This is a genomic window from Saccharopolyspora oryzae (genome assembly GCF_027853915.1).
In the GTDB taxonomy this organism is placed as follows: Bacteria; Actinomycetota; Actinomycetes; order Mycobacteriales; family Pseudonocardiaceae; genus Saccharopolyspora; species Saccharopolyspora oryzae.
On the sequence record NZ_JAQGLA010000072.1, the window covers coordinates 1 to 42,790 of the forward strand.

Here is a 42,790-nt window from a genome sequence, read left to right on the forward strand (position 1 = left end):
CGGGGCACCCGGATCGCCCACCGGTACGGCCCGCGGCTCCGATCGGCGACGCGCTGGCCGGGCTCTACGGTGCGATCAGCGCGCTGATGCTCCTGCTGGCCAGGGCGCACGGGCGGCCGCACGCCGGTGTCACCGACGTGTGCGTCGTCGTGTCCGCCGCCGAGGGGCACAGCAGGGCCAACGCCGGCCGCACCGTGGCCGACGCGCTGGCCGACCTCGACGGCGTCGTGGCCGAGCACCCGGAAGTGAGGTTCACCGGCGGAGTGGCGACCGCGTTCGTGTGCCCCTTCGACGGCGATATCGCACCGGCGCGGCTGGCCGAGGTCGCGCGTGCCTATGCCCGGATCGGCATCACCGATCTCGGTCTCGCGGACACCCTGGGGACCGCCGATCCGCAGCACGTCGTGCGCTCGGTCGGCGCGGTGCGGGAAGCCGTTCCGGACGCCGCGGTCGGCCTGCATCTGCACGATGCTCTGGGGCAGGCCCTGCGCACGGTCGACTTGGCCCTGGGGCTGGGCATCACCCGGTTCGACGCCGCCACCGGCGGCTACGGCGGCTGTCCGTTCGCACCCGGTGCGCACGGCAACATCGCCACCGAGCTCCTCGTGGAGCACCTCCACGAGCGGGGAGTGGGCACCGGCATCGACGTCGGCGTGCTCGCGGAAGCCCTCGCCGCAGTCGAGAACGCGCTCCTCCGCGGCAGCCCGATCAGCTGATCGGGAGCACATCGGCGGTCGGCCCGCGCGTGGCGGGCCAGCACACCACTCGCATTCGCGTTTGCGCGATCACCTTCACACTGTCTGTCGGCCCGAGGCCGATGCGTTTGGGAGACAACGATGTCCACATCCCACGACAGAATCCCAGCCCCTTCGGAAGCGCGGCCGGACCGCGCCGCCCCCGAGCGCCAGGTTCCGTTCCTGCTGCGCGGGCCCCGCCTCGCCGGCCTGCCGGCAGCGGTGTTCCTGATCGGCGCCGGTGTCGTGCTGGCCGCCGCGCTGACCGACAACTTGCCCAATTCCCTGCTGTCCGGATTCGCCGTCACGATGCTGTGCGGTGGTCTGCTGATGGCGGCCGGTCACCAGGTGCCGGTTCTGCGGGACTACGGCCTGCCGACCATCCTCTGCACGTTCATCCCGGCGATCCTGCTGTTCTTCGGCCTCTTCCCGCAGACCGCCGCCACCGTGGTCAGCAGTTTCGTCGAGGACAGCGGGTTCCTCGACTTCCTGGTGATCACCATCATCGCGGGCAGCATCCTGGGCATGCCCCGAGCGTTGCTGCTCAAAGCCGGACCGCGGTTCGCGGTGCCGTTGCTGGGTTGCCTCGTGCTGACCTTCTTGCTGGTCGGCGCGCTCGGCGCAGCGCTCGGATTCGGGTTCGTGCCGGGGATCCTGCTCGTCGCTGCGCCGATCATGGCCGGTGGACTGGGGATCGGCGCGGTTCCGATGTCGCAGATGTACGCCGGAGCCAGCGGCGGCAACGCGGATGCCTTCATGGGCCAGTTGATGTCGGCCGTCGTCATCGCCAACATCCTCTGCATCGTGATCGCTGGCATCTACAACGGTCTCGGCAGGCGCGGAAAGCAGCTGTTCGTCGGTTTCAACGGCAACGGCCAGCTCATGCGGATCCAGCGCCGCGACATCCAGATCGACACCGGTTCCGCCCGCAGCGGCGCCACTTTCGTCGCGCTCGGCCAAGGCCTGCTCATCGCCGGGCTGCTCTTCGTGTTCGGCCAGCTGCTCGGCGGCCTGGTTCCGGTGCTGCACCCCTACGCCTGGACGATCATCGCCGCGGCCGCGGTCAAGATCGCCGGATTGCTGCCCGGGCAGTTGGAGGAGTCGAGCACCTGCTGGGGCGAGATGGCGACCGCGCTGTTCGTGCCCGCCCTGCTGGTCGCGGTCAGCGTGACCTACATCGACATCGGTGATGTCCTGGCCGCGGTCAGCAGCCCGAAGTTCCTCGTTTTAACCGCCGCGACCGTCATCATCGCCACGCTGACCTCCGGTCTGCTGGGCTGGCTGGTGAAGTTCTACTTCGTGGAGGCGGCGATCACCCCGGGCCTGGTCATGGCCGACACCGGCGGCAGCGGCGACGTATCCGTGCTCAGCGCGGCGAATCGGATGCACCTCATGCCGTTCGCAGCGCTGACCAACCGCCTCGGCGGCGCGGTCGTCCTGTTCATCACCTCGCTCATCGCCCCGCTGCTGGCAGTTCCCCTCTGATCCGCTCACCGCGGTCGCCGACACCAACCACTTGACGAGCCGGGACCCGGGAGAGGCATCGACGTCCGCTCCCGGGTCCTGCGGTGAGGGAGCCACTCGCCATGAACGCCAGTCCGCCGCGCCCGGGCGGTTCCCAGCCCTATGCTGGGACGGTGACTTTTGATCCGCTCGCCGGGGCCGAGAGCGGCCCGGTCATCCGGTCCACCGGGGTCGGGGTGCTGGACCGGGTCATCGCCGTCCTCGACGTCGTCGAGGTCCGCCGGCTGACGGCGTCCGAGCTCGGTCGCCACCTGGGTCTGTCCACCCCCACCGCGCACCGGCTGGTGGGGTCGATGATGACGCACGGACTGCTCAGCCGTGACGAGGACGGACGTCTGCGCCTCGGAGCGCGGTTCTCGCTGCCCCACCTGGACCAGGTGATCACACCGGTCCTGTCGACGCTGCAGCAGCAGACCGGGGAGACCGCGCAGGTTTGGGTCCTCCGCGGCGAGCACCGGCTCTGCACGGCCAGCGTCGAATCTCCCGCCGAACTGCGCGCATCGGTCCCGATCGGAACCCTGCTGCCGTTGTCCGCCGGCGGGTCGGCTGCCCGGGTCCTGGGCGAGTCGACACCCGCAGCCGACTGGGTGGAGAGCATCTCCGACCGCACCCCCGGGCTTTGCTCGGTGAGCGCCCCGGTTCGGCTGCCTTCAGGCGAGGTCGTCGCCGCGGTGTGCGTCTCCGCGCCGCTCCTGCGGGTCGGCGACGACGGCCCCGGTGCCCGTTACGGCGATGACGTCCTCGCGGCAGCCGCGCAGCTCTCGGACGCGCTCCACCGGCACTGACCGGCGCGCGTCCGCACCTCCCGCCTGAGGTCTCCTAGCTGGATCGGGCCGGGATCGAATCGCAGCTGCCGTGCAGCCGCAGCGATGTTCTCCACTTCTGTCGCCCTCCGGGCGAGTCTCTGCCGAGCCCGGAAGCGTGCGTGCGGCCACGAAAAGGCTTGGCCCGACACCGAATGCGGGCAACCCCGGCATGCATCGGCGCACTGGAATCGAATGTCCATTGTGGACTAATGATCGTCCGGCGCTTCTGTCGAATCCGTGGCGTCGGTGTTCGTCAACGCTGCGCGGTCGACGAGCCGAGGAGGCGTCCCGTCGTCTGGGCGTCGAGATCCCCCTGCTCGAAATGATCTGTTGACCATCCTCTCATCTTGCGGCAATACTACTCACACATTGAGAGTACTTACCACTGTGTGAAAAGAGTATGGCATGCGTGCTTCAGTGCTGGGGCTCGGTGAGGCCGGGAGCCTGTACGCTTCCGGGCTGGTCAAGCAGGGTTGGACGGTCTCGGGCTACGATCCGGCCGACCACGCCACGCCGCCCGGAGTCGTCAGAGCGAGCACTCCGGGGGAGGCCGTCGACGACGCCGAGGTGGTGCTGAGCCTGGTGGGCGGATCAGCAGCGCTCTCGGCGGCGGAATCCGTCGAAGCGTTCCTCCACCCGGACGCCGTCTACGCGGACATGAACGCGGGCGACCCCGCGGTGAAGGCGCAGATCGCGGCGAGGGTCGGCGAGGACCGGTTCGCCGATGTCTCGGTGATCGGTTCGGTGCCGACCAACGGTGAGGCCACGAGCGTGGTCATCAGCGGAGCGGGTGCGCAGGCGGCTGCGCGCGTGTTCGCCGCTCTCGGCGCCGAGGTCGAGAACATCGGAGGCCGTCCGGGCGAGGCCACTGCGCGCAAGTTGCTGCGCAGCACGTTCATGAAAGGTCTTGGCGCGTTGATCGTGGAATCCGTTGCCGCGGGCCGTGCGGCCGGGGCGGAGGAGTGGGTGCGCGAGCAGATCTCCAACGAGCTCAGCGGGGGAGCGGGCGCGCTGGACCGGCTGCACGACGGCACGTACAAGCACGCCAAGCGGCGCTCCGTCGAAGCCGATGCGGCGACGGCACTGCTCGACTCGCTCGGCCAGCGGCCGATCCTCACCCGCGCCACCGCTGAACTGCACCGCGGTCTGGCCGATGCGGCGCAAGCCCCGGTCGAAGACGTGCTGGCCGGGTACGCCGGGCTGGCCGTGGCCAACATCGGTGACGCGCGCGACCGGATGGGCATGCTCGACGGCGGAATCCACTCGCTGTGGAAGGGGGCCCGGTTGGTCGGGCGGGCCCGCACGGTGTCGGTGCGCAGCGGGGACAACCTGGCGGTGCAACGCGCGGTCGCGGTTTCCCAGCCCGGTGATGTGCTGGTCATCAACGGTCAGGGCGACACGAGCCGTGCGCTGATCGGCGAGTTGATCGCCGAGCGCGCCAAGGCGCGGGGCGTCGTGGGCATGGTCATCGACGGTGCCGCGCGGGACGTCGTCGAGCTGGAGCGCATCGGCTTCGGCGTGTGGGCTCGCGGAGTTTCCCCGGCCGGCCCGTACAAGCACGGCCCGGGGCAGCTGGACGTGCCCGTTGCCGTCGGGGGTGTGGTGGCCTGCCCCGGGGACGTGGTGGTGGCCGACGACGACGGCGTCATCGTCGTACCGGCGGCCGAGGCCGTCGCCAGTTTGCTCGGCGGTCGTGCCGTGGAAGCCGACGAGGCGCAGCGCCGCGCCGCGATCCTCGCCGGGAGAGCGTGATGGCGGGGGTGTGGGCGCTGGTCGCGTTCGTCGGCGTCATCATCATCTGGAACGCGGTGTTCAAGCGGAACATCGGGGAGGCCATGATCCTCGGCTTCCTCGCCGTCTGCGCGTTCGCCCTGTTCGGCGGGGTCGAAGGTGGCGGGTCGCCGCTGGAGTCCATCGGTGCCGCGGTGCTCGAGGCCATGCAGGAGGAAGTCACCTTCGCCGGGCTGGCGTTCGTGTTCATGAGCTACCTGCTCACCAGGACCCCGGTGCTGGACAAGCTGATCGACCTGCTCAACTCCGCGTTGGGCCGGCTGCGCGGCGGACCCGTCTACACCGCCACCGTCGCAGGCGGCATCTTCGGCGCGATCGCCCACGTCGGCGCGGCGGTGACCGCCGCGGTCGGATCCGTGACCGTGCCGTGGATGAAGCGCTCCGGCGTCAAACCGGAGCTCGCCGCGACCGTGGTCGCCGGCGGTGCCGGGATGGGGGTCACCTTCCCGTTCTCCTCGACGATGTTCATCCTCGTCGGCGGTCTCGCCGCCCAGGGCATCATGCAGCCGGACGAGATCGTCAAACCGCTGGCGCTGGCCGGGCTGTGGTGCCTCGGTTACCGCTTGGTGCTGGTGTTCTTCCTCGTTCGCCGGCACGACATCGAGCCGATCTCGGCGGCGGATCGGACGCCGTTCGGGCGCAGCCTGCGCACCGGGTGGACGTCGCTGCTGCTGTTCGTGCCGATCCTGGTCCCGCTGCTGCTGACCCGCGGACCGATCGCCGAGCTGCTCGGAACCTACTCCGGCGTGGGCGAGTCACTGAAGAAACCGGTCGAGCTCGCCGACGGCACCACCCTGCCCGCGCAGGCCTACGCGATGCCGGACGTGATCAGCCTGATCACCTGGATCCCGGTGCTGATGATCGTGCTGGTGCTGCTCCTCGGCCGGAAGCACCTGCCCCGCAGCGCGTCCGGCTGGTGGTCGACGGTGGCCAAGGCCGCACCGTCGTTCGGCGTCATCGGCATCACCATCGTCGCGGCGTTCTCGGCGTCGAACCTGCTCGCGGACCTCGGACTGGCCGACCAGCTCAAGACCGTGCTCTCCGGCCTGCAGGCGCCGGGTTGGATCATGGCCATCGCGATCGGCGTGATCATCGTGGCCATCGCCATCCCGCTCACCGCGAGCGCGACCATGGCGGCAGTCGGTCCGGTGGCGGTCGCCGCACTGGTCGGAGCCGGGATCCCGGCCCCGATCGCGGCTGCCGCGGTGCTGATCTTCGCTTCCACGGAGGGAGCATCACCGCCCTCCGGGGCGCCGATCTACGTCGCTTCCGGCATCGCCCGAGTCGATCCGGTCAAGACGTTCCTCCCGCTGCTGAGCTACTACTGCCTGCCGATCCTCGGCGTGGGCGTCCTGATCGCCATCGGCGCACTCCCCGTTTAGCCGAATCTGGAGGCAACTCGACGATGAGTTCCACGACAAGTGCTCCCGCGCCGACGTCATCGGCCCGCCCGACCCGCATCGCGACGGCCCTGTTCGTCATCTCCGTGGTGTTCTTCCTGATCGCGGGTGCGGCCATCGTGATCGGGCAGATCGCGATCCTCGCCGCTGGTGATGCCACGGCCGCCCGCCACTGGGCCAGCGCGCTCGGCCCGTACGCGTTCGGCGGCGCCTCCGTCGCCGGTCTGCTCTCGTTCGCCCTGTCCTACCGCCGCGGCGGTGGGGACGCGGCCGACGGCGAACGCGAGGAAGCGGATGACTGAGATCAGTCCGGGTGTGCCCGCGTACGCGCAGCTGCGCGGGCACACCCCGCCCGGCTCCAGCTGGGGCGTGTTCCCCGAAGATCCGGAACGGGGCATGGCCAATTTCGCCGGCGCTCGCCAAGTGCTCGAGGCGGCCGCCTCGGTGGAGCGTGGCGCGGTGTTCTCCCTCGACCACGCCCTCGATGCGTTCGATCCGCCGATGGCCCGCGCCCGCAAAGCCCCGCAGCACGAGCTGCTGTCCAGCCATGCGGAAGCGCGCGACGACGTGCTCCGCGAGTTCTACCTGCAGGCCACTTCGCAGGTCGATGGGCTGCGCCACCGGCGGGCCTCCGGCCACGGGTTCTACAACGGCGTCGGCGACGACGAGATCCGGCCGGGCACCGAGGCGTTGGGCGTGCAGCGCTGGGCGGAGAAACCGATCGTCGGCCGCGGTGTTCTCATCGACGTCGAAGGTCTGCTCCGCGCCGAGGGGCACCCCGTCGACCACCGAACCGGTCCGGCGTTGGACGTCGACGTGCTGGACCGGGCCCTTCGCGCCCAAGGCGAGCAGGTGCGCCCCGGGGATCTGGTTCTCGTGCACACCGGTTGGGCGCGCTGGTTCCTCGACGCCGAGCCGGACGTGCGCGCCGAAGTCCGCGACGCCCGCCGGGCCACGGGCTTCCGGCAGAGCCTCGAACTGCCCGCCTGGCTGTGGGACCACCGGATCGCCTTGTTCGCCACCGACACCTTCGCCGTGGAGGTCCTCCCCGTGGTCCCCGACAGCCCTTACACCGACAGCGCGCCCGAGGACGCGGGGATGATGCACCAGGAGCTGATCGCCAAGCTCGGCGCTCCGCTCGGCGAGCTGTGGAACCTCACCGACCTGGTCGCCGACAGCCGCCGGACGGGGCGGTGGGACGCATTGGTGGTGGTCAAGCCCCTCCACCTCGTCGGTGGAGTCGGCTCACCGCCCAATGCGACCGCCTTGCGCTGACCCGCGTTCGTGGGCATGTTCACCACTGTGTGGAAAGATGGAAGGGAGGTACCGATCTGAGGGGAGTGCCCACCCGCCCATGGAAACGGCCAAGTCACCGGCGACCAGCATGCGATCGCTCGAGCGCGCCATCGACGTCCTCGAAGTGCTCGACACGAGCCGCCACGCCTTGCGGCTCAGCGACATCGCTCGCCGCGCCGACCTTCCCGTGGCGACCACGCAGCGCATCCTCAACGTGCTCGAAGCCCGCGGGCGGGTGGAGCGCGACGCCACCGGCTACCGCCCCGGACTCGGCCTGATCTTCGGGGCGCACGCCTACCTCGCCACCAGCCCGCTGCTCACCGCGGCCCGGCCGGTCCTGCAGGACCTCGCCGCGGAAACCGGGCTGACCGCCTCGCTGTTCAAGCGCATCGGCTGGTCCCGCGTGGTGCTCGCCCGCGTCGACGGAGCACGGCCGCTGCGCTACGAACTCCCCATCGGAGAGCGCCTGCCGCTGCACCTCGGCGCGGGCAAAGCGCTCGTGGCCCACATGGGCGCGGAGGAGCTCGACCAGTTCCTCGCGCAGCTCGGCGACCACACCCGCGCCGACGGGACCACGATCGAGCGGGACGAATTCCTCAACGATCTCAAGCAGATCCGCGACTGCGGCTACTCGCACGCCCGCAACGAACGCGAACCCGGGATGGCCTCCGTCGCGGCACCGGTCACCGAAGGGGAGGGCAGCACGACCTCCGCGGTGCAGGTCTCCGGCTCGCAGGACGACATCCCGCCGGACCGCATCGCGAGCCTCGGCATCGAGGTCCAGCGCGCGGCCTACGCCATCACCCGCCGAGCTTTCTGACTCGACACCTTCGTCGCTGCCGCAACCAGAACGGGGCCGCTCACGACCGCCTTCCGAGTGAGCGCAGGCGGTCGGTAAGGGTCGAAGGGCCCTACGTGCCATCGCGAGCGGACGGGCACGCTCGAGTCGTACGCGATCGGGCCCGCCCGCGACGTGCGTGCGGGCCTCGCGGGACGGGGGGCGTCATGACCACCACACCTGTAGACCACCCGCTGGAGACGCTGTACCAGGCCCGCGAGGTGATCCAGGCCGCGATCAGCGCAGCCCAGCAGCAGACGCCGGAGCAGATCAGCGACGACCTGGCCTGCTACGCGGCGGTGGACATGTCGATCGTCCAGGAGTTCCGGGCGCTGGCTGCCGTTCTGGCCGACAAGACCCGGACGTCGGGCAGTCCCACCGTGCGCCTGTCCCACGCCAGGTTGTGCGAGATCGTCGCGATGTTCGACCAGATCATCAACTACGTCGAGCGCCACCGCGCGGACATCGAGGCTCTCCGCTCACGATCGCTCAGATGACGCACCCGGCGGCACGCGGTCTCCAGGGGCGGTGAGGACCTCGTCGAGCAGCTCGCGCGGAGCAGCGCTTCTACCTGGTGGGCCGACCTGGAAAGCGACCCAGTCGTTCCGGAGACCGGAACGGATCCGCGCTGACCTGCGGGGTCGTGCTTGGCAGGTCAGCGCGGATCCGCCGGGTCAGGGCACTCGGGCGACTGCGCCGTAGCCGAGCGGTTTGGCCGGGTCGTCCAGTTCGACCTGGTCCTGGGGGTGCCACTCCGGCAGGGTGACCAAACCCGGGTCGATCAGGTCGAGGCCGTCGAACCAGCGCAGGATCTCGGCGTGGTCGCGCGGGTACACGGGTTCGCCGGCGGACTCGTAGGCGCCGCGCAGCAGTTCCATCTCCGCGCGCAGCTCCGGTGAGGCGTGTTCGTCGGTCAGGGTGGACACGGCGACCAGCGAGCCGGGTGCGAGGCGCTGGCGGTAGGCGCCGAGCAGCTCCGCCGGTTGTGGGTCCTCGAGGTACAGCAGCACGCCGACGGCGAGCAGGCCGACCGGCTGGGTGAAGTCGAGCAGCCTGCGGGTGTCCGGGTGGTCGAGCACCGCGGGCAGGTCGCGCATGTCGGCCTGGATGATCGTCGCCGTCTCCGAGCCGCCCAGCACGTGCTGGGCGTGGTGGTAGGCCACCGGTTCGTTGTCGACGTAGACCACGCGGGCCGCGATGCCCGCGGCATCGGCGACCTGGTGGGTGTTGCCGACCGTGGGGATGCCGGAGCCGAGGTCGAGGAACTGGCGGATGCCCTGGTCGAGGCAGTAGTGCACGGCGCGGCGCAGGAACGACCGGTTCAACCGGGTCACGGCCGGGATGCTCGGCGCGATGGCCAGCACCTGGTTGGCGAACTCGCGGTCGGCGGCGAAGTTGTGCGAGCCGCCGAGGAAGTAGTCGTAGGCGCGGGCTGCGCTCGGCTGAGTGGTGTCAACGGTCGCTGGTAAAGCTGGCACGGGGTCCCAGATCGACACGGTGCGTCTCCCTCTCGTTCCGGTGGGGTGATCAGTATCGCCTTCGGATCAAGAGCAGCGACGACCGCGGGCACCGGGGCGGGGTTCGGGTACGTGCGGCCTACGCGGGGCAGGCGAGGACCGCCTTCGCCGCCTCGGTCAGCAGGGTGCGCTGGCGGTCTTCGGGCAGCCCGGTGTTGTGGAAGAGCATCGACTGGATGGCGCCGATCGCGGCGTGCACGACGGCCCTGGCCTCGGCGTCGCTGAGGCCGGGGCGCAGCTCGGCCAGCAGGTGCACCCACTCCTCGAGGTACAGGCGCTGCTTGCGCCGCAACCTCCGCCGGTCCTCCTCGGGCAGGTTCTGGATCTCGTTGTGGTACACCTGCGCGAGCTCGCGGTCGGCCACCACGAACTCGACCTGCCCGGCGATGAGCTCGTCCAGCACCTGCTCGAGGTCGGTGACCTCGTGCACGATGCGTTCCTCGTCCCGCAGCAGGCCGTCGATGACCCGGTCGAACAGCGCGACGAGCATGGCCGACTTGCTCTCGAAGTGCCGGTAGATCCCGGAACCGGTGATGCCGGCGGCCGCGCCGATGTCGGCCATCGAGACCGAGTGGTATCCGTTGCGGGCCACCAGGTCGGCCGCTGCGGCCAGGATCCGCTCCTTGCGGGCGGGGTCCCGGACGCGCGCGGGCGCCTCGCTCATCACCGCTCCTCTCGGGTCCGTGCGTAGTGGTCGGCGTAGCTGTGCCGCACCTTGTGCTTCTGGATCTTGCCAGTCGAGGTCTTGGGCAGTTCATCGACCACGATCACCGCCTTGGGCGCCTTGTACGGGTCGATCAGCTCCTTCACCTTCGCGATCAGCGCCTCGCCGTCGATGCTGCCGCCGTTCCTGGGCACCACGATCGCGGTGATGGCCTCGCTCCACCGCTCGTGCGGCAGCCCCACCACGACGACCTCGGCGACGTCCTCGTCCGCCGCGTAGACGGCCTTCTCCACCTCGATGGAGGCGACGTTCTCCCCGCCGGTCTTGATCACGTCCTTGTTCCGGTCGGTGAACCAGAGGACGCCGTCGCGGTCGAAGTACCCCGCATCACCGGAGTGGAACCACCCGTGCGCGAACGCCTTGCCGGTGGCCTCGGCGTCCTTCAGGTACTCGGTCATCGTGTGCGGGCCGCGGTAGACGATCTCGCCCTTCTGCCCCTGCGGCACCAGCGTCCCGTCCGGCGCCATGATCCCGACCTGCACGTTCACCACCGGGGTGCCGACCGCGCCGCAGTGCGAGAGCTGGTGCTCCGGCCGGAACACGGTCGCGGTCGGGCTCATCTCGGTCTGCCCGAACAGCAGGTAGAAGTCGCAGCCGAACTTCTCGAGGCACTGGCGCAGCTGCGCGTCGGGCATGGGCGCCATGGCGTAGCACGCGCGCCGCAGGCTGGAGAGGTCCCGCCGGTCGACGTCCGGGTGCTCCAGCATCGCCCGGTACATCATGGGCAGCGCGAAGATCTGCGTGATCCGCTCCCGCTCGATCAGCGCCAGCAGGTCCGAGGCGTCGAACGCGCGTCGCACGTGGATCGTCGCCCCCACCATGATCGCCGACGTGCAGTGGCAGTTCAGCTGCGCGGTGTGGAACATCGGCAGCATCGCGACGAACCGGTCGTCCTCGGTGAAGCGGGCTTCCAGCGCCATCGTCATCGATTCGAGGTAGATCGCCGTGTGGTTGCCGACCACGCCCTTGGGGAACGACGTCGTGCCGCTGGTGTAGAGGTAGGTGATCGGGTCGCGGTCTTCCACGACGTGCTCGGGCTCGCCCTCTCCGCCGGCCAGCGCGTCGAAGGTGCTCACCGGCCGGTCCAGCGCGACCTCCGCCCCGGTCCCGGGCGCCACGAAGACGTCCCGCACGGCGGGCACCCTGCCCAGCGCGTCGGCCATCGCGGCGGCGAGCTGGCTCTCCACCACGATGCCGCGCGCTTCGGAGTGGTCGAGCACGTAGGCGATCTCGTCGGTGCGCCACCCCAGGTTGATCGGCACGCACACCACGCCGAGCTTGGCGCACGCGTAGTAGGTGACCAGGAACTCCGCGCTGTTCCCACTGGCCAGCGCCAGCGCGTCGCCGCGCGCGTAACCCCGCTCGGACAGCGCGTTGGCCACCCGGTTCACCCACGCGTTGAACTCGGCGTAGGTCCAGCGCCGGTCGCCGTCCACCACGGCGGTCCGCTCGGGATGCCGGGCGGCCGTCCTGGTCAGGCTGTCTCCCACGTTCACCCGGTGGATGAGGTTCGCGTTCAGCTCGGACATCGTCGTCCCACCTCGCGTTCGTCAGTACGACTTGGGCAGGCCCAGCGAGTGCTGGGCGACGTAGTTCAGGATCATTTCCCGGTTCACCGGTGCGATTCGCAGCAAGCGCGCCAGTCCCCAGTACGGCACGAGTCCGAAGTCGACGGACAGGCCGTTGCCGCCGTGGCACTGGATTGCCGCGTCCACCGCGGAAAGCGCGGCTTCGGCCGCCGCGTACTTGGCCATGTTGGCCGCTTCACCCGCCGGTTCGCCCTGGTCGTGCAAGCGGGCCGCCTTGGCGGTCATCAGCGCGGCCAGCTCCACTTCGATCTTGGCCCGCGCCAGCGGGTGCGACACGCCCTGGTGGGCGCCGATCGGCCGGTCCCACACGGTGCGCGCGTTCGCGTACTCGACGGCCTTGTCGAGCACGTGCCGTCCGATGCCGACGCACACCGCGGCGCCGGTCACGCGCTCCGGGTTGAGCCCGTGGAAGACCTGCGCGAACCCGTCGCCCTCGGTGCCCACCAGCGCGTCCGCGGGTACCCGAACGTCGTCGAAGTGCAAGGTGAACTGCCGTTCCGGCAGCGTCACCGACACCGGCAGCGGCTGCTTGACCAGACCGGGTGCGCCGGTGCCCACGAGGAACAGGGACAGCCGCCCGTGGCCGCTGGCCTCGTCGGTGCCGGTGCGCGCGACGACGAGGACGGCATCGGCCTCGTCCACGCCGGAGATGTAGTACTTCTGCCCGCGCAGCACGTACGAGTCGCCGTCGCGGGTCGCGGTGGTGGACAGCCGGTGGGTGTTCGACCCCGCGTCCGGCTCGGTGATCGCGAACACCACCTTGCCGCTCCCGTCGGCCAGCCGGGGCAACCACTCGTCGCGCTGCGCGGCGGTGCCGTAGGTGGAGATCACCTCGCCGCTGATCGCGCTGGACACCAGCAGCAGGAGCAGCGGGCAGCCGCGCGCGGCCGACTCCTCGCACACGATGGCCAGCTCGGTCAGCCCGGCGCCGCCTCCGCCGTAGGCCTCGGGGATGTTGATGCCGATGTAGCCGTGCTCGCCCAGCGCCTGCCACAGCTCGCTGGTCGGTTCTCTGGCCTCGGCCTTCCGCGCGAAGTAGTCGCCGCCGAACTCGGCCGCGATCGCGCTGACCGCGTCGCGGAGCGCGCGGTGCTCGTCACTTTCCTTGAAGTCCACGGGCCACCTCGAGTAGTTCCGTCGGGATGTCGACATGGCGCGACCGCAGGTACTCGCCGAGTCCTTTGGCCTGCGGGTCGGGTCGGCTGGACGAGGCCACGCCGGCACCGAGCAGGCCCACGATCACGAAGTTCAGCGCGTGCAGGTCGGGCAGCTCGTACCGGCGTACTTCGAGGCCCTTCGCCTCCGGGATCAGCTCGGCGAGCCGGTCGGTGGTGAGGAAGTCCCGGAGCCATGCGTAAGTGCGCTCGTCGCGGCCCCAGATCCCGACGTTGGCGTTGCCGCCCTTGTCGCCGGACCGCGCCGCGCACACCGCGCCCAGCGGTGCCCGCTCGCACGGCCCGCTCGGCCCCGGCGTCCGGTCCGCGGGCGCCGGTGCGGTTCGCGGCGGTCCGCTCGGCGAGTGCTCGACCACCTTGCTCGTGCCGTCCGGCAGCACCACGGTGTGCTCGACGACGCTCGCCGGAACCAGCGCGGGCCAGTACACGCCGTACGCGCTTTCGGCGGTGGGCGGGGTGGTGGTGTGGAACCCGGCGTAGCCGCCGAGCGCGAGTTCCATGGTGGCGTTGGAGAACGCCCGCCCGACCTTCTTCGGATCCGGGTCCTTCACGGTGATCCGCAGGTGCGCGCACGCCTGCTCGTTGGTCTCCGCGTCCGCCCGGTCGAACCGGATCAGGCGGGTGTCGACCTCGGCGAACCGGTCCTTGCCGCCGAGGATCTCGAACAGCTGCTGCTCGGCCCGCGCGGCCTTGTCGTCGATGTCGAGGCCGGTGAGCACGAGCGTCATCGTGTTGCGGTAGCCGCCGAGGTAGTTCACCGCGACCTTGAGATCGGGCGGCGGCGGGTCGCCGCGCACTCCGGAGATCCGCACCCGGTCCGGGGCCTCCTGGCTGAGCCGCACCGTGTCGAAGTGCGCGATCACGTCCGGTCCTTTGTAGGCGGGCTCCGCGATCTCGTACACCAGCTGCGCGGTGACCGTGCCGACCGACACCAGACCGCCGGTGCCCGGGTGCTTGGTGATCACCGAGCTGCCGTCGGCGGCCACCTCGGCGATGGGGAAGCCCGGGTAGCGCCGGTCGGTGATCTCGTGCAGCCACGAGTAGTTCCCGCCGGTGGCCTGCGGTCCGCACTCGATCACGTGCCCGGCGACCACGGCACCGGCCAGCGCGTCGTGGTCGCCGCGATCCCACCCGTGCCACCACGCGGCAGGCCCGGTGACCACGGCGGCGTCGGTGACCCGGCCGCACACCACCACGTCGGCGTCGCCGGCCAGCGCTTCCGCGATGCCCCACCCGCCGAGGTAGGCGTTGGCGGACACCGGTTCGACGCCCGCCTCCGCGAGCGGCACGCCGGTGTCCAAATTGGACAGATCATGCCCGTCGCGGACCAGCTCGTCGACGCGGTGCACGAGGTCGTCGCCGTGCACGTAGGCGATCCGGGGCGCGAGGCCCAGTCGCGCGGCCAGCTCGCCGAGGCGGGTGGCCAGCCCGGCCGGGTTCAGGCCGCCCGCGTTGCTCACCACCCGGATGCCCCGGTCCAGGCAGGTGCCCAGCACGTGCTCCATCTGGGTCAGGAAGGTCTTGGCGTACCCGGCCTCCGGGTCCTTCTGCCGCGCCTTCCACAGGATGAGCATGGTCAGCTCGGCCAGGTAGTCGCCGGTCAGCACGTCGATCGGGCCGCCGTCCACCATCTCCCTGGCGGCGGCGATCCGGTCGCCGTAGAAGCCGGAGCAGTTGCCGATCCGCACCGCGCGCGTCATCGGGCGACCTCCTTCCCGGCGGGCTGCCGCCCCGGCCCGGGAGCACCGGCGAAGGCCTGCGCTATCGACATCCACTCGGAGGCGACCGGGCCGCTGATCACCAGGTCGGTGTCGTCGCGGTGCCGCCGCTGCGTGACCGCGAGGCAGAAGTCCAGCGCGCTGCCGGTCACCCGGTCCGCGGCGTCGTCCGGACCCCAGGTCCAGACGCCCCCGTCCGGAGCCGCGAGCTCCACCCGCACCGGCGCGTTCGGCACCTCGAGGCCGTTCAGGGCGAACGCGAACCCGAACGTGCGGATGCCGAGCTCGGCGATGTGCCGCAGCCGGTGCGTGGGCCTGCGCACCACGCCCAGGGTGTCGGCGATGTCCTGCCCGTGCGCCCAGGTTTCCATCAGGCGCGCGGTGATCGAGCTCGCGGCGCTCATGTCCGGGCCGTACCAGGGAACTCTCGCCTTCGGGTCGAGGCCGGTGAACGTGTCCAGCAGGTTCTGGCGCGCGGTGGCCAGCCAAGCGGAGAGCTTGGCCGGGGTGAGGTGCCGGTAGCGCTCCGCGATCCGGTCCGGGAACGCCGCGCCCAGCGCGAGCAGTTCGGCAGCGGATTCGCGGAACCGGTCCGGTTCGGTGGCCGCCTGGACGGCCGCCTCGTCGAAGTACGCGAGGTGGCTCACCTGGTCCCGGACGGCCCATCCTTCGGCGGGGGTCGGCGCCTCCCAGTTCGCCGGGGTGGCAACGGTCAGCAGTGCGGTGAGCACGTCGGTCTCCGCGCGCAGGTCGGCCAGCAGGTCTGGCAACGAGATGGGCATCAGGCCCCCTTCCACTGCGGGGTGCGCTTGTCGCGGAACGCGGCGGGGCCCTCCTGCGCGTCCTTGCTCAGGTAGACCGGCTCCCAGATCCGCTCGGCCTCCGCCAGCGCGTCGGGCAACGGGTGGTCGGCGACCAGGCGGACCGTGCGCTTGGCCGCGCGCACCGACAGGGGAGCGTTGGCGGCGATGCGCTCGGCGAGCCGTTGGGTGGTCCGCGCCAGCTCGGCGGCCGGCACGACCTCGTTCACCAGCCCGACTTCGCGGGCTCGCTCGGCGTCGATCGGGTCGCCGGTGAGCAGGACCTGCATCGCGATGCGCGGCGGGATCAGCCACGGCAGCGGTGCCGCCCACGGCGCGCCGCGCCCCACCTTGGCTTCGGTGATCGCGAACCGGGCGTGGTGGGCGGCGACGCACAGGTCGCAGCACTGCGCGAGCAGGAACCCGCCGGCGTAGGCGACTCCGTTGACCGCGGCGATGGTCGGCTTCTCGACCTGGATGTTCCGCCCGAACTGGGGCACGAAGTCCGGCGGCGGCACTTCGAGGCCGGTCTCCGCCATCTCCTTGAGGTCGCCGCCCGCGCAGAACGCCTTGTCCCCGGCACCGGTGAGCACCAGCACCTTGGCGTCCTCGTCGTCGTTGAACCGCTGCGCGCCTTCGAACAGCCCGTCGCGCACTGCCTTGGACAGCGCGTTGCGCGCCTCCGGCCGGTTGATGGTCAGCCACGCGACCTCACCCCGGAGCTCGTAGGTCACCTCGTTCACGGGGCCTCCTCCACGACAGCGAGCACCGCGCCCGTCTCCACCGTCTGTCCTATTGCAACGTTCAGCTCGGTGACCGTTCCGTCGTGCGGCGCGGTCACGCTGTGCTCCATCTTCATGGCTTCCAGCACCACGACCGGCGTTCCGTGCGCGACCGCCGCGCCGGTGTCCACCGCGACCCGCACGACCGTGCCCGGCATGGGCGCCAGCAGCGACCCCGGTGCCGTGCGGGACTGCGGGTCGGGGAACCGGGGTAGCTCGGTGAGCGTGGTCGCGCCGAGAGAGCTGTCGGCGTAGAAGACATCGCCGACGCGCTGCACGCGGACCGCGCGGCGCACGCCGTCGACGGTCAGATCAACCAGGGACTCGGAAGCCGCGTGCAGGACCACCTCGCCGAGGACTTCCGCACCCACCTCGGCCTCGACGATCCGGCCTGCTATCCGGTAGCGGACTTCGATCTCATCGTCCTCATAGGACAGCTTCGCGACCTGCGGGCCGTTCGGCACGTTGCGCCATCCCGAAGGTGCGGACGCCAGCACCGGCGCAGTCGCCCGCCGCTCGGCCTGCCCGGCCAACGCCGCCGCGAGCGCGTGCAGCCGCACGACTTCCGGTGCGGTGCGGGCGAGTTGAGCCGGGTCGTGCCGATCGAGGTAGCCGGTGTCGATGGCGCCGGAGCGGAACTCGGGTTCGCGGAGGATGCCGACCAGGAGTTCGCGGTTGGTCACCACGCCGTGCACCCGCGTCTCGTGCAGTGCCCTGGCCAGGCGCCGGCACGCCGCGTCCCGCGTCGGACCGTGGGCGATGACCTTGGCCAGCATGGGGTCGTAGTGCACGCCGACCTCCGAGCCATCGGCCACGCCGGAGTCCACCCGCACGCCCTTCATCGGCGGCACGTCGAACCGGGCCAGCGAGCCGGTCGCCGGGAGGAACCCCGCGCCGACGTCCTCGGCGTAGAGCCGGGCCTCCACGGCGTGGCCGGAAACGGTCGCGGTGAGCGCTTCGTCGGGGAGCGGTAGGCCGTCCGCCACCTGCAGCTGCAGCCGCACCAGGTCGAGGCCGGTGACGAGCTCGGTGACCGGGTGCTCGACCTGCAGGCGGGTGTTGACCTCGAGGAAGTAGAACCGGCCGTCCTGGCCCAGGACGAATTCCACCGTGCCCGCGCCGACGTAGCCGATGGCCTTGCCCGCGGCCACCGCGGCCTCGCCCAGCCGCGTGCGCAGCGCATCGTCCACCGCGGGCGACGGCGCCTCCTCGATGATCTTCTGGTAGCGCCGCTGGATCGAGCACTCCCGCTCGAACAGGTGCACCACGGTGCCGTGGGTGTCGCCGAAGATCTGCACCTCGACGTGGCGAGGCGCGTCGACGAAGCGCTCCAGGAACACCGCCGGGTTGCCGAACGCGGCCTGCGCCTCCCGGCGCGCCCCGGTCACCGCGTCGAAGAGCTCCGAGGGGTCGCGCACCACGCGCATGCCCCGCCCGCCGCCGCCGTAGGAGGCCTTCACCAGCAACGGGTATCCGATCTCCGCGGTCACCCGCGCCGCGAAGTCGTCGGCGTCGACCTCGGTGTCCGAGTCCAGGGTGATGCCGGGCAGCACGGGAACCCCGGCAGCCGCCATCAGCTCCTTGGCGCGGATCTTCGAGCCCATCGACTCGATGGCCTGCGGGGAGGGGCCGACGAACGTGATCCCGGCAGCCGCGCAGGCGCGGGCGAACTCCGCGTTCTCCGACAGGAACCCGTAGCCCGGGTGGATCGCGTCGGCGCCCGTGCGCCGGGCAGCGTCGATGATCGCCTCCGCGCGCAGGTAGGTGTCCGACGGCGCGTTGCCGGGCAGGTGCACGGCCTCGTCGGCGTCGGCGACGAACGGCGCGCCCGCGTCCGCGTCGGAGAACACCGCGACCGGAGCGATGTCGCACTCGCGCGCGGTGCGCATGATCCGGGAGGCGATCTCGCCCCGGTTCGCGACGAGCAGCTTGGTGATGGTCATGGCCACCTCACATCCGGAAGACGCCGAACCCGCGGCGACCCTCGACCGACTGGGAATGCGCTGCGGACAACGCGATGCCGAGCACCGTGCGGGTGTCCCGCGGATCGATCACACCGTCGTCGTAAACCCGCGCGGTGACGAACAGCGCGTGCGATTCGCGCTCGATCTGCTCCTCGATCTGCTTGCGCTGCCGCTCGTCGGCCTCGACGTCGAACTCCCGCCCGGCAGCCTCCGCACTCTGTCTGCCCACGATGGACAGAACACCTGCGAGCTGCTGCGCGCCCATCACCGCGAGCTTCGCGTTCGCCCAGGCGAACATGAACCGGGGATCGTAAGCGCGGCCGGACATCCCGTAGTTGCCCGCGCCGAACGACGCGCCGATGTTGATGGTGATGTGCGGGACCGAGCTGTTGGTCACCGCGTTGATCATCTTGGCGCCGTCCTTGATGATGCCGCCCTGCTCGTAGTCCTTGCCGACCATGTAGCCGGTGGTGTTCTGCAGGAAGATCAGCGGCGTGTTCGTCTGGTTGGCCAGCAGGATGAACTCGCTGGCCTTCTTCGCCTCCTCGGAGAACAGCACGCCGCGGGCGTTGGCCAGCACGCCCACCAGGTAGCCGTGGATCGACGCCCACCCGGTGACCAGGCTGGTGCCGTAGCGCGGTTTGTACTCGCCGAACCGGGATCCGTCCACGACGCGCGCGAGGACCTCGCGGGGGTCCACCGGCACCCGGAAGTCGGCCGAGGCGATGCCGAGCAGCTCCTCCGGGTCGAACAGCGGCGGGTCCGGCGGTCGGGTCGGGTCCGGGCCGAGCTTGCGCCAGTTCAGCTCGGAGACGATCTGCCTGCCGAGCCGGATGCAGTCCACCTCGTCGACCGCGAAGTGGTCGGCCAGGCCGGACACCGTGGAATGCATCTCGGCGCCGCCGAGCGCTTCGTCGTCGGCGTCCTCCCCGGTGGCCATCTTCACCAGCGGCGGTCCGCCGAGGAAGACCTTGGCCTGGCGGTCCACCAGCACCGCGTAATCGCACATCCCGGGCACGTAGGCGCCGCCCGCGGTGGAGTTGCCGAACACCAGCGCGACCGTCGGGATGCCCATGGCCGACAGCTCGGTGAGGTCGTGGAAGATCTTGCCGGCGTGCACGAACAGCTCGGACTGGGTCGGCAGGTCGGCGCCGCCCGACTCGACCAGGTTCAGCACCGGGAGCCGGTTGGTGCGCGCGATCTCCAAGGCGCGCAACGTCTTCCGCAGCGTGTAGGGGTTCATCGCGCCGCCGCGCACGGTCGGGTCGTGCGCGATGATCACGCATTCCACACCGGACACCACGCCGACGCCGGTGACGATGCTGGCGCCCACCGCGAACTCCGTGCCCCACGCGGCGAGCGCGGAGAGCTCCAGGAACGGCGCATCGCGGTCGAGCAGCAGCTCGATGCGCTCGCGCACCAGCAGCCGCCCGCGCCGGCGGTGCCGGTCGGCGTACTTCTGCCCGCCGCCGGCGCGCGCCAGATCCAGCTGCTCGCGCAACGCGGCCACCGCGGCCAGCTGCGCCTCGCGGTTCTGCCGGTAGTCCTCGGCGGTGACGTCCACGGCGGATCTCAACACGGGCACGATGCCGCCCCTCTCCTCGACAACGCGACTGAAGTTACTCCACATTCACTAACTTTGAAAAGGGTGAACCTGGAGGCGGCATTTCAGCTGGTCGCATGGCTGCATCTGTGACCCCCTTCACAAGTTGTGATCCGGAGTTTACGATCCCTAGTGAATATGAATTCACAATCCAGGATCGGAGCAGCGGTCATGGGCCTCGACGTCACCAGCCTGTCCGACCGGCGTGCGGTCAACCGCTGGGAGCGCGCCAGCGTCGGCGATGTTCTGGAACGCCTGACCTGGAGCTATCCCGACCAGGAGGCGGTGATCGGCTGGGCCGGCGCCTTCGCGCACCCCGAGCACGAGCGGCTCACCTACCTCGAGGCCGACCGCCTCGTCGCGCAGGTGGCGAACGGGTTGCTCGCACGCGGGCTGCAACGCGGCGATCGCGTGCTGATGTTCTGCGAGAACTCGGTGGAGGCCTACCTGACCAAGCTCGGCATCGCCCGGGCCGGACTGGTGTGCGTACCGGTCAACCCGACGCTCGCCCCGGACGTGGTCGGGCACCTCATCGACAAGACGCGGCCGGCGTTCGCCGTCGTCGACGCGGAGCTGTGGCCGCGCGCGGAGGAGCCGTTCGACGAGCACGGCCTCGCTCCCGGCATCACCATCCCGATCGGTGGAGGCGCGGTCGAGGGCAGCGCGACGTTCGCGGAGTTCGTCCGCGGAGTGCCCGACGGCGAGCCCGACGTGGAGATCCACGGCGACGACATCTGGCAGATCTTGTTCACGTCGGGCACGACTTCGCTGCCGAAGGGCGCGATGATCTCGCACCACTCGAGCTATTACGCCGCGTACAGCTTCGCGCTCACGCTCACCCGGGGCATCCGGCTGGAGTGCGACCTCAAGCTGGCCGCCTTCCTCCCGATCATCTACCACGTCGCCGACCAGATCTTCACATTCCCGGCGTTCCTCTCCGGCGGAGCGCTGGTGATCGGGCGCAAACCCGATCCGCGCGCCATCGCCGAAGCCGTCACGCGGGAGGCGATCACCGCGGTGTGGAGCGGCTCGCCGGCCATGGCGAACGCCCTCGCCGACGTGCTCGCCGACGACCGGCTCCGCTACGACCCGCGCAGCCTGAAGGTGCTGGTGTACGGGTGGGCGGCGCTGCCGCCGGGCACCCTCACCACGTTCAAGCGGCTGTGCGGCGACGACTTCGTCGCGGTGGAGATCTTCGGCCAGACCGAGGCGATCTCCTGCCACCGGTTCTGGCCGGACAAGTGGGGCGAGACCTACCGCAGGACCGCGCCCGAGCGGAACTACGTCGGCGTGCCCAACCCGACGCTGGCCTCAGCGGTGGTGGACGACACCGGCGCCGATCTGCGCGATCAGCCCGGGATCGCCGGGGAGGCCGTCTACCGCTCGCCGAGCATCACCGCCGGGTACTACGGCGACGAGGAAGCCACCGAGCACGCGTTCCGCGGCGGCTGGTTCCACTCCGGGGACAGCTGCACCTACGACGACCGCGGGCTGCGGGTGATGGTCGATCGCTACAAGGACATCGTGAAGTCCGGCGGTGAGAACGTGTCCAGCCTGCGGGTGGAAGCTGTGCTGCACCAGCATCCGGGCGTGTTCAAGGCAGCGGTGGTCGGCTTGCCCCACGAGCGGTGGGGCGAGGCGGTGACCGCGGTCGTCATCGCTGGAACCGAGCACCCGGTGAGCGAGGACGAGATCATCGCGTTCTGCCGCGAACGGCTGGCCGGCTTCGAGACGCCCAAGCGCGTCCTCTTCGTCGACGAGTTCCCGGAGACGGTCGGCGGCAAGGTGCTCAAGTACAAGCTGCGGCAGCACTACCGCGACGCCTACGCGCGGCGGGACGCTGCCGGCACTTGAGCCCCGCTGAAAACAGGCCGGGGCGCCCAACGGCGCGCCTTTGCGGGTGTCGAATCCCGGTAGCGACCCGACGGAGCCGTTGGCCCAGGGCGAACCCGCCAACGCTTCCCCCGTCTTTCGCGGAGTCGATCGCACGACCTTGCCCGGGAGCCGGTTGCGGTTCCTGTCCGGGTGAATGGGTGCCGAACTGATCCACTCGAGGGGGTGGGGCCGCCGGATTCCTACTCCACGGGACGACGAATCCTGCCGATGACCGGGTGGTGACATTCGGTGATCTGCGGACCGGAGGAAGATCGAATGCGAACGTCCCATCGTCTCGTGGTGGCACTGGCGGCATGGGTGATGCTGGTGGTCGGTGCCGGAGGTGCCACCGCACAGCCGTTGCCGATACCGGGGGTGGCTCCCGCCGTCGTCTCCCACTCGGACGGCACGCCGCCGGCACCTCCGCTGACGCCTGAACGAACGGCGCCACCTTCTGAGCATCCGGCGCCGCCTCCAGCGGGACCGCCGCCGGCGATCTGCCCGGCGAACGGGATCCCGGGCTCGCGAGTCGAGCTTCCGGACCGCCCGTTGCAGCGCTACTACTTGGACGATCCTCGGCTCGGCCCGGAGTTCCTGCCCCGGACCGGCGCTGTCGGCGAACTGCTCCGCGACTACAACCGGCTGGACTCGTTCTCGGCGACGGCGTTCATCGCCTGCTTCTGGGACCCGTCCGCCAACATGAACGCGGGCGGGTGGCGCTTCCCGCCCAACGACGGTTTCGCCGACGGGCGCACGACGTTCGAGATGGTTCCCGGGCAGGTCATCGACCGGTTCGGCAGCAACAACGGGCGGTTCTTCGCGCCGTTCGGCGTACCTTTCGGGCAGCGGGCACTCGCACCCAGCAGCCTCGACACCCTCGAGCCGCGGTACCCGTTCGACTACCACGTCTTCAAGGTGTTGAAGCCGTTCACCGTCGAGGCCGGAACCGCGTCACCGTGGTTCGGACAACCGGGCGGCGGCCTTCAGTACCGCTCGCCGAGCATGAACGCGAGCCAGCTCATCGCGGGCAACTTCCTGCAGCCCCTCAACTGATTCGGCAGCTCCGAGAATTGGTCGACCGAACAGCTCGTTGTCCCTCCCCGCTGATCTCCGCGGGGAGGGACAATTTTCGGGCTGCCACGGCCGGTCCCGAGTCGCCGACCTTCACCCCCGTGCCGTGACGACCGACCCGGCCGTCGCCGATGCCGAGCAACGGGACCCCGCTCATCCGCGCTCGTGGCGGCGGGCCTGGTCGTACTGGTCACGGGCCTCCCGCTGGATCTCTTCCCGGCGTGCCATCAAATCCTCGATGATCTGGGCCGAGTCCGGCGGTGGCGCGGGCGCTCGCTGCGCGAGGCGACCGTAGAGGTACCGGCAAGCTTCGTCCTCGGAGGCGAACCGCGCAGCCGTTTCCTCGGCACCTCGTTCCCAGAGGGAGACCAAGTAGGCGCCGGACTCCTCGCGCAAGACGTAGTAGGCGTCCGCACGCGGCCCTCCGGACGCGGGGCCACCCGGGATCAAGTACTCGCCGTCGGGCACACCAGCGGCGCGCAGCGCTTCGACGAGTTCGATCCGGTCCATCCCGCCCTCCAGGCGCAGCAGAACACGTGGTGGTCGTGCGGGTACCGCGTATCGAGAATACCGAGATCGCTCGGTCACGGGTCAGCGGGCATTCCCGGTCTTCGCCGATCGGTGTCCGTTGTGGATGGTGCTGGTCCGTCAGGGTTGGTCGGGCGTGGTCGGGGCTGCGAGGCCGGTGACGAGCTGCTCGTACACCGCGCCGGCTCGTGCGTCGAGCTCGTCGAGTTCCACTCCGAGCTCGCGGGCGATCGCCTCGCGGAAGATGCAGTAGCCCATGTAGGTGGCCGCGGTCATCGCGTGCAGGACGTCGGCGTCGGCATCGGGTGGGAGCGCGCCGGTCTCCCGGTCGCGGTCGAGCGCCTCGCGGGTGCGTTCCAGCTCGGGGAACAGCACCAGCTGGTCGTCGCGCTCCAGCGCCAGGAGCGCTTCCAGCTTGGGCACGTCGGGCTGCCGGAGCGCGGCGTCCCACATCGCCGTGCGTCGCCGGGTGAACGGCTGCTCCCAATGGGTTTCGCGGTCGAGCGCCGACTCCCGGAGCAGGCGGGTGATCGCCGCGCGCAGCAACGCGTGCCGGGATCCGAAGTACTGGTAGATCTGCCCGTGGTTGACGCCTGCTTCCGAGGCGACGTCCCGCAGCGTCACGCCTTCGAGGAGCCCGTCGCGCCGCATGATCCGCAGCGCCGCGTCGAGCAGGTCCGACTCGGTCTCCTCTCGCGAGCGCCGTCGTCGGCGGGGTTTCGCGGCGACCTCGTCGGTCATCCCGCACCTCCTGGTCCATTGACTGCCGTGCAGCTCGCCCCTACTCTACCGTTTCGTTAATAACGGTTCGTTAATAACGATGCGTTCACAAGGAGGTGGGCGATGCCGGGAGACCGCTCGCCGCTCGAGGGCATTCGCGTGCTGGACCTCGCCACCGTTCTCGCCGCGCCGGTCACCGCGACGATGCTGGGCGACTTCGGGGCCGAGGTGGTGAAGGTCGAGGAGCCGGGCCGCGGCGACTTCACCCGCGACGGGCCGGGTTCGTCGACCCCGGGGCGCCGTTCGCTGCAGTGGATCCAGGAGGGGCGCAACAAGAAGTCCGTGACGGTCGACCTGCGGACCGCGCGCGGCCAGGAGCTGGTGCGCGAGCTGGTGCCCCACTTCGACGTGGTCGTCATGAACTTCCGCCCGCCCACGCTGGAGGAGTGGGGCCTGACGCCGGAGCGGCTCCAGGAGATCAACCCGCGGGCGGTGCTGGTCCTGGTCACCGGTTACGGCATGTCGGGCCCCCACCGCGACCGGGGCGCCTTCGACCGCATCGCCAGCGCGTTCTCCGGCCTCACCTACGTCAGCGGCGAACCCGACGGGCAGCCGACCCGCACCGGGTACGCCGTGATCGACTACATGGCCGCCTACCTCGCGGCGTTCGCGACCGTCACCGCGCTCTACGACCGGGACCGCAACGGCGGCACCGGCCAGATCGTGGACCTCGGCCTCTACGAGGCGGGGTTCCGCGCCTCCGAGAACGCGCTCCTGAGCTACGCCGCGCTCGGCAAGGTCCGGGAGCGGCAGGGCAACCGCAACCTCCAGATCGTCCCGGCCAGCGACTTCGACACCGCCGACGGGCGGCGGATCTCGGTGCACGCCGGCACCGACGCGCTGTTCGGCAAGCTGGCGGCGGTCATGGGCGTGGCGGAGCTCGCGGCCGATCCCCGGTACGCGACCCGCGAGAGCCGCGTGGAGAACCAGGACGAGCTGTACCCCGTGATCGCGGCGTGGGTGGGGCGGCTTTCGGCGGACGAGGCCGTTCGGGTTCTCAACGACGCCGGCGTGCCGGCCGCGCCGATCATGAGCATCGCCGACATCGCCGCGGACCCGCACTACCGGGAACGCGGAACGATCACCAGCCTCGTCGACGACGACTGGGGCGAGCTGCCGATGGTCGCTCCCCTGCCGCGGCTCAGCGGAACACCCGGGCGGATCCGATCGCTGGGGCCGCGCCTGGGGGAGCACACCGACTCGACGCTGACCGACCTGCTCGGTCTCGACCAGCACGCCGTGGACGCCCTTCGGGCCGACGGCGTCATCTGACCGATCCGCGCGCCGTTTCCCCGCAGCGACGCTGAAGGACAGGACACCCAATGGCTCCCTCGCTCCTCTCGATCGCGGTGCTCGCCCTGCTGTTCCTCGGTGCTTTCGTGCCGCGCTTCAGCCTCGCGCTCGCCGCCCTGCCCGCAGCCCTCCTGGTCGCCGGCCTCGCCGGCGTCGGCGTCGACGAACTGTTCGGCTTCTTCCCGGTCGACTTCGTCGTGCTGGTCGTCGGGATCACCGCGCTGTTCGCCGTGGTTCAGCTGTCCGGGACCACGGACTGGCTCCTGTCCCGCGCGCTGCGGCCGATCGGGAACCGGGTCGCGTTGATCCCGCTGCTGCTGTTCGCCGTCGGGGCGCTGCTCACCGCGATCGGAACGCTGCCCGCGGCGGTCATCGCGATCATGGCCCCGATCGCGCTCGGCATCGCGGCCAAGCGCGGGCTGCCGCCGCTGCTGCTCTGCCTGACCATGCTCAACGGCATCATGTGCGGGTTGTTCTCCCCGATCGCGGTGTTCGGCGCGAGCACCCCGCGGCTCATGTCCAAAGCGGGCATCGAGGTGCCCGCCCACACGTCGCTCGCGCTCTTCCTCGCCGTGCTCGGCACCGGTCTCGTGCTGTGCCTCGCCGCGATGCTCGTGGGGCGGCGTTCGATCCGGGCCGCCCGCGACGGTGCTGGCAGCCCGACCGCACCCCCGGACCGAGCCTCGGCGGAAATCGTTGGTACGACTGGCACTGCTGTCGCGAGCACGGCTGTCCGGGAGCGCGTCTCCGATGCGGTGGGGCAGCAGTCCGCGCCGGGGCGGCTCGCCGTGTGGGGCTCGATCGCCGCGCTGGTCGTGCTCGTCGTCGGCGGAGCGGTGTTCAAGGTCAACCTCGGCCTGCTCGGGCTGACCCTCGCTGTCGTGCTCCAGCTCGTGCTGCGCATCGAGCCGTCGGCGATCATCCGCCGCCTGCCCTGGGAGATCATCCTCCTGATCGCCGGAGTGCTCACCTACGTCGGGCTCATGGAGCACCTGGGTGCTTTCGAGCAGATCACCGCAGCGCTGAGCAGCGCCACCGGTTCGCCGCTGCTGTCGCTGCTCGCCGTGTGCCTCGTCGTCGGTCTGACCTCGTTCTTCGCCTCCTCGATCGCCGTCCTCGCCACGGCGGTGCCGCTGGTGGCCCCGCTCGTAGCGGCGGGTCTGCCGCCGGTGGGCGCGATCATCGCCGTCGCGCTCTCCGCGGTGCTCGTCGACGTCAACCCCCTCGGCATCACCGGCGGGCTGCTGCTCGGGTCCGCCGCCCCGGAAGACCGGGCACGGCTCTTCCGGCAGCTGATGGTCTACGGGCTGTGCGCGATCGTCCTCGGGCCGGTCCTGGCCTGGTTCGTCTTCGGGTGGGTGCTGTGACCGGTGACCGTCCGATGAGGACGGTTGCGGGCCCGTTCCCTTGATCTGCCGCGGTGTCCGCGAGCGGGGGCTCTTCCGGGTTCTGGGTCGACCATCTTGACAGCTTGATCAAAACGGGGTTATATAACTCCGTTACCGTGGCGCGGCCGTCGACGTCTTGGCGTCGGATCCGTGTCGACCACCGTGCCCGTTGCCGGGGATCGCAGGGTGAGCATGATGGGTTCGATCCAGGACGGTAGGGGAGTCTTAGCCAGGTTGAGTTCCGCCGTCGTGCGCCGCCGCGGCATCGTGGTGGTCGTCTGGATCGCTCTCGCCGCAGCGCTGAACGTCTTCGTCCCGCAGCTGGAGCGGGTGATCGGGCAGAGCCAGGTCTCGTTCGTGCCGGACTCGGCGCCGTCGGTGCGGGCACTGCCCACGATGGACGAGCGGTTCGGCGGCAGCGGTGCGAACAGCATGGTGTTCGTGGTGCTCGCCGACGAACGCGGGTTGACCGAGGAAGACCGGCAGCACTACCGCGATCTGGTCGGGCAGCTGAAGGCCGACGACGCCCGGATCGCCTCGGTGCAGGACACCATCGCGCAACCGGAACTGGCGGAGGCGCTGGAAAGCCGCGACGGCAAGGCGGTGTACATCCCCGTCGGCCTGCGCGGCGAGAACGGCTCACCGGAGACCACGGCGCAGATCGAGTTCATCCGCGAGATCGGCCAGCACGGGCGGCCGGCGGATCTGTCCGTGCACGTCACCGGCCCGATCGCCACGGTCGCGGACATGCAGGCCGAGATCGAGCGGAGCATGGTCGTCATCACCGCCGTCACCGTGGTGCTGATCCTGCTCATCCTGCTGGTGATCTACCGGTCGCTGTTCACCTCCCTGATCGTGCTGTCCGCGATCGGCCTGTCGTTGGCCACCGCGCGCGCGACCACGGCGTTGTGCGGCTTGGTCTTCTTCGACATCTCCACGTTCACCGCATCGCTGCTCACGGCCGTCGTCCTCGGTGCGGGCACGGACTACGGCGTGTTCCTGGTCAGCCGGTTCCACGAGCAGGTGCGAGCCGGCGTCGACCCGGAGCAGGCCGTCGCGGAGGCCACCCGGCGGGTGGCGGGCGTGATCACGGCGTCCGCGGTGACGGTGATGGCCGCGTGCGCGGGCATGGCCTTCGCCGATGTCAGCATCTTCAGCACCACCGGCCCGGCCATCGCCGTGAGCTTGGCGGTGACGCTGGTGGCGGGGCTGACGCTGATCCCGGCGATGCTGGCGATCGCGGCGACCCGCGGTTTCGCGCTGCCGCGCCGCAGCAGCGGGAATCGCCGGTGGCGCGTGACGAGCATCCGAACTGTGCGTCGACCGGGGCTGGTCATGCTGGTCGGCCTGGTCGTGCTCGGGCTGCTCGCCGCGTTCTACCCCGGCGCGCAGCTGAGCTACGACGAGCGGAAGGTGCAGCCTGCCGCCACCGACAGCAATCTCGGGTACGACGCGCTCGGCAGGCATTTCCCGGCCACCGAGGTGCTGCCGGAATACCTGCTGATCAACGCCGATCACGACATGCGCAACCCGCGGGACCTCGCGGTGCTCGAGATGGCCGCCGCGAACGCGGCCAAGGTGGACGGGGTCCAGATGGTGCGCGGCGTGACGCGGCCGACCGGCACGCCGATCACCGAAGCTTCGCTGGGGCAGCAGGCGGGGCAGGTCGGCGACCGGCTCGGCGAGGCCACGGGCCGGCTCGCCGAGGGCAACGCGCAGACCGGACGCCTGGTCGACGGCAGCGAGCAGATCGCCACCGGAACCGGGCGGTTGGCCGACGGGGCCGGTCAGCTCGCGATCGGCAGCGGCAAGCTCGCCGACGGGGCCCGCTCCGCGATCGACGGGGCGCAGCAGCTGCTGGACGGGTTGAACGCGACCGGTGGAGGACTGGGGTCGGTGGCCGACGGGGCGGACCGCGCCCACGACGGTTCTGCCCGGCTCGCCGAGGGCGCGGATCAGCTGGCCACCGGCCTGGAACTGGCCAGCCAGCAAACGGAGTTGGCGGTCAACGGCTTGGAGCTGGCCTACAACGCGTTGCGGGCCGATCAGCTGTGCACCCTCGACCCGGTGTGCGCGCAGGCTCGCAGCGGTATCGGCGAGATCTACGTCGCGGAGCGGGACCAGCTGCTCCCCGGCCTGCGGAAGGCGGCCGAGGCCGCGCGGCAGCTGGCTTCCGGCAGCGGGGAGCTGTCCTCCGGGATCGGCGAGCTGCAGACCGGTATCGCCTCGGTGCGAGATGGGATCGAGCGGCTCGCCGAGGGCGAGCGGACGTTGCGGGACCGGCTCGGCGAGCTGTCCGGCGGCGCGGACCAGGTCGCGGGCGGGGCCGAGGAGCTCTCCGGCCACGCGAACGCCGCGGCCGACGGTGCGAACCAGCTGCACGACGGGACCACGACGATGACGCAGTCCGTCCAGGAGCTGGAGCGCGGGCTGGGCCAGGCCGCGGACTTCCTGCGGACCGCGGGGCAGGAGGCGGGGGATCCGGACGTCGGCGGGTTCTACCTGCCGCCGAACGCCTGGCAGGATCCGCGAATGGCCCTGGCCAGCGGGATGTTCCTGGCCGAGGACGGGAAGACGGCGCGGCTGGTGGTGCTGCACGACTCCGACCCGCTGGGGCAGGCCGCGATGGATCGCACCGACGAGGTGGTGCGGACGGTGCAGCGGGCGTTGCAGGGCACCTCGCTGGACGGGAGCACCGTCGAGAACACCGGCGCGGCTTCGGTGAACCAGGACTTGGCGCGAATGTCCAATGCGGACTTCGCGCAGTTCGCGCTGATCGCCCTGCTGGCCGTGTTCGCGGTTCTCGCGCTGTTGCTGCGCAGCGTCGTGGCGCCGCTGTACTTGCTGGCGTCGGTGATCCTGTCCTACTCCGCGGCGATGGGGCTGTCGGTGCTCTTCTGGCAGCACCTGCTGGGCGTCGACCTGGACTGGAGCGTGCAGGCGATCACCTTCGTCATCCTGGTGGCGGTGGGGGCGGACTACAACATGCTGCTGATGTCGCGGATCCGGGAGGAGGCCGTCGACGGCAGCCGCATGGGCATCGCGCGGGCGATGACCGCCACCGGAGGCGTGATCACCACCGCCGGGATCATCTTCGCCGTCAGCATGTTCGCGCTCATCTCGGGCAGCGTGGACACCCTCGCCCAGATCGGGTTCACCATCGGGGTCGGACTGCTGCTGGACACCTTCGTGGTCCGCACCCTGGTGGTCCCGGCCGCAGCCACCCTGCTCGGCCGCTGGAACTGGTGGCCGTCGCGACTGCCGAGGACTTAGTGCCTGTCTGACGCACTCGTTTTGCGCGGCGGCGCATCAAGGGCAAAACGAGAATCGAAGACAGACTTTCCGTGCGTGCGAAGGGGTTTCGCGGTGCCAGACTCGTTCAGCGGCTCCAGCCGATGACGACGCTGCGGAGCGCATCTTCGTAGCTCGCGGCGATGTCGAGGCCGGGCGGGATCGCCCCGGAGAGCTCCAGCGACACCAGGCCGTGCGCCATCGCCCAGCAGGACAAGGCGATGTGCTCGGTGGGCGCGGGTGCGAACTGGCCGCTGGCCTGCGCCCGGCGGACGGCCTCGACCAGCGGCTCGAAGGTCTCCGCGCCCGCGTCCTTCTGCTCGGCCGAGAGGTCGAGCTCGACGAACCGGTCGCTGAACATGACGGCGTACAGGTGCGGATTGGCCAGCGCGTGCTCGCGGTAGGCCAGTCCGAGCTTGACCACGTCGGCCGCGGGATCGTCGGTGGTGTCCACCAGGGCCAGCCGGGCGGCGAACTGCTTGGCGGCGTCCCGGTAGACGCTGTCGAGGAGGCCGGCCTTGTTGCCGAACAGCGAGTAGATCGCCGTGGTGGAGGTGCCCGCGTCCGTCGCCAGCCGCCGCAGGCTCAGCGCCTTCACACCGCTCTCGAACACCACCGTGGCGGCCAGTTCGATCAGCGTGCGGCGGAGTGCTTCGTCATGAGTTTTGGGGCGGACCACGCCCGCAGTGTATCGCAGGTGGTTGGCGTTACGGGGTTTTCGACGTGCACCCAGAACCGGGTGCGCGCATCGTCCCACCGTCGACGCTCCACTGTGGATGTTCCTGGCGGCGGCGCTGGAGCGCAGTGGACGAGCTCTTGACAAGGCGTGCCGTAACGGTGTTTTATAACAGTGTTCTGGTTGTGCTGGTGGTCGCGACGAGGAGGGATGCCCATCGGGAAGTCGTTGTGCTTCAACTTTTCCCGGCGCGGCGGGCGCTTTTGGCGAGCTGACCGGCGGTGGGCGCCGGCGGGTCAATCGCCGTTGCTGGTGATCGCTTGCGCGTTGATCAGCTTGTCGGTCAGCGCCCGGTGGATCGCTTCCGTGCGGGAGCGGACGTTCAGCTTGGCGTAGATGTTGGCCAGGTGCCGCTTGACGGTTCCCTCGGTGAGGCCGAGCTGGGAGCTGATCTGCCGGTTGCTGAGTCCTTTTGCGACGTGCAGCAGCACTTCCTGCTGGCGCGGCGAGAGGACCGAGTCGTGATCGGCGATGCTGAGCTGGTTGACCATGGTCTGCGGCATGAAGGTCACCATGCTGTCGCCCATGGTCGCGGCCGAGCAGATCGAGGAGATCAGGTCGGTGCCGGTGGCGCTCGTGTCCAGCAGCGCGAACACCCCGCTGGCGAGCAGGGCGTGCTGCCCCCGGGTGTCCTCGGTCGGGGACACCAGCACGACGACCCGAACGCGGTTGGCGTCGACGGTCATGTTGACCAGCTGGGAGATGTCGCCGGAGTCGACCCCATAGCACGAGACGACGACGTCGGGGCGGAGCTGCTTCGTCAGCTCGATCGCCGACTCCCCGCCGTTCGCGCGGCCCACCACCACGATGCTCTGGTGGGCGCCGAGCATCAGGGTGAGCGCGTCTCGGATTACGCCCAGGCTGCTCACCACGACGACGCGTATCGGGGAACTCGGCGACGGGGGGAGTGGTGCAATAACGTTCGGATTGCGATCCAGTGGATAAACGGGCGCAAGAGCCGCGGTTCGCTTCGCGTTGACCGCGCTCCGGTCTAAGTGGCCTGCGTCGTGGTCTAAGCACTCGGTGTTTTCGTTCAACAAAGTGAAACTCCCGTGCGGTGTCCCCCATGTGCCCCTGATCGATCACCACCATAGACCCCGAAGGTGCGGCATGTGACGGATTCTTGCGGCCGCGCGCGGTTTCCCGAGCATTCGTCCCGGCCGCGGCGTGGATTAGCGCCATGTTATCCACCAATTCCCGTGATTGTCCCGATCGCGTGCGTGCTCCGAATGCGCACCTCTCCCGCGGGTGGTTGTGCCGAACGGTCCACGGGACTGCCGCCGCCTGGGGGATCTGCGGTTGTGCGCCGGGAAGTCCGCGGTGGTCCCGGTCGCCGAAAATGCGGTGGACGGGTCGTCGGCGGCGTGCGCCGATTGTCTGGATCCGTCTTGTCGATACATCTTTCGATGTGTTCTGCCGTGCATCGATGGTGAAATTGTTGCTCCTGCGCAGCTGGATAAACTGGCGAACCTGGGGATGCTCGCAGATGGCCACCAACGATTCGGAGCGTGTTTGGTGTGAAGCATCGAGTTGCGGTTGTGGGAGCTGGAGCCGCTGGTCTGTCGGCCGCTTACAACGTTCGCAGTAAGGCGCCGGTGACGCTATTCGAGTCGAGTGCCGAAGCGGGCGGACACGCGCTGACCGTCACCGTTGACGACAACGGCGCGGAACGCGGTCTGGATATGGCGTTCATCGTTTACAACGAATTTTCGTACCCGCGTTTCTCCAAGTTCCTGGTGGAGTTGGGAGTCGCGACCACGGGTCATCTCGGTCGATTCAGCTTCGCCGATCACGACAGCGGGTTCGCCTACGTTTCGGACGACCTCGAATTGCCCGAGGAACAGGTCCGCGAGCGCTACCCGGAGGACTTCGTCCAGCTCTGGAAGGAGGCCGACCGGTTCCGGCGCACGGCGCCGCGGGACTTCATGCGGCTCCGCGAGGACATCTCGCTGGGAGAGTACCTGGAGACGAGCGGGTACTCCGACGCGTTCCGGTACGGCTTCGTCGTGCTGCTGTCGTCGATGGTCTGGTCGGTGTCGCCGGACGAGATCTGGGGCATGCCCGCGAACACCATCATCACCTTCTTCCTCGGCCACGGGTTCGAGTGGCAGGGGCGGCGGACCGCGGAATGGCGTTGCGTGGAGGGCGGCAGCGCCAACTACGTCCGCCGGGCCCTGGACGTGATGACATCGGACAACGTGGACTACCGGCCGAGCACGCCGGTGCTCGGCGTCGAGCAGCGGGCCGACGGGGTCGTCGTGCGCACCGCGGCCGGGGCCGAGGAGTTCGACTACGTCGTGCTCGCCACGCACGCCGACGATTCGATGGCGCTGCTGGAGAACCCGACGCAGGAGCAGCGGGCGCTCGAGTCGATCAAGTACTCGCCGACGCACGCGGTGCTGCACACCGACCCGGTGGTCATGCCCGAAGACCGCGGCAAGTGGCGCAGCTGGAACTGCAAGCGGCGAGTGCGCGACGCGGACAGCGGTGCGCTCGACACCTGGGCTTCCTACTACCTGAACCAGGTGCAGAACTTCACCAGCGAGAACGACTACTTCGTCAGTGTCGACTGCCCGCTGGAGCTGCCGGCCGAGAAGGTGATCACCGAGGTCGACTTCCGCCACCCGATCTTCACCATGGAGGCGAAGCGGAGCCTGGCCCGGGTCCCGAAGATCCAGGAGAACTCGCGGATCAAGTTCGCCGGCTCCTACCTGGCCGCCCGCGGCGTCGGTCCGGACGCGGTCGGCGGCCACGAATCGGCGTTCGACTCCGGTTACGAGGCCGCGAAGTCGATCCACCGCAACATGTCCGCCGGAAGCAGCGAGCCGCGGTAACCGCGCCCCGACCGAGGAGTTGAAGTTGTCCGAGACGACGAATGCGTCCGCAGGGTTGACCGTCGAGTCGGTGCAGGAGTGGATCGTCGCGCAGGTCGCGGCGCGCCTGGAGACCACCCCGGACCAGGTCGACGTGCACAAGTACTTCGACGAGTTCGGGGTGGACTCCGCCGATGCCCTGGTGCTCGCCGGGGAGCTGGAGAAGTGGCTGGGCTTCGAGCTGGAGACGACCGCGATGTGGTACCACCCCACGATCGCCGAGCTGGCCGCGCACATCGTCGAGAGGAGCTCGCTCGATGGCGCACCGTAATGCGAGCATCGAGCTGATCAGCGCGTCGGCGGGCGCGGGAGGCGGGCCGCGGATCGTGGTCGTGTACCCCGGTCTCGCGCCGGCCGCCGCGCACGAAGAACTCGTCGCCGCCATGCCTTCTGCGGTCTCGACGTGCGTGGTCGACCTGGACGCGGTCGAGGAGTACGCCAGGCCGGCGTTCACCGGCGAACCGCCGAAGGTGCGCATCCCGGAGATCGCGGCGCACGTCGCCGCCGGGCTCCGCGAGCGCGACCTGGTCGGCGGCGACTGGTTGCTGGTCGGCTGGTCGCTGGGCGGGATCATCGCGTACGCGCTGACCTCGGAGCTGGCCGACGAGGAACTGCCCGCGGGGCTCGTCGTCCTGGACACCCCCGCCCCGGTGGCGGAGTACTCGTGGCCGGACGACGAGGTGCCGCTCGACCTCGAACTGCTGTGGTTCACGACGTACCTGGCGGCGCGGCACGAGACCACCGCTCCGGCGTCCCGGGAGACCTTCGCCGGGCTCGACGCCGACGCCGGCCTGGAACTGGTCCTGGGCATCGAGACGGAGCGCGGGCCGCTGCTGCCGGGCGCCTCCCTCGCGGGTGCCCGGAAGCTGTTCGAGGGCTACCTGAACGTCGTCCGCCGCAACAACCGGATCGTTTCCTCGTACCAGCCGGCACCGCCGCGCGTGCCGTTCACCCTGATCCGCCCGGAGCACAGCCTGTTCGGCTCGGAACCGGCGGTGGGGTGGGACGAGATCGATCCCGGCGTCTCGGTGCGCACCTGCCGGGGCGACCACTACTCGATGCTGCGCGACCCGGTCGCGCTGGCGCACGTGGACGCCATCGCGCGGTACCGCTTGCGCCTGGCCGAATCCGACGCCTGAGCCGCCGCACCCCCGCGCGCACCAAGCCAGACCAGAATCCACACGGGAGGCCGAGGATGACAACGACCGACCGAGAAGCTGCGAACTCCCGGCCGACCGACATCGCGATCGTCGGGCTCGGATCCCTGTTCCCGGAAGCGGCCGACCTCCGCCAGTTCTGGGCGAACGTCGTCGAAGCCAGGGACTGCATCCGGGACGTGCCGGAGAGCCACTGGCGGATCGAGGACCACTACGACCCGGACCCCACCGCGCCGGACAAGACCTACGCCCGGCGCGGCGGGTTCGTGCCCACAGTGGACTTCGACCCGATGGAGTTCGGCCTGCCGCCGAACGTCCTCGAGGTCACCGACATCCTGCAGCTGCTCAGCCTCGTGGTGGCCAAGCAGACGTTGCAGGACGCCGACGTGCACGGATCGCCCTGGTACGACTCGTCCCGCACCGGGGTGATCCTCGGGGTGACCGGCGCCAACTCGCTCACCCAGCCGCTCGCGCTGCGGTTGCAGACGCCGCGGCTGAAGGAAGTGGTGCGGTCCTGCGGGCTCAGCGAGCGGGACGCGGACGAGATCGCGAAGAAGTTCGTGATGGCGTTGGCGCCGTGGCAGGAGAACTCGTTCCCCGGCATGCTCGGCAACGTGGTCGCCGGGCGCATCGCGAACCGGTTCGACCTGGGCGGCACCAACTGCACGGTGGACGCCGCCTGCGCCAGTTCGCTCGCCGCGCTGCACATGGCCATCGGTGAGCTCGCCACCGGCCGCGCCGACCTGATGATCACGGGCGGCTGCGACGCCGAGAACACCATCCTGATGTACATGTGCTTCTCGAAAACTCCGGCGTTCTCCCGGAACGGGGTGGTCCGCCCGTTCGACGAGTCCGCGGACGGCACGCTCATCGGCGAGGGCATCGGGATGCTCGCGCTGAAGCGGCTGGCCGATGCCGAGCGTGACGGCGACCGGATCTACGGCGTGCTGCGCGGGGTCGGCAGCTCCAGCGACGGCCGGTTCAAGAGCATTTACGCCCCGCGCGCGGAGGGCCAGGCCACGGCGCTGCGCCGGGCCTACGCGGAGGCCGAGTTCGGGCCGGAGCAGATCGGGCTGCTCGAATGCCACGCCACCGGCACCTCGGTCGGCGACCTGACCGAGCTCAAGGCGTTGGGGGAGGTGTTCGGCGAGGCCACCGACGAGCGGCAGTTCGCCGCGGTCGGATCGGTGAAGTCCCAGATCGGCCACACCAAGGGCGCCGCGGGCGCGGCCAGCCTGATCAAGGTGGCGTTGGCGCTGCACCACAAGGTGCTGCCCCCGACGATCAACGTGGACGCGCCGCGCGCCGCCGCCGAGCTGGAGTCCTCGCCGTTCTACGTCAACACGCAGACCAGGCCCTGGGTGGTGGATCCGGCCCGGCCGGTCCGGCGCGCGGCGGTGTCGGCCTTCGGGTTCGGGGGCACGAACTTCCACTGCGTGCTCGAGGAGCACCTCTCCGGCGACGACGAGCGCGAGGTGCTGCACCCGGTGGCGCAGGTGCACGCCTGGCACGCCGAGAACCCGGCGGAGTTGCTGGCGTTGCTCGACAGCGGTGCCGAGCCGGTGTCCGGGCCGATACCCGCTGAGAACTGCCGGCTGGCGGTGGTGGCGGCGTCACCTGAGGAATGCGCCGAACTGCGCGACGCCGCGGCCGAGCGGTTGCGCGGGGCTCCTGACTCGGATGACTTCGAGCTCCCCGGCGGGGCGTACTACCGGCGCGCAGCGCAGTTGCGGGACGGCAAGGTCGCCGCGATGTTCGCGGGCCAGGGCAGCCAGTACGTCGGGATGGGGGCTGCCACCGCCATGTCGACGCCTCCGGTGCGGGCCGCGTTCGACCGCGCCGCCGCCGCGCACGAGGGCCCGGTTCCCCTCGGCAGGGTCGTCTTCCCGCCGCCGGCGTTCGACGACGCTGAGCGTCCTGCGCGCGAGGAAGCGTTGCGGCGCACCGAGAATGCCCAGCTCGCCATCGGTGCTCTCGCGGCGGGGCAGTACCGGTACCTCGCGGACTCCGGCTTCGCCCCGGACGGCGTGCTCGGCCACAGCTTCGGCGAGCTCACCGCGCTCTGGGCCGCCGGCAGCCTCTCCGACGCGGAGTTCTACTCGCTGGCCGGTGCGCGGGGCCGGTCGATGGCCCGCCTGCCGGATCCCGACGCCGACCCCGGCGGCATGGCGGCGATCAGCGCGACGACGGCGCAGGTCGAGGAGCTGCTGGGCGATCGCGACGACGTCGTGGTGTGCAACGTCAACGCGCCGGACCAGGTGGTGGTCGGCGGGGCGACCGAGGCCGTTCGGGAGTTCGTCGCGGCGTGCCGGTCCGCGGGCGTGTCGGCGTCCCCGCTGCCGGTCGCGGCCGCGTTCCACACGAAGCACGTGGCGCACGCCCTGGAGGAGTTCGGTGCCGCCGCGGCCGAAGTGAGCGTGCTGCCACCGAAGATCCCGGTGTACGCGAACACCGCGGGCGCCGGATACCGCGACGACAGCAGCGAGAACCGGCGCGTCCTGGTGCAGCAGCTCGCCGAACCCGTGCAGTTCGGGCCGTCCGTCGAGCAGATGTACGCCGACGGGTTCCGGGTCTTCGTCGAGTTCGGGCCGAAGTCCGCGCTGTCCGGGCTCGTCCGGCGGACCTTGGCGGACCACCCGGACGTGATCGTGCTCGCCGCGGACCCCGGGCCGGGCCGGGACGGGGACCGCGCGCTCAAGCAGCTGGCCGCCAGGCTGACCGTGCTGGGGGTGCCGCTGACCGGATTGAACCGCTTTGCCGCCGAGCCCGCGCCGGAGGAGTCGGAGAAGAAGATGAGCATCCCGCTGAACGGAGTCAACTACGTGCCGGAAGAGCGCCGTCGCAACTACCAGGAGGCGCTGGAGAACGGCTACCGCGTCGACCACGCCGAACCCCCCGCCGCGCAGCCGAGCCCCCAGCCGCTGACCAACGGCAGCGGTTCGTCGAACGGGAACGGTGCGGCGCCCAGGTACGCCGCAGGCCCGATCGCCGCCGACCACCTCGACAGCCACCGCGTCTACCTGGACAGCCAGCTCGCCATCGCGCACCAGCTCAGCGGTCTGCTGGCGCGCGAGGCCGAGGGCTCGGTGCGGGACTCGGTTCTCGACGCGATCCGCGCCGTGACCCAGCACGGCGTGTCCATCGGGCAGAGCCACCAGCGGGCCAGCGAGGTGCTGGGTGAACTGGCGCGCTTGGAGGCGGGCTTGCCGTCCGCAGCGCCCACGTCGTGGATTCCGGCCGACCCGGCGCCCGCACCGGAACCGCTCCGGTGGACCGCGCACCTCGAGACGCCGCCTGCGGCCGACGGGAACGGTGCGGTGGCGTTGCTGGGCGGGCAGCCGGAACCCGCGGCGCCCGCCGAGATCGGTCGGCAACCGGAACCGGCCGGACCGCCGGCCGCACCGGAACCGGCCCCGGCTGCTCCGGCGCTGGATCGCGATGCCGTGCGCGACGCGGTGCTCGCGGTGGTCGCGGAGAAGACCGGCTACCCCAGCGACATGCTCGACCTCACCATGGACGTCGAGTCCGACCTGGGCATCGACTCGATCAAGCGGGTGGAGATCATGGGCGTGCTGGGCGAGCGGTTCCCGAACGTGCGGGAGCCCAGCCCGGAGATGCTGGGCGAGCTGCGCACCCTCGGCGACATCGTCGGATTCCTGGCCGGGGAGACCGCGTCGGGCGGCCCGGCCGAGGAGGTGGCCGCGGCCCCAAAAGCCTGATCCGGCAGCTGCCCGCGAGGTTGTCCCGGCTCTCGGAGCCCGAGCCGGCCGGGTCGCCGTACCGGGACCGCCCCACCGCGGTGATCGCTGGGAGCACCAGCGCCTTCGCTGACGCGCTCGCGTCCCGGCTGCGCGGTGCCGGGTGGGTCGTGCAGGACGGATCGGCTCCTCGCGGGGACCTCGACCTCGTCCTGTGGGTGGCCGACGAGGCAGCGCCGGACTGGGACTCGGCGGCCGGTGCGCTGCGCGACGCGCTCCTGCTGGCCGGTGATGTGCAACCGGGGCTGGAGCGCACCGCTGCGGACGCACGGGCGGCATTCGTCGCGGTGACCCGCCTGGACGGGATCCTCGGGTACTCCGGGGTGGACCTCGAGAGCGCGGTGACCGGCGGGCTGCCGGGGCTGGTCAAGACCTTGGCGGCGGAGGCTCCTGCGGTCTTCTGCCGCGCGATCGACCTGCACCCGGACCTCGCCGAGCAGCGGTGCGTCGAGCTGGTGCTGGCCGAGCTGTCCGATGTGGACAGCGGGCTGCACCAGGTCGGGTACGACGCCGAGGGTGTCCGCAGGACCGTCGTGCGCGGTTCGGAGCCCGGCGCGGACCCGGAACTTCCCGCATGCGCGCCGATCGCGCCGCCGGGACCCGACGACCTCCTGGTGGTCTCCGGTGGCGGGCGAGGCGTGACGGCCGAATGCGCGATCGGCTTGGCCCGCCGCTTCGGCACCGGTCTGCTGCTGCTCGGCCGCACCCCGCTCGACGCGGACGAACCGGCTTGGGCCAGCGGTGTCCCGGAATCCCAGCTGAAGGCGGCGATCGCGGCGCGGCTGCGGGAGGACGGCGGCAAACCGACGCCGCGCGATGTGCAGCCGGTGTACCAAAAGCTCGTGGCACAGCGCGAGATCCGCCGCACGCTGAGCGCCGTCCGGGAGGCGGGAGCGTTCGTCGAGTACCTGACCGTTGATGTCGCCGACTCCGATGCCGTCAGCGCGGCGCTCGCTGAGCACCGCGACCGGATCACCGGTGTCGTGCACGGTGCGGGCGCGCTCTCCGACCGGTTGCTCGTGGACAAGACCGCAGCGGACGTCGACGCTGTGTTCGCGCCGAAGCTGTCCGGGCTGCGTTCGTTGCTCCGCGCGGTGGACCAGGACCGGATCCGCCACGTGCTGCTGTTCTCCTCGGTGGCCGGGTTCTTCGGCAACCGCGGGCAGGCCGACTACGCGATGGCCAACGAGTCGTTGAACCGCTTGGCCTGCACGCTGTCCCGCGATCTTCCGGCGGCCAACGTGGCCTCGCTGAACTGGGGGCCGTGGGCCGGCGGCATGGTGACCCCGGAACTGGCGCGGATGTTCCGGGATCGGGGCCTGGAGCCGATCCCGGTCGACACCGGCGTCCAGATCGTCGTCGACCACTTCGCGGCCGACCATCCGGAGGCGGTGGTCTCGGTCGTCGCCAGCTAGCGGAGCCGTTCCAGCGCGCACATCCGTCCACATGGGACCGGACCGGGAGTCGCGGTCGAGACCGCGCGAACTCCCGGCCGGTCCAGCCGAGCCGAATGCGGAGCTACGTCCATGATCAACACTCCGATCGCGATCGTCGGCATGTCCTGCCTCGTCCCCGGGGCGGAGAGCCCCGACGAGCTGTGGACGTGCCTGCGCAACGAGGCCGATCACCGGTCCGACGGCGGCCCGGAGCACTTCGGGGACGGCGCGGCGGTCCCCGGCGGCTGGGGCGACCCGAGCCACCACATCACGTCCACGGTCGGCGGATTCGTCCGCGAGCCCGAGATCGACCTGACCGGTCTGGGCATCCCGGCCGAGGACCTCGCCGGGATGGATCGCGTCGTGCGCTGGCCGCTGCACACCGCGCGTCGTGCGCTGGCCGACGCCGGACTGGACGTCGCCGCGCTGCCCGCTCGCACCGGGTTCGTGCTCGGCAACTACTCGTTCCCCACCGAGCTGTCCACCCGGCTCGCGGTGCCGCTGGTGCGGCAGGCGGTGAACGACGGCCTGCGCGCTGCCGGGCTGGAAGTCCCACCGGCCCCCGCCGAACAAGACGTCCCCGCCGGCAACATCTGGCCGTCCGGCCTGCCCACCGGGGTGATCGGCGACGCGCTGGGGCTCCGGGGTCCGCGGCTCGCGCTGGACGCCGCCTGCGCGTCCGCGCTCTACGGGCTGGCGGTGGCGAGGGACCAGCTCGCCACCGGAAACGCCGACGTGATGCTCGCCGGTGCCGTGTGCGCGCCGGACTCGGTGACGCTGCACCTGGCGTTCTCGGACCTCCAGGCGCTCGCAACCGACGGCGAGGTCAGCCAGCCGTTCGACGAGCGCTCCGCCGGGATCGTCGTCGGGCAGGGCGCCGGGATGTTCGTGCTCAAGCGGCTTTCCGACGCGTTGCGGGACGGCGACCGGGTGCACGCCGTGATCGACGCCATCGGCCTCGGCAACGACGGCGCGGGAAAGCACCTGCTCGTGCCGAACAAGGCCGGGCACCTGGAGGCGTACCGGCAGGCCTACCGCGACGTCGATCCAGCCACCGTCGACTACGTCGAGTGCCACGCCACCGGGACTCCGCTCGGCGATGGCACGGAACTGGTCGGGCTGGCCGAGTTCTTCGCCGACCACGGCGGCCCGCCGCTGCTCGGCTCGATGAAGGGCAACGTCGGACACCTGCTCAGCGCGGCCGGACTGGCGAGCGTGGTGAAGGCCATCATGGCGATGCGGCACGGCATCATCCCGGCCACTCCGGGCGTGGGGCAGCCGTTGTCGCCGGAGGGCGGTGAACCGGCGGCCGAGCGCGTCGTGCGCGAAGAACGTGCCTGGCCGACCGACGGGCCGCGCCGGGTGGGCGTGTCCAGCTTCGGCTTCGGCGGGGCCAATGCGCACGTGGTGCTTTCCGAAGCGCCAGCGGAACAACCGCCGACCGCCGAGGTGCGGATCCCGCGGATGGCGGTGACCGGTGTCGGGGTCAAGGTGGGCGATGTCGACGACGTCGACGCGCTCGAACGCGTCGTCCGCTCGGGCGAGCCGGTCCTGCGATCGCTGCCGGAGGGCCGCTGGTACGCGGACCTGCAGCCAGCGCCGGTCGGTGGCTACCTGGAGCGCATCGAGGTCGATCCGCGGGCCTACCGGCTGCTGCCCGCCGAACTCGCCGGTTCGAACCCGCAACACCTGGCCCTGTTCCAAGCGATGGAGGCGGCACTGCTCGACGCCGGCCTCCCGGCGGTCCCGCCCGGCGCCCGGACGGAACCGCCGTCGCGGGTGGCGGTGGTCGTCGCGATGGAGATGGAGCCGCGGGCCCACCAGCACCGGGCCCGCTTCGACATCGGTGCGCACGTGCGCGCGGAATGCGATCGCGCCGGGGTCCGGCTCGGGGCCGATGCGCTGGACCAGCTGGTGGCGGCGGTCCGCGACGCGGTGCACGATCCGCTCGGCGCCAACGAGGTGCTGAGCTACATCGGCAACATCATGGCCAGCCGGATCTCGGCGTCCCGGAACTTCAGCGGCCCCTCCTTCACGATCTCCTCCGACGGCACGGCCGGTGCCGCCGCGCTCGAAGTGGCCGGTCTGCTGCTGCTGGACCCCAGCATCGAGAAGGTCGTGGTCGGCGGTGTCGACCTGGCCGGGGGGATGGAGAACACGCTGGCCCGGTCGCGGCTCGCGGCTGAGGACGGCGTCGAGCTCGCGCCGCTCGGCGACGGCGTCTGGCAGAACTCGCCCGCCAACGACGCGGCGATCATGAGCACCCAGCTGTTCCAGCAGGAGCTGGTCGGGCCGAAGCGCATGGTGCGCGAGACCTGGGGCGTGCCCGACGACGTCCCGGAC

At 70.6% G+C, this 42,790-nt stretch carries 33 protein-coding genes; 20 read left to right on the forward strand and 13 right to left on the reverse strand.

Annotation, left to right across the window (positions count from 1 at the left end; genetic code table 11):
• The 9 genes from OU415_RS29650 to OU415_RS29690 all read left to right on the forward strand — a co-directional run.
• A partial coding sequence (locus OU415_RS29650; RefSeq protein ID WP_270952666.1) for a beta/alpha barrel domain-containing protein occupies positions 1-716 on the forward strand: 716 nt, incomplete at its 5' end.
• A gap of 120 nt (positions 717-836) precedes the next feature.
• Positions 837-2,219 carry a 2-hydroxycarboxylate transporter family protein gene (locus tag OU415_RS29655; RefSeq protein ID WP_270952667.1) on the forward strand — a complete coding sequence of 461 codons (1,383 nt, stop codon included), beginning with the start codon at positions 837-839 and terminating at the stop codon, positions 2,217-2,219.
• A gap of 152 nt (positions 2,220-2,371) precedes the next feature.
• Positions 2,372-3,043: an IclR family transcriptional regulator gene (locus OU415_RS29660; RefSeq protein ID WP_270952668.1), complete on the forward strand. Its 672-nt coding sequence runs from the start codon at positions 2,372-2,374 to the stop codon at positions 3,041-3,043.
• A gap of 426 nt (positions 3,044-3,469) precedes the next feature.
• Positions 3,470-4,816: an RraA family protein gene (locus OU415_RS29665; protein WP_270952669.1), complete on the forward strand. Its 1,347-nt coding sequence runs from the start codon at positions 3,470-3,472 to the stop codon at positions 4,814-4,816.
• Positions 4,816-6,237 carry a TRAP transporter large permease subunit gene (locus OU415_RS29670; RefSeq protein ID WP_270952671.1) on the forward strand — a complete coding sequence of 474 codons (1,422 nt, stop codon included), beginning with the start codon at positions 4,816-4,818 and terminating at the stop codon, positions 6,235-6,237. The genes OU415_RS29665 and OU415_RS29670 overlap by 1 nt, the downstream gene beginning before the upstream one ends.
• A 23-nt stretch (positions 6,238-6,260) precedes the next feature.
• Positions 6,261-6,557 (forward strand): hypothetical protein, encoded by a 297-nt coding sequence (locus OU415_RS29675; RefSeq protein ID WP_270952673.1) that lies wholly within the window; start codon positions 6,261-6,263, stop codon positions 6,555-6,557.
• A complete protein-coding gene (locus OU415_RS29680) occupies positions 6,550-7,530 on the forward strand; it encodes a cyclase family protein (RefSeq protein ID WP_270952674.1) in 981 nt (326 codons plus the stop codon). The genes OU415_RS29675 and OU415_RS29680 overlap by 8 nt, the downstream gene beginning before the upstream one ends.
• A 109-nt stretch (positions 7,531-7,639) precedes the next feature.
• Positions 7,640-8,371, forward strand: coding sequence for an IclR family transcriptional regulator (locus OU415_RS29685; RefSeq protein ID WP_270952676.1), 732 nt, complete (start codon positions 7,640-7,642; stop codon positions 8,369-8,371).
• A gap of 185 nt (positions 8,372-8,556) precedes the next feature.
• Positions 8,557-8,886 (forward strand): hypothetical protein, encoded by a 330-nt coding sequence (locus OU415_RS29690; protein ID WP_270952678.1) that lies wholly within the window; start codon positions 8,557-8,559, stop codon positions 8,884-8,886.
• A gap of 177 nt (positions 8,887-9,063) precedes the next feature.
• Here the strand turns inward: OU415_RS29690 and OU415_RS29695 are convergent, their stop codons facing one another.
• The 9 genes from OU415_RS29695 to OU415_RS29735 form a co-directional block, all read right to left on the reverse strand.
• A complete protein-coding gene (locus OU415_RS29695; RefSeq protein WP_270952679.1) occupies positions 9,064-9,867 on the reverse strand; it encodes an SAM-dependent methyltransferase in 804 nt (267 codons plus the stop codon).
• Between the two features lie 118 nt (positions 9,868-9,985).
• Positions 9,986-10,570: a TetR/AcrR family transcriptional regulator gene (locus tag OU415_RS29700; protein WP_270952680.1), complete on the reverse strand. Its 585-nt coding sequence runs from the start codon at positions 10,568-10,570 to the stop codon at positions 9,986-9,988.
• Entirely contained in the window at positions 10,570-12,159 is a 1,590-nt protein-coding gene (locus OU415_RS29705; protein ID WP_270952681.1) for a long-chain-fatty-acid--CoA ligase, read from the reverse strand. Before OU415_RS29705 ends, OU415_RS29700 begins: the two co-directional genes overlap by 1 nt.
• A gap of 21 nt (positions 12,160-12,180) precedes the next feature.
• A complete protein-coding gene (locus tag OU415_RS29710; protein WP_270952682.1) occupies positions 12,181-13,335 on the reverse strand; it encodes an acyl-CoA dehydrogenase family protein in 1,155 nt (384 codons plus the stop codon).
• Complete coding sequence (locus OU415_RS29715) at positions 13,316-15,094, reverse strand: acyclic terpene utilization AtuA family protein (protein WP_270952683.1); 1,779 nt, start codon at positions 15,092-15,094, stop codon at positions 13,316-13,318. The genes OU415_RS29710 and OU415_RS29715 overlap by 20 nt, the downstream gene beginning before the upstream one ends.
• Positions 15,091-15,894: a TIGR03084 family metal-binding protein gene (locus tag OU415_RS29720; RefSeq protein WP_270952684.1), complete on the reverse strand. Its 804-nt coding sequence runs from the start codon at positions 15,892-15,894 to the stop codon at positions 15,091-15,093. The genes OU415_RS29715 and OU415_RS29720 overlap by 4 nt, the downstream gene beginning before the upstream one ends.
• Positions 15,894-16,655: an enoyl-CoA hydratase/isomerase family protein gene (locus OU415_RS29725; RefSeq protein ID WP_270952685.1), complete on the reverse strand. Its 762-nt coding sequence runs from the start codon at positions 16,653-16,655 to the stop codon at positions 15,894-15,896. Before OU415_RS29725 ends, OU415_RS29720 begins: the two co-directional genes overlap by 1 nt.
• Positions 16,652-18,637, reverse strand: coding sequence for an ATP-binding protein (locus tag OU415_RS29730; RefSeq protein WP_270952687.1), 1,986 nt, complete (start codon positions 18,635-18,637; stop codon positions 16,652-16,654). Before OU415_RS29730 ends, OU415_RS29725 begins: the two co-directional genes overlap by 4 nt.
• Before the next feature lie 7 nt (positions 18,638-18,644).
• Positions 18,645-20,288 (reverse strand): acyl-CoA carboxylase subunit beta, encoded by a 1,644-nt coding sequence (locus OU415_RS29735; protein WP_408641933.1) that lies wholly within the window; start codon positions 20,286-20,288, stop codon positions 18,645-18,647.
• A gap of 144 nt (positions 20,289-20,432) precedes the next feature.
• Here OU415_RS29735 and OU415_RS29740 point away from each other — a divergent pair, with 144 nt between their 5' ends.
• Both OU415_RS29740 and OU415_RS29745 read left to right on the forward strand, forming a co-directional pair.
• Positions 20,433-22,115 (forward strand): AMP-binding protein, encoded by a 1,683-nt coding sequence (locus OU415_RS29740; RefSeq protein ID WP_270952689.1) that lies wholly within the window; start codon positions 20,433-20,435, stop codon positions 22,113-22,115.
• Between the two features lie 570 nt (positions 22,116-22,685).
• Complete coding sequence (locus OU415_RS29745; RefSeq protein ID WP_270952690.1) at positions 22,686-23,189, forward strand: TNT domain-containing protein; 504 nt, start codon at positions 22,686-22,688, stop codon at positions 23,187-23,189.
• 171 nt (positions 23,190-23,360) lie between these two features.
• On the opposite strand, the gene OU415_RS29750 is transcribed toward OU415_RS29745, so the two are convergent.
• Positions 23,361-23,717, reverse strand: a complete 357-nt coding sequence (locus OU415_RS29750; protein ID WP_270952691.1) for a hypothetical protein — start codon at positions 23,715-23,717, stop codon at positions 23,361-23,363.
• A gap of 138 nt (positions 23,718-23,855) precedes the next feature.
• Positions 23,856-24,476, reverse strand: coding sequence for a TetR/AcrR family transcriptional regulator (locus tag OU415_RS29755; protein ID WP_270952692.1), 621 nt, complete (start codon positions 24,474-24,476; stop codon positions 23,856-23,858).
• A 102-nt stretch (positions 24,477-24,578) separates the two neighbouring features.
• On the opposite strand from OU415_RS29755, the gene OU415_RS29760 reads away from it, so the two are divergent.
• The 3 genes from OU415_RS29760 (at position 24,579) to OU415_RS29770 (ending at position 30,469) form a co-directional block, all read left to right on the forward strand.
• Complete coding sequence (locus OU415_RS29760) at positions 24,579-25,787, forward strand: CaiB/BaiF CoA transferase family protein (protein ID WP_270952693.1); 1,209 nt, start codon at positions 24,579-24,581, stop codon at positions 25,785-25,787.
• A gap of 50 nt (positions 25,788-25,837) precedes the next feature.
• Complete coding sequence (locus OU415_RS29765; protein ID WP_270952694.1) at positions 25,838-27,175, forward strand: SLC13 family permease; 1,338 nt, start codon at positions 25,838-25,840, stop codon at positions 27,173-27,175.
• Positions 27,176-27,430: 255 nt separating this feature from the next.
• The gene (locus OU415_RS29770; RefSeq protein ID WP_270952695.1) at positions 27,431-30,469 is read left to right on the forward strand and encodes an MMPL/RND family transporter; all 3,039 of its coding nucleotides are present in this window, start codon (positions 27,431-27,433) and stop codon (positions 30,467-30,469) included.
• Between the two features lie 106 nt (positions 30,470-30,575).
• On the opposite strand, the gene OU415_RS29775 is transcribed toward OU415_RS29770, so the two are convergent.
• Both OU415_RS29775 and OU415_RS29780 read right to left on the reverse strand, forming a co-directional pair.
• Positions 30,576-31,166, reverse strand: coding sequence for a TetR/AcrR family transcriptional regulator (locus OU415_RS29775; protein WP_270952696.1), 591 nt, complete (start codon positions 31,164-31,166; stop codon positions 30,576-30,578).
• 293 nt (positions 31,167-31,459) lie between these two features.
• The gene (locus OU415_RS29780) at positions 31,460-32,092 is read right to left on the reverse strand and encodes a response regulator transcription factor (protein WP_270952697.1); all 633 of its coding nucleotides are present in this window, start codon (positions 32,090-32,092) and stop codon (positions 31,460-31,462) included.
• Positions 32,093-32,761: 669 nt separating this feature from the next.
• On the opposite strand from OU415_RS29780, the gene OU415_RS29785 reads away from it, so the two are divergent.
• The 6 genes from OU415_RS29785 to OU415_RS29810 form a co-directional block, all read left to right on the forward strand.
• Positions 32,762-34,057, forward strand: a complete 1,296-nt coding sequence (locus tag OU415_RS29785; protein WP_270952699.1) for an FAD-dependent oxidoreductase — start codon at positions 32,762-32,764, stop codon at positions 34,055-34,057.
• Between the two features lie 25 nt (positions 34,058-34,082).
• Entirely contained in the window at positions 34,083-34,367 is a 285-nt protein-coding gene (locus OU415_RS29790; RefSeq protein ID WP_270952700.1) for an acyl carrier protein, read from the forward strand.
• Entirely contained in the window at positions 34,354-35,235 is an 882-nt protein-coding gene (locus OU415_RS29795; protein WP_270952702.1) for a thioesterase domain-containing protein, read from the forward strand. The genes OU415_RS29790 and OU415_RS29795 overlap by 14 nt, the downstream gene beginning before the upstream one ends.
• A gap of 56 nt (positions 35,236-35,291) precedes the next feature.
• Positions 35,292-38,972 (forward strand): beta-ketoacyl synthase N-terminal-like domain-containing protein, encoded by a 3,681-nt coding sequence (locus OU415_RS29800; protein WP_270952704.1) that lies wholly within the window; start codon positions 35,292-35,294, stop codon positions 38,970-38,972.
• Between the two features lie 20 nt (positions 38,973-38,992).
• Entirely contained in the window at positions 38,993-40,426 is a 1,434-nt protein-coding gene (locus OU415_RS29805; protein ID WP_270952705.1) for an SDR family NAD(P)-dependent oxidoreductase, read from the forward strand.
• A 111-nt stretch (positions 40,427-40,537) separates the two neighbouring features.
• Positions 40,538-42,790: beta-ketoacyl synthase N-terminal-like domain-containing protein (locus OU415_RS29810; protein ID WP_270952706.1), on the forward strand; the 2,253-nt coding region annotated here is incomplete at its 3' end.

Excerpts from the sequence above, each read along its gene's own strand:
- OU415_RS29655 (WP_270952667.1), top strand. The coding sequence starts at position 837 with ATGTCCACATCCCACGACAGAATCCCAGCCCCTTCGGAAGCGCGGCCG.
- OU415_RS29665 (WP_270952669.1), top strand. The coding sequence starts at position 3,470 with ATGCGTGCTTCAGTGCTGGGGCTCGGTGAGGCCGGGAGCCTGTACGCT.
- OU415_RS29670 (WP_270952671.1), top strand. The coding sequence starts at position 4,816 with ATGGCGGGGGTGTGGGCGCTGGTCGCGTTCGTCGGCGTCATCATCATC.
- OU415_RS29675 (WP_270952673.1), top strand. The coding sequence starts at position 6,261 with ATGAGTTCCACGACAAGTGCTCCCGCGCCGACGTCATCGGCCCGCCCG.
- OU415_RS29680 (WP_270952674.1), top strand. The coding sequence starts at position 6,550 with ATGACTGAGATCAGTCCGGGTGTGCCCGCGTACGCGCAGCTGCGCGGG.
- OU415_RS29685 (WP_270952676.1), top strand. The coding sequence starts at position 7,640 with ATGCGATCGCTCGAGCGCGCCATCGACGTCCTCGAAGTGCTCGACACG.
- OU415_RS29690 (WP_270952678.1), top strand. The coding sequence starts at position 8,557 with ATGACCACCACACCTGTAGACCACCCGCTGGAGACGCTGTACCAGGCC.
- OU415_RS29700 (WP_270952680.1), bottom strand. The coding sequence starts at position 10,570 with ATGAGCGAGGCGCCCGCGCGCGTCCGGGACCCCGCCCGCAAGGAGCGG.
- OU415_RS29705 (WP_270952681.1), bottom strand. The coding sequence starts at position 12,159 with ATGTCCGAGCTGAACGCGAACCTCATCCACCGGGTGAACGTGGGAGAC.
- OU415_RS29715 (WP_270952683.1), bottom strand. The coding sequence starts at position 15,094 with ATGACGCGCGCGGTGCGGATCGGCAACTGCTCCGGCTTCTACGGCGAC.
- OU415_RS29720 (WP_270952684.1), bottom strand. The coding sequence starts at position 15,894 with ATGCCCATCTCGTTGCCAGACCTGCTGGCCGACCTGCGCGCGGAGACC.
- OU415_RS29730 (WP_270952687.1), bottom strand. The coding sequence starts at position 18,637 with ATGACCATCACCAAGCTGCTCGTCGCGAACCGGGGCGAGATCGCCTCC.
- OU415_RS29735 (WP_408641933.1), bottom strand. The coding sequence starts at position 20,288 with ATGTGGAGTAACTTCAGTCGCGTTGTCGAGGAGAGGGGCGGCATCGTG.
- OU415_RS29740 (WP_270952689.1), top strand. The coding sequence starts at position 20,433 with ATGGGCCTCGACGTCACCAGCCTGTCCGACCGGCGTGCGGTCAACCGC.
- OU415_RS29750 (WP_270952691.1), bottom strand. The coding sequence starts at position 23,717 with ATGGACCGGATCGAACTCGTCGAAGCGCTGCGCGCCGCTGGTGTGCCC.
- OU415_RS29755 (WP_270952692.1), bottom strand. The coding sequence starts at position 24,476 with ATGACCGACGAGGTCGCCGCGAAACCCCGCCGACGACGGCGCTCGCGA.
- OU415_RS29760 (WP_270952693.1), top strand. The coding sequence starts at position 24,579 with ATGCCGGGAGACCGCTCGCCGCTCGAGGGCATTCGCGTGCTGGACCTC.
- OU415_RS29765 (WP_270952694.1), top strand. The coding sequence starts at position 25,838 with ATGGCTCCCTCGCTCCTCTCGATCGCGGTGCTCGCCCTGCTGTTCCTC.
- OU415_RS29795 (WP_270952702.1), top strand. The coding sequence starts at position 34,354 with ATGGCGCACCGTAATGCGAGCATCGAGCTGATCAGCGCGTCGGCGGGC.
- OU415_RS29800 (WP_270952704.1), top strand. The coding sequence starts at position 35,292 with ATGACAACGACCGACCGAGAAGCTGCGAACTCCCGGCCGACCGACATC.